General features: G+C 64.0%; 31 protein-coding genes. 11 read left to right on the forward strand and 20 right to left on the reverse strand.

Annotated elements, in window-relative coordinates:
* Positions 1 to 367 precede the first annotated feature (367 nt).
* The 7 genes from LQK81_RS19035 to LQK81_RS19065 all read right to left on the reverse strand — a co-directional run bounded on the left by LQK81_RS19035 (position 368) and on the right by LQK81_RS19065 (position 8,885).
* Positions 368 to 2,596 (reverse strand): calcium-binding protein, encoded by a 2,229-nt coding sequence (locus tag LQK81_RS19035; RefSeq protein ID WP_230807946.1) that lies wholly within the window; start codon positions 2,594 to 2,596, stop codon positions 368 to 370.
* Between the two features lie 567 nt (positions 2,597 to 3,163).
* A complete protein-coding gene (locus LQK81_RS19040) occupies positions 3,164 to 3,841 on the reverse strand; it encodes a polysaccharide deacetylase family protein (RefSeq protein ID WP_230807947.1) in 678 nt (225 codons plus the stop codon).
* A 2-nt stretch (positions 3,842 to 3,843) separates the two neighbouring features.
* Positions 3,844 to 4,794, reverse strand: coding sequence for a glycosyltransferase family 2 protein (locus LQK81_RS19045; protein WP_230807991.1), 951 nt, complete (start codon positions 4,792 to 4,794; stop codon positions 3,844 to 3,846).
* Positions 4,795 to 4,856: 62 nt separating this feature from the next.
* On the reverse strand, positions 4,857 to 5,114 hold the full coding sequence (locus LQK81_RS19050; protein WP_230807948.1) for an acyl carrier protein: 258 nt from the start codon (positions 5,112 to 5,114) through the stop codon (positions 4,857 to 4,859).
* A gap of 53 nt (positions 5,115 to 5,167) precedes the next feature.
* On the reverse strand, positions 5,168 to 6,394 hold the full coding sequence (locus LQK81_RS19055) for a pyridoxal-dependent decarboxylase, exosortase A system-associated (protein ID WP_230807949.1): 1,227 nt from the start codon (positions 6,392 to 6,394) through the stop codon (positions 5,168 to 5,170).
* On the reverse strand, positions 6,391 to 7,980 hold the full coding sequence (locus LQK81_RS19060) for an acyl-CoA ligase (AMP-forming), exosortase A system-associated (RefSeq protein WP_230807950.1): 1,590 nt from the start codon (positions 7,978 to 7,980) through the stop codon (positions 6,391 to 6,393). The genes LQK81_RS19055 and LQK81_RS19060 overlap by 4 nt, the downstream gene beginning before the upstream one ends.
* A 17-nt stretch (positions 7,981 to 7,997) precedes the next feature.
* Positions 7,998 to 8,885 carry a hypothetical protein gene (locus tag LQK81_RS19065; protein ID WP_230807951.1) on the reverse strand — a complete coding sequence of 296 codons (888 nt, stop codon included), beginning with the start codon at positions 8,883 to 8,885 and terminating at the stop codon, positions 7,998 to 8,000.
* A gap of 281 nt (positions 8,886 to 9,166) precedes the next feature.
* Here LQK81_RS19065 and LQK81_RS19070 point away from each other — a divergent pair, with 281 nt between their 5' ends.
* A complete protein-coding gene (locus LQK81_RS19070; RefSeq protein ID WP_230807952.1) occupies positions 9,167 to 10,069 on the forward strand; it encodes a glycosyltransferase family 2 protein in 903 nt (300 codons plus the stop codon).
* Positions 10,070 to 10,190: 121 nt separating this feature from the next.
* Here the strand turns inward: LQK81_RS19070 and LQK81_RS19075 are convergent, their stop codons facing one another.
* From LQK81_RS19075 to LQK81_RS19100, 6 genes are all read right to left on the reverse strand, one after another.
* Positions 10,191 to 11,894, reverse strand: coding sequence for a dihydroxyacetone kinase family protein (locus tag LQK81_RS19075; protein ID WP_230807953.1), 1,704 nt, complete (start codon positions 11,892 to 11,894; stop codon positions 10,191 to 10,193).
* Positions 11,895 to 11,908: 14 nt separating this feature from the next.
* Positions 11,909 to 12,844, reverse strand: coding sequence for a sugar phosphate isomerase/epimerase family protein (locus LQK81_RS19080; protein WP_230807954.1), 936 nt, complete (start codon positions 12,842 to 12,844; stop codon positions 11,909 to 11,911).
* 40 nt (positions 12,845 to 12,884) lie between these two features.
* Positions 12,885 to 14,423: a tripartite tricarboxylate transporter permease gene (locus tag LQK81_RS19085; RefSeq protein WP_230807955.1), complete on the reverse strand. Its 1,539-nt coding sequence runs from the start codon at positions 14,421 to 14,423 to the stop codon at positions 12,885 to 12,887.
* 31 nt (positions 14,424 to 14,454) lie between these two features.
* Complete coding sequence (locus tag LQK81_RS19090; RefSeq protein ID WP_230807956.1) at positions 14,455 to 14,955, reverse strand: tripartite tricarboxylate transporter TctB family protein; 501 nt, start codon at positions 14,953 to 14,955, stop codon at positions 14,455 to 14,457.
* Positions 14,956 to 15,014: 59 nt separating this feature from the next.
* Positions 15,015 to 16,001, reverse strand: a complete 987-nt coding sequence (locus tag LQK81_RS19095; protein WP_230807957.1) for a tripartite tricarboxylate transporter substrate binding protein — start codon at positions 15,999 to 16,001, stop codon at positions 15,015 to 15,017.
* A 71-nt stretch (positions 16,002 to 16,072) separates the two neighbouring features.
* Positions 16,073 to 17,110: a 4-hydroxythreonine-4-phosphate dehydrogenase PdxA gene (locus tag LQK81_RS19100; RefSeq protein WP_230807958.1), complete on the reverse strand. Its 1,038-nt coding sequence runs from the start codon at positions 17,108 to 17,110 to the stop codon at positions 16,073 to 16,075.
* A gap of 195 nt (positions 17,111 to 17,305) precedes the next feature.
* On the opposite strand from LQK81_RS19100, the gene LQK81_RS19105 reads away from it, so the two are divergent.
* Positions 17,306 to 17,992 carry a GntR family transcriptional regulator gene (locus tag LQK81_RS19105; RefSeq protein ID WP_230807959.1) on the forward strand — a complete coding sequence of 229 codons (687 nt, stop codon included), beginning with the start codon at positions 17,306 to 17,308 and terminating at the stop codon, positions 17,990 to 17,992.
* A 239-nt stretch (positions 17,993 to 18,231) separates the two neighbouring features.
* On the opposite strand, the gene LQK81_RS19110 is transcribed toward LQK81_RS19105, so the two are convergent.
* Genes LQK81_RS19110 through LQK81_RS19120 form a run of 3 tightly spaced genes read right to left on the reverse strand, consistent with a single transcriptional unit; the run spans position 18,232 to position 20,260 of the window.
* Positions 18,232 to 18,948: a Bax inhibitor-1/YccA family protein gene (locus tag LQK81_RS19110; protein WP_230807960.1), complete on the reverse strand. Its 717-nt coding sequence runs from the start codon at positions 18,946 to 18,948 to the stop codon at positions 18,232 to 18,234.
* An 18-nt stretch (positions 18,949 to 18,966) separates the two neighbouring features.
* Entirely contained in the window at positions 18,967 to 19,737 is a 771-nt protein-coding gene (locus LQK81_RS19115; protein WP_230807961.1) for an anti-sigma factor family protein, read from the reverse strand.
* Complete coding sequence (locus LQK81_RS19120; RefSeq protein ID WP_230807962.1) at positions 19,730 to 20,260, reverse strand: sigma-70 family RNA polymerase sigma factor; 531 nt, start codon at positions 20,258 to 20,260, stop codon at positions 19,730 to 19,732. The genes LQK81_RS19115 and LQK81_RS19120 overlap by 8 nt, the downstream gene beginning before the upstream one ends.
* A 713-nt stretch (positions 20,261 to 20,973) precedes the next feature.
* On the opposite strand from LQK81_RS19120, the gene LQK81_RS19125 reads away from it, so the two are divergent.
* Positions 20,974 to 21,774: a LuxR C-terminal-related transcriptional regulator gene (locus LQK81_RS19125; protein WP_230807963.1), complete on the forward strand. Its 801-nt coding sequence runs from the start codon at positions 20,974 to 20,976 to the stop codon at positions 21,772 to 21,774.
* A 375-nt stretch (positions 21,775 to 22,149) separates the two neighbouring features.
* Here LQK81_RS19125 and LQK81_RS19130 read toward each other — a convergent pair whose 3' ends face one another.
* On the reverse strand, positions 22,150 to 22,830 hold the full coding sequence (locus LQK81_RS19130) for a sugar transferase (RefSeq protein ID WP_230807964.1): 681 nt from the start codon (positions 22,828 to 22,830) through the stop codon (positions 22,150 to 22,152).
* A 799-nt stretch (positions 22,831 to 23,629) separates the two neighbouring features.
* Here LQK81_RS19130 and LQK81_RS19135 point away from each other — a divergent pair.
* The 3 genes from LQK81_RS19135 (at position 23,630) to LQK81_RS19145 (ending at position 28,384) form a co-directional block, all read left to right on the forward strand.
* A complete protein-coding gene (locus LQK81_RS19135; protein ID WP_230807965.1) occupies positions 23,630 to 25,171 on the forward strand; it encodes a GumC family protein in 1,542 nt (513 codons plus the stop codon).
* A gap of 59 nt (positions 25,172 to 25,230) precedes the next feature.
* Positions 25,231 to 26,022 (forward strand): CpsD/CapB family tyrosine-protein kinase, encoded by a 792-nt coding sequence (locus tag LQK81_RS19140; RefSeq protein ID WP_230807966.1) that lies wholly within the window; start codon positions 25,231 to 25,233, stop codon positions 26,020 to 26,022.
* A gap of 580 nt (positions 26,023 to 26,602) precedes the next feature.
* Entirely contained in the window at positions 26,603 to 28,384 is a 1,782-nt protein-coding gene (locus LQK81_RS19145) for a right-handed parallel beta-helix repeat-containing protein (protein WP_230807967.1), read from the forward strand.
* A gap of 226 nt (positions 28,385 to 28,610) precedes the next feature.
* On the opposite strand, the gene LQK81_RS19150 is transcribed toward LQK81_RS19145, so the two are convergent.
* Positions 28,611 to 29,093 carry a hypothetical protein gene (locus tag LQK81_RS19150; protein ID WP_230807968.1) on the reverse strand — a complete coding sequence of 161 codons (483 nt, stop codon included), beginning with the start codon at positions 29,091 to 29,093 and terminating at the stop codon, positions 28,611 to 28,613.
* Positions 29,094 to 29,747: 654 nt separating this feature from the next.
* Here LQK81_RS19150 and LQK81_RS19155 point away from each other — a divergent pair.
* The 4 genes from LQK81_RS19155 (at position 29,748) to LQK81_RS19170 (ending at position 37,582) form a co-directional block, all read left to right on the forward strand.
* A complete protein-coding gene (locus LQK81_RS19155) occupies positions 29,748 to 31,487 on the forward strand; it encodes a hypothetical protein (protein WP_230807969.1) in 1,740 nt (579 codons plus the stop codon).
* Between the two features lie 189 nt (positions 31,488 to 31,676).
* Positions 31,677 to 33,692 (forward strand): hypothetical protein, encoded by a 2,016-nt coding sequence (locus LQK81_RS19160; RefSeq protein ID WP_230807970.1) that lies wholly within the window; start codon positions 31,677 to 31,679, stop codon positions 33,690 to 33,692.
* 363 nt (positions 33,693 to 34,055) lie between these two features.
* Positions 34,056 to 36,230, forward strand: coding sequence for a type I secretion system permease/ATPase (locus LQK81_RS19165; protein WP_230807971.1), 2,175 nt, complete (start codon positions 34,056 to 34,058; stop codon positions 36,228 to 36,230).
* A gap of 11 nt (positions 36,231 to 36,241) precedes the next feature.
* Positions 36,242 to 37,582, forward strand: a complete 1,341-nt coding sequence (locus tag LQK81_RS19170) for an HlyD family type I secretion periplasmic adaptor subunit (RefSeq protein WP_230807972.1) — start codon at positions 36,242 to 36,244, stop codon at positions 37,580 to 37,582.
* A 40-nt stretch (positions 37,583 to 37,622) separates the two neighbouring features.
* Here LQK81_RS19170 and LQK81_RS19175 read toward each other — a convergent pair whose 3' ends face one another.
* Complete coding sequence (locus LQK81_RS19175; RefSeq protein WP_230807973.1) at positions 37,623 to 39,269, reverse strand: O-antigen ligase family protein; 1,647 nt, start codon at positions 39,267 to 39,269, stop codon at positions 37,623 to 37,625.
* Positions 39,157 to 40,227 carry a glycosyltransferase family 2 protein gene (locus LQK81_RS19180; protein WP_230807974.1) on the reverse strand — a complete coding sequence of 357 codons (1,071 nt, stop codon included), beginning with the start codon at positions 40,225 to 40,227 and terminating at the stop codon, positions 39,157 to 39,159. Before LQK81_RS19180 ends, LQK81_RS19175 begins: the two co-directional genes overlap by 113 nt.
* Positions 40,228 to 40,916: 689 nt before the next feature.
* Between LQK81_RS19180 and LQK81_RS19185 the strand changes: the two genes are divergently transcribed.
* On the forward strand, positions 40,917 to 42,329 hold the full coding sequence (locus LQK81_RS19185) for an alanine/glycine:cation symporter family protein (RefSeq protein ID WP_230807975.1): 1,413 nt from the start codon (positions 40,917 to 40,919) through the stop codon (positions 42,327 to 42,329).
* Positions 42,330 to 42,789: the final 460 nt, after the last annotated feature.

Genomic DNA, 42,789 nt, shown 5'->3' on the forward strand with positions numbered 1-42,789 from the left:
CCCGCCAAACCCCAAGAAGATCTGTGGCCTGAACCCACGGTTCCCGGCAAAGTTCTTCCGGGGTTCAGCAGAGTTCTTTTCAGGCTGGGAGTAAAGGAAACAAAACGCGGTAGTCGTTTCGTCTAAAGGTGTATCCGAACGGGGGTAGATGCTCAGTATGCGCGGCTGCGATTAGCCGCCTCGCTCGAAGGTGTGACCCTGCGGAACGTCCTGCGTCCACCGCGCAGCGGTGACAGGGGTAGACGGGCCACCATCACGCCTCGCGAAGGTGTCCGATGCGAAAAGCGCGCCGAGGTGTCCACCGGCGCGCTTCCTGTTCTCTACAAATTCCGTCGGCGCAAGCTCCGGCGGCAAACGTGGTTCGCTATCAGAACAACCAGATGTCGTCGGCCGACAGTGTGTAGCCGTTATCGAAGACGGCGACCTTGATCTGTGAGGCCGAGCCGCTGCCGTCCTTGTCGAAGTAGAGCGTGTCGGTCTTCCTGTCGAAGATGAAGCGGTCGTTGCTGTCGAGCGCACGGGTGCCGAGCCGGAACGCGCTGTCGGCCAGGGCTCCGGTGGGCCCGGAGGTGACGTCGAAACGGATCAGGTCGTTCGAAGCGAAATCGGTGATATGGTCCGGCTTGTCCGATTTCAGGGTCGCCTGACGGAATACGAACCCGTCTGCGCCGCTGCCGCCGGTGAGCTTGTCATAGCCGCCATCGCCGCGAATGATGTCGTTGCCGGCGCCGCCCTTGATCACGTCGTTGCCGCCACCGCCATATAGCCTGTTGTCACCGGAATTTCCGATGATCTCGTTCGCCTTGCCGTTGCCCGTGCCCGTCAGGTCGCGGCTTCCCGACAGATGGAGGTCTTCGATGTTGGCGCCGAGTTTGTAGCTGGCGCTCGCCTTGACGAGATCGTGCCCCTTGCCGGGCTTCTCGATCACAACGTCCCGCGAGTCGTTGACACCGTAGGTGTCGTTGCCGCTACCGCCGATCATCTTGTCGACGCCGAGGCCCCCCTTGATGACGTTGTTGCCGCTGTTGCCCTTCAGCGTGTCGTTGTGGCTGGAGCCGGTCAGGTTCTCGATGCCGGAAAGCTTGTCGCCCTGGGCGTGCCCCCCGGTGCCGGTGCCCTTCCAGAGGCTGACGTTCACCGCAGCGTTGGAACCGGAATAACTCGCCGTGTCGCGTCCGCTGCCACCGTTGAGGGTGTCGGCGCCTGCGCCACCCTTGAGCGTGTCGTTGCCGGTCCCCCCGTTGAGCGTGTCGTTGCCGGCGCGACCGTCGAGGGTGTCATTGCCTGCCTTGCCGTTGAGGGTATCCTTGCCGGAGGTGCCGACGAGCTTGTCCTTGCCGCTCGTGCCGTCGATCACCTTGTTACCCGGGGTCGGAGTCGGGGTCGGCGTCGGCGTGGGCTCCGGCGTCGGCTCCGGGGAAACGGTCCCGTCACCCGGCTCGGGTGCCCCGTTCCTCGGATACTGGACGTTGCCGGAGAGAGACGGCTTGGAGTTCTCGATGCTGTAGTAGCCGTAGTAGCCCTTCTCGATGTGGTTGTTGGTGATCGTGACGCCGGTGATCGGTCCACCATTGGCGCGGCCGTCGACATAGATCGGATAGCCGCTGTCGCCGAGCAGCAGGTTGCCGGTCACCTTGACGTTGGCGATCGGGCCGAAGTCGTTTTTGATGAAGACGTCGGAGGTGTCGCGGCCGATGACGGTGTTGCCTTCGATCAGCACGCCGTTCTGGCCGCCCTGCACCGAGATGCCGTCATAGTGCGGGTCGGAACCGGCCGCCTCGAGGTCGTGGATGTAGTTGCCCTTCACCGTGCTGGCGCCGCCCTGCAGGACGATGCCGTTCTCCGACCTGGAGATGTCGTTACCGCTGAAGTTGCCGCTGCCGAGGATGGCGGCATTGGCGGTGCCGGAATAGCCCGGGCCGGTGATGTCGTTGTTCTGGATGGTGACGTTCCTGGCGCCCTCGGCGTCGATGCCCCAGGTGCCGCTGTACTTGATGACGCTGTTCTTGATCACGACGTTGTCGGCGGTGATGCGCAGCGAGCCGTTGATGATCGCGTTCTCGATCACCGTGCCGTCCCTGGTGATGGTCATCGGGCCGGTATAGGCCTTGAGCGCGGTTCCGGCCGGAACGCCGGTGGTCGAGGCATCCGGGAAGCCGGACGAGGTTGCGGCGGCGGCAGCAACCGGTGCCGCTGCTGCGGCTTCGACGCTGCGGGCAGCCATGGTGTCGGCAGGGGCCGCGGTCGACTGCGTTTCTGCGACGGCGTCGGTGACGCCGGCGGTCTTGACGGAGGACAGCTCGGTCGACGACTGGAGATCTGCCTTGGTGGCGGTCGTGCCCGACCTGCCGGCGAGCGAGACGTCGCCCCAGCCGCCCTTGAGGTCGGCAGCCTTCTTGCCGAAGTCGTCGATCAGCTTGCTGACGCGCTCGTTATAGGCATTGGCATCCAGATCATCGGTGCGGCTCGACAGAAGGTCGAGCAGCTTGTCAAGCGACAGAGCTACAGCCTGGCCATTTTCGTTGATGGTACCACCGACGTGCGTCGTCTCAGCCCGGACTCCGGACTTGATTTCATCGCGAATTGTGCTTGTCACTGCAACTTTGCCTTTCTCCCCACCCTGAACCCTTTGGAGATGAGTGGTTACTATCTGTGTGTTAAGCCGGTTAATATTTTTGTTAATCCGACGGCACGGCGGAACTAATAGTGCAGCTTTCCGGGGGCTGCAACGCCTCGGAACCAGTAAGACTACCGACTATATTGGCCATATTGCCGCCACATTATCTCGGCCGGCTGCAAGTTATTTTTTGAAATATTTGCCAGAATCGGAAACGCCCAAATTAAGGCAACTACTGGCTAACCATCCGACGGAGAAGTTGAAATCCATGCGCCCACTCGCGGGATCGGCGCTGAAAACATTAGGGAATTCTTAACGAAGGGCGCTCGAGTGTTGCAGAAATGCGCGCAGCGCGTGAAATTCGAAAATTTTTGTGAATATCGCAATTTTGCAATCTATGAGCGGATGTCCGCGGGCCTTCAATCACCGATTCGTGTCCGCTGCCGCTCACAAGCGGCAAGGCGCGCAGCGAATCAGGGCGGTGATATCCAGGGTCCGGCGGCAGCTCCCGCTGATATCCGACCGGCCCGCGCCGTGACACTCGCTTCAGATCCAGGCCCGCGCGGTCATGCCGGCGAAGCGGCGCAACCGCCGCCAGGGGGCAATGTTCCCGGAAAGCACCTCTTCGAGACTACGGTCGGTCATGTCCTGCCGCAGCGACGTTCGCGGATGGAGAAAGGCCGCCGTGGCGGAACTTCCGCCGTCGCTCGAATAGGCAACGGCATACTCGGCCCTTCTCAAGGCGCGCAAGACTGCGGCATTGTAGCGGCCGAACGGTATCGCGGCCGACTGTACGGGGGCCGCGCAGATCTCCTCGAGGGCCGCTTTCGAGGTGCCGAGCTCGTGCTGCAACGCATGTGCCGAAAGGCTCGACCAGTCGCTGTGGGCCACACCGTGGCTGCCGATGCGCATGCCCATCCGCATCAGCGTCCGGATCTGGTCCTTGTCCAGCGACCCGGCCTCGCCGATGCGGCCCGACAGGACGAAGAACTCCGCCTCAAGGCCGCGCCTTTGCAGTTCGGGGGCAGCGATCAGAAGATCGGAAGCGTTGCCGTCGTCGAAGGTGATCGACAACCGGTCGCGATCCGGATGATCAACGATGCGATCGAGTACTGCACGGAACCGGTCAACGCCGAGCCAGTACGGCGCCTCTCCGGGCTCCAACGCCCGGAGAGGCTCGCCGACGCCATGGAAATTGAGAATTCGCCGTCGATCCGCCGCCATGGCTAGTTCCGCGTGTTGGCCTGGAATTCGGATACGGGCCTTAGCGGCATCAGGGCGCTATAGAGGGCCGCCCGGTGCGGCGCGCCCCGCCTGTACCTGATGGCCTGCCCGGCAGCGACTCCCAGCCGGAATATCGAGGTCCGTAAAAATCCGTGATGGCGCCCGTAGTAGCGGATCCGGTTGGAGGTCAGCAGCGCGTACAGGCGGGGGCTCGCGCCGCTGCCTCCGGAGGCATGCATCACCTTCGACCGTGGTTCGTAGACGATCTCGAAGCCCGCCTCGCGCACCCTTCGCTGGTAGTCCACCTCCTCACTGTAGAGGAAGAAGGTTTCGTCCCAGTCGCCGACAGTGCGCCGGACCTGTGCGGAGACGAGGAGGGCGGATCCGGTCGCCCACTCGATCGGTCCGCTGCGATCGTAGCGGGACGGCTCGCCCACGACTTCGCCCCAGCCGATCCGCGCCGCCAGCGTCCCGCCCAGGATCGCGTCGGCCCAGGCGCTCAGCATGGACGGCTCCCGCCGAAGCGTCGGGTCGAGCGTGCCGTCCTCCCTGTAGTTCAGCGGAACGACGACGCCGACGGTCGGCATGTCGAGATGATCGAGCAGCGGCCTCACCGCATCAGGATAGAGCCTGAGGTCGGGATTGAGAATGAGGAGATGGGAGTTCGGATGCACGGTCGCGGCGGCCGCATTGATGGCGGCGGCATAGCCTGCGTTTCGGCCCATGCGGATGACCTTCGGGCGGATCGGATGAGCTTCCGCCAGGTCCGCGGACCCGTCCCTGGATTCGTTGTCCACGATGACGACCTCGAAGCGGTCGACCCCGTTCAACCCCGCCGGCACCGATCCGAGCAGGGCCGGCAGGGCGGAGGCGCTGTTATAGGTGACGATGACGACGGACACGGTGGCCGCCGCCGCCCCTGCCGCCTCGAGCACGGGCGAACTGTGCTGAATTCTGTCTGCCAATTCCGGTCTCCCACGCAGTTGCAGCCACCTTCGACCCGGCGCATCCCGGCCTAGTGGCTCAGGTTGCTATCCACGAAGCGGGCCAGGGACCCGACGGTCTCGAAGACTTCGCCGGTGAAGTCGCTGTCGTCGATCCTGAAGCGGAACCGCTGCTCCAGCGCGGCCGCGAGGCTGAGGACAGCGAAAGAATCGAGTTCCGGGATATTCCCGAACAGGGGCGTCGAGGCCGCCTCGATCCTGCCCCGGTCTTCTATGCCGAGCGTCTCTATGATGACGTCCTTCACGGCTTCGAGTGTTGACGTATTCATGCTGCCCTCTCAGTGTCTGAAACCAAATCTTCGAGCATGCGCGCAAGGCGACCCTAGACCAGAACCTCCGCCGGCATCGGGTGGCCGAGAAAGGCGGTCGGGCTGGCGGTCAGGCCGTAGGCGCCCGCCTGGAAGATCACGACGAGATCGCCGACGTCGGCACGCGGAAGCATGACGTTGTCACCCAGGAGATCGAGCGGCGTGCACAGGCATCCCACCACCGATACGCTCTCCAGTTCGGTGTCCCGCATCCGGTTGCCGATGACGATCGGATAATTGCGACGGATGACCTGCCCGAAATTGCCGGAAGCGGCGAGTTGATGATGCAGGCCGCCGTCGACCACGAGATAGACGCGCCCCCGCGAGACCTTGCGATCGACGACGCGCGTGACGTAGATGCCAGCTTCGCCGACCAGGTACCGTCCAAGCTCGATCACGACTCGGGCGTCGGGGAGTTGCGGGTGGATCGATCCCTCGATGAGATCGCCGAGCGTCTTTCCCACCGGCGAAAGGTCGAGCGGGCGATCCTGCTCGAAATAGGGGATGCCGAATCCGCCGCCGAGGTTGAGATAGCGCACCGGCCAGGGGCACTCGCCGGCAAGCCGCAGCAGCAGCGCGACATTCCTTGCCAGCGCCTCGCAAAGGATTTCGGCATGCAGGTTCTGCGAGCCGGCAAAAACATGGAATCCGAGGAAGTCGAGATCTGTCGCCGCGAGCGAGCGCAGCAGCGCGGGAACCTCCTCGACGTCGACGCCGAACTGCTGCGGCCCGCCGCCCATGCGCATGCCGGATCCCTTGACCTGGAAGTCCGGATTGACCCTGAGGGCGACGCGCGGGCGGATTCCCAGCCTGTTGCCGATCTCCACCAGCCGGGTCGCCTCGTTTGGCGATTCCATTTCGATCTTGACGCCAGCCGCCACGGCCTGCGTCAGTTCCGCTGTGGTCTTGCCCGGGCCTGCAAAACTGACATGTGAGGGAAGCACCGGCGTGTCGAGCGCGACCCTCATTTCCAGCGCCGAGGCGACGTCGAGCGCATCGACCAGGCCGGACAGGTGCTGGACGACCGCCGGCATCGGATTGGCCTTCACCGCATAGCTCAGCTTGACCGCCTGCGGCAGCACCGACCGGAGATATCCGACTCGCGACGTGATCAATTGCCGATCATAGGCGAAGAACGGCGTCGTGCCGACGCGTTCGGCGAGACGATCGAGCGAAACGCCGCCGACGGCGAGGCAATCTCCGGCGACCGCAAATTCGGCGATGGAGGGGTGTGCGCTCACGAGCTGGCCTTCTCCCTCAGCAGGACCCGGTCGAACTTGCCGTTCGGGTTGGTTGGAATGACGTCCATTTCGATGACCTCCGAAGGCACCATGTATTGCGGCAACCGTTTCCTGAAGGCCGCCAGCAGGGCGGCTGCGTCGAGCGTTTCGGCAACAGGGCTTACGACGAGGACGATGCGCTGCCCGAGTGCCGCGTCCTCCACCCCGAGCGCGACCGCATCACGGACCAGGCCCGTGGCGTAGGCGACCTCCTCGATTTCGGTCGGACTGACGCGGTAACCGGAGGTCTTGATCATCTCGTCCTTCCGCCCGACGAAGAACAGGAAGCCTTCCTCGTCGGCGACGACCGTATCGCCGGAGAAGACCGCGATTTCGGGGGCCCGCCAGCTCGTGTCGACGTCCGGGAGCGGCCGGAAGCGTTCGGCGGTACGCACCGGGTCGTTCCAATAACCCATGGCCACCAGCGGGCCACGATGAACGAGTTCGCCGTGTTCTCCGGCCGCGCAGCGCGAGCCGTCCGGCCTGACGACGAGGATCTCGGCGTTCGGAATGGCCTTGCCGATTGAATCCGGCCGGCGGTCTATCTCGGACGGATCGAGATAGGTCGAGCGAAAGGCCTCCGTCAGCCCGTACATCAGGTAGGGCAGCGCCTGCGGGAACAGCGCGCGCAGCCGGTCGAGCGTCGCCTTCGGCATGCGCCCGCCGGTATTGGCGAAGTAGCGCAGCCGCGCAGCCACTTCGGGCGGCCAGTTGAGCTCGGCGATCTGGATCCAGAAGGGCGGCACGCCGGTGATCCCGGTCACGCCATGCTTTTCGCAGAGCCTTATGACGTCGCCGGCCAGGAGGAAATTCATCAGGACGACATGGGCGCCGGAATTGAAGGCCGTCGTCAGCTGGCTCAGCCCGGCATCGAAGCTCAGCGGGAGCGCGGACAGGATCGTGTCGTCGGGACTGTTTCCGAGGTAGTGGCTGACGCTTTCGGCGCCGACGATCATGTTGCGGTGGGTGAGAACGACCCCCTTCGGCTTGCCGGTGCTGCCCGAGGTGTAGAGGATCGCCGCCATGTCGCAGTCGACCGTCTTCATCTCGGGTTCCGCCCCGGCCCCCGCCGAGAGCAGTTCGGCCCAGCCATGCGTCTCGCGGCCTCCAGCCTGCGTCCGGCGGTCGTCGGCATAGGCGTCGTCCACGAGGATGACGTTGCGCAGCTTCTCGTTGTCGGCGATGAATTCCTGGAGCTGGGCGAGGCGGTCGGGTGAGGTGACGAGGACGCGCACATCGCAGTTACCGAGAATGTAGGCGACCTGCTGCGGCCTGAGCAGGGGGTTGACCGGCACGGTGACGCAGCCTGCAGCCGTCGTGCCGAAGATCGCCACGACCGTCTCGATGCGCTTTTCGAGGAAGACCGCGACGCGATCGTCACGACGCATCCCGATCGCACCGAGCGCTGCGGCGAACCTGCCGACCTGCTGCCAGAGTTCGGCATAGGTGCAGGTCGCATTCTTGTAGGTCACCGCGGGAGATGCCGCATGGACATGGGCTGCCTGCTGCAGGAGATGGGCCAGGTTGGTCTTGATTGCCGGTCGCATGTATCGTCCCACTCCCACTACCAAGGCACGCAGGTCAGTTCGCTATAGAGGTAGTCAACCTGGCTCGACGACACCCTGCTGCTGCGAAACATCTTGGGTCGTGGCGAGGCCAGCAGGATGGAGTATCGCGGCCGGGAGCAAACGACGCGCGTTTCGGCAAGCGTCACCAGGATGCCGTGATGGGTCAGCAGATGGCTGTAGACATGGCGGGCGACCCGCTGAAACAGATCCGGATTGCCGACATGAAGGATCGAGGCGAACAGGCGGAGCTTTTTCCGGCTGTCCCTGCGAAACATCACATAGCAGCATTCGCCGTCCGCTATCACCGCGAGGTGATAGGCCGCAGGAGCGCCGGCATGGTCCCGGTAGATCTGCAGATCGCGGTCGTTCAGGCTCTTTTCGATCGTGGCCGGATCGGAGACGATGCGCAGGCGCTTTCCGAGCCGCAGCCATGGCCAGTTGGGGACGAACGCCGTCGCCGTATCGAGATGCTGGAAATTCAGCCGCGTGTTCAGCGGAACGACGTTGCCGCTCGGCGACAGGTCGGTGAAGGTGTAGCCGTCCTGGGCAAGCATGGCCCTGAGCAGCCTGAGACCGTGTGAGCGGTACGGCTCCAGCACGCACCAGGCGGAAAGATTGCAGAAATTTTCCATCCGATCGTCGACGCGTCGCCGGGAATAGAACGCGACATAGGCGCCGAGCACGCGCACGCCGTCCACCAGCATGAAACCATGATTGGGCGATGCCGATTGCCACGTCGGGCGGATGGCCGCAGCCCATGCCGACGGCGACAGCCGGCTGTTCAGTTCGGCATGAAGAAACGCGGCAACGCGTTCCACGTCACCGGGTGTGATCGGGCATATCTCGATGTTTTCGGCGACCGATCTGAACTCAGAGTGTGACACTGTCCGCCAATTCCTTCGCAATCTTCCCCAACCGGTCGCCTGCGCTTAGTCCAGACATTTATAGCCACCTGCCGAACCGAAGGTAGTTCGACAAAAGGTCAGGTCCCTATCCCCATTGCCGACTGGAGCGTTACGGTTTGCTGGTCGTATGGTCGATCTCGCCGTCTTTGCGGATACGAACGGGAGGCTACGATATTCATGAGGCATCACGTCCCGATCCCGGTCGAAAGTCCGCATGCGCGGACTGCCTGGCAATGTCCTGTTCTGCCGGAGACCGGTCGATGATCAGCGTCATCGTCCCGCATCTCGACCAGGCGGAGGCGTTGCGTTCGTGCCTCGCCTCGTTGCGCGCCCAGACCGGTCTCCGCCAGGAGGCCGAAATCATCGTTGTCGACAACGGATCCAGGGTGCTCCCCGTCGAGATCTGCTCCGCCTTCCCCCGCGTCACCCTGCTGTCGCAGCCGGTGCCGGGGCCGGGGCCGGCGCGCAATCTCGGCGTCGCGAGCGCGAAGGGCGACATCCTCGCCTTCATCGACGCAGACTGCATCGCCGGAAGCGGCTGGCTTGCCGAGATCGAGCGCTGCCTTTCGGCCCATGCGGATTTCGCGATCCTGGGCGGCGACGTGCGGATCGCCTGTGCCGACCCGAACAGGCTGACGCTTCTGGAAGCCTATGAGAGCGTTTTCGCCTATCGGATGAAGGAATATATCGCCAAGCAGGGCTTTACCGGCACCGGCAATCTGGCGGTGCGTGCGGAGGTTTTTGCAGCCGTCGGCCCGTTCGGCGGCATCGAGATCGCCGAGGATCGCGACTGGGGGCAGCGCGCCCTGCGGCTCGGCTACCGGACCCACTATCTCCCCGACATGATCGTCTATCATCCGGCGCGCAAGACGTTTGCCGAGCTCGCCAAGAAGTGGGAGCGGCATACGGCGCACGATTTCGTGCGGATCCAGTCGCAGCGCGGATGGCGGCTGCGATGGATCCTGCGCAGCCTGGCCATCGCGGCCTCACCCGTCGCCGAGCTCCTCAGGATCGGCCGGACCGACCGGCTGAAGGGCTTGCGCTCGCGCGCCCTCGCCTTCATCGGCGTCGTGTTCGTCCGCTGCTACAGGTTCTGGATCATGCTGGCGCTGGCCTTCGGCGCCAACGCCCCGGCATGGAGCGCCCGCTGGAACCGGGCATAGAGCACAAGCCGGTCATGCTCCTGCACGACGGCGGAGCCGATATTCCATGGCCGCCTCACGCTCCGGAAGCGTGAGGCGAACTCTTTCCCCAACCCTGGCGCGGAAGCCTTGCCCGGTCGCGTCAGCCGAGCGTCGCCGCCACGCGGCCGGCGATCATCGACAGGGAGACGGCGCCGGCATCGGGATGACCGATGCTCCTTTCGGCGAGGGGGCGGGCACGCCCGAGCTTCGGCGTCAGCTGTGCGGTCGCATCGGCCGCAGCCTTCGAGGCGGCAGCCGCATCGGCCCAGGCGGCCGGCAGCGCCTTGCCGGCGGCAAAGCTCTTCTCCAACGTTTCGACGAAGGGCACGAGCGCATCGACCAGCGTCTTGTCGCCGACCTTGGCGCCGCCGAGACTGGAGACACTGTCCAGCGCCAGGCGTGCGCCCTTGACGACGGCGGCGCCTTCGGCCTCCGTCTCGTCGTTGAGCGCACTGCTCCACGACCGCAGCAGCAGGCCCCAGATCGCGCCGGAGGTGCCACCGGCACGGTCGGCCCAGGCGTCACCCGCGGCAGCGAGCACGCTCGCCGTTCCGGCGCCGACAGTGCTGGCCGCCTTCGCCGCGTCGAGTGCGGCGGCCGCGCCGCGGGCCATGCCCTGGCCATGGTCGCCGTCGCCGGCGCGCGCGTCGATGAGGCCGAGTTCCTCCTCGGCATCGTGCAGCAGGGCCGAAATCTCGCCGAAGATGCGGGCGATGCAGGCACCGCCGCGCTTGCCCTCTTCGGTCGCGGCCGGATACTGCGCCGGGCCGTCCTCGTCAGCGAGGACATCGGTGGCGGGCACGGTTGCGATCGCCTCGCCACGGCGCAGGACCGGCGTGTCGCACGTCGCCGTCCAGTAGGTCTCGAGTTCATTGTCGAGCCACAGCAGCGTCAGCGAGCAGCCCTGCATGTCGAGGCTGGTCACGTATTCGCCGGCCTCCGGCGCCACGACCTCGAGCCCCGCCTCCTTCAGCCGCGCTGCGACCGCCGTCCAGAGCACGAACAACTCTTCATACTTCGTCGAACCGAGACCGTTCAGGACAGCGCCGACCCTGACCGTGCCCGCGGGGCGCTCGGCCAGCAGCTTGTCGGTCAGGAGCTTGGCAAGATCGCTCGCCGGGACGATCGCCTCCTCGCGAATGCCCGGTTCGCCATGGATGCCGAGGCCCAGTGCCATCTGGCCTTCCGGCACGGTGAACAAGGGATGGCCGGCACCCGGCAGAGTGCAGCCGTCGAAGGCGACGCCGAAAGAGACGGTGCGATCGTTGGCATGGCGCGTGATGCGTTCGACCTCGTCCAGCGAGAGCCCCGCTTCCGCGGCCGCACCGGCGATCTTGAAGACCACGAGGTCGCCGGCGATGCCGCGCCGCTTGGCCGGCGTCTCCGCCGATGCGCTGGCAACGTCGTCCGTCACCGGAACGATGCGGACATCGATGCCTTCGGCGCGCAGGCGCTCGGCGGCGACGCCGAAGTTCAGCACGTCGCCGGCATAGTTTCCGAAACCGAGCAGGATACCGCCGCCACGATGGGCCTTGCGGCAGACACGCGCGACCGCCGCAGTCGACGGCGAGGCGAAGACGTCCCCGGCGACCGCCGCATCGGCGAGACCCGGGCCGACATAGCCGGCAAAGGCCGGATAGTGACCGGAGCCGCCGCCGACGACGACGGCGACCTTGCCCTCCGGCACGGCCGTCGCGCGGACCACCCCGCCCTTCACCGGGCGAACGAAGCGGCTGTAGAGGGCCGCGAAACCGGCCAGCGCCGTCGTTGCAAACTCTTCCGGGGCGTCGAAAATCGTCGTCATGGGCGAAATCCTCGTCAGCGCGGCAGGATGCGCCGCAGATAATCACGATTGGTGGCTGCGACCGACAGACCGTCGCCGCCGTAATGTTCGCACAGGAAGGGGCTGGCATAGCCATGCGCCAGCGCCATGCGGATGGCGGCGCGATAGTTGATGATGCCCGATTCCAGCGGCGCGGGGTGGGTCATGATTGCACCGGACGCCGGATCTTCCATGCGGGTATAGTTCTTGACGTGCCAGAACTTCGCATAGGGCGCAACCTTCGCCATCATCTGCTGCCAATGCTCGACCGGTCGGTGCAGGCGAATGAGATTGCCGAGATCGGCGTTGATGCCGACATTGTCGAGCCCGACTTCCTCGACGAACCGGACCGAGCTGTCGGCTGTGCCGAGATAGGTGTCCTCGTACATCTCGAGCGAAACCTCGATGCCAAGCTCCTCGGCATGACGGCCGAGTTCGCGGATGCGGGAGACGGCCTTCTGCCAGATCGCCGGATCGTCCGGGTTCCTCGCGCCGTCGACGGTCCAGAACCACAACACCTGCTTTTGCGCCTCGGTCAGCGGCTCGAACAGGCCGAAGGAGACGGCGCTGGCGCCGATCGCGCTCGCGGTATCGATGACGCGATGACCGTAGGCCAGATACTCATCGCCGTGCACCGCGTCGATCACGCTGCGCCTGGACGTGGAGATCGCGGGGACCGAAAGCCCGAGCGATCGCGTCAGGGCCATGAAGCTCTCCAGCCGCGACGGCGACAGGTCGGCGAGCCGCAGCCAGCTGTCGGTCGGGTCGAGCTCGGTGAAGCCGGCCTCGACGATGTCGGCCAGCGTTGCGGCCCACTCCTCGACGGACTGGTCCTGAACCGAGCGGCCGTCCGGCAACAGGTTCGGATACTGGATCATGGCGGCCGCGATCGGCCAGGTCTCGTTGTTCCACTTTCGCGGCGTCGCGTTCATCGCAACCTCCCTCGTTTCCACAGGATCGGCAGGCGGGCCGTCAGACGGCCGGTTTGCCGTCGTGATCGATCCCGGCCGGGTCATTCGGGCGACGGCGCGCCAGGCCGAGCAGCCAGAAGGCGAGCGGCGACAGCAGCAGCGACAGTCCGATCAGCATCAGGACGCTCACCAGGCCATTCGACCAGAAGATCGACAGGTTGCCGCCGGACATCAGCATGGACTGGCGGAAGGCATCCTCGGCCTTGTCGCCCAGCACCATCGCAAGGACGAGCGGCGCCAGCGGATAGTCGAGCTTCTTGAAGACGTAGCCCAGCATGCCGAAGGCAAGCACCAGCCACATGTCGGAAATCGAATTGCCCACCTGGTATGCACCCGAAAGGATGACGGCGACGATGACCGGGCCGATGATCGAGAACGGAATCCGGAGGATCGAGGCATAGAGCGGCACGGTGGCAATGACGAGGACCACGGCGACGATGTTGCCGAGATACATGGAGGCGATCAGGCCCCAGACGAAATCCGGCCGGTCGGTGAAGAGGGTCGGGCCGGGGGTGAGGCCCCAGATCATCAGCCCGCCCATCATCACGGCGGCCGTGGCCGAGCCCGGAACGCCCAGCGCCAGCATCGGCAGCAGCGCGGAGGTGCCGGCGGAGTGATCGGCCGTCTCCGGCGCCACGATGCCGCGCGGATCACCCTTGCCGAACTGCGACTTGTCGCGTGCCGAACGGCGGGCGACGCCGTAGCTCATGAAGGAGGCCGCCGTGGGACCGGCCGGGGTGATGCCCATCCAGATGCCGATCAGCGTAGAGCGCGCGATGGTGAACCAGTGGCGCGGCATCTCGATCAGCGTGCGGCCGATTTCGACGAGGCGGACGCGCGCCTTGATGCCCTCGAAGCGCAGCCCCTCCTCGGTGGTCAGGAGCAGCTCGCCGATCCCGAACAGGCCCATGACGGCGATCAGGAACGAGACGCCCTTGATCAGTTCGGGGATGTCGAAGGTCAGGCGCAGGTTGCCGGAGATCGTGTCCATGCCGACCGAGGCGAGCGCAAAGCCCATCATCATCGACACCAGGGTCTTGAAGGGCGACTGGGCGCCCATCGAGATGAAGCTGGCGAAGGCAAGGAAATAGACGGCGAAGTATTCCGGCGAGGAGAAACGCAGCGCGAAATTCGCCACCCAGCCGGACATGAGCGTGATCATGACGACGCCGGCAAGCGCGCCGAGGCCCGCGGAGACGAAGGCAAGCGTCAGCGCGCGGCTCGCCTCGCCCTTCTTGGCCATGGGATAACCGTCGAAGGTCGTCGCCACCGAGGAGGGTTCGCCGGGAATGTTGAAGATGATCGACGTGGTCGAGCCGCCGAAGAGCGCGCCCCAGTACATGCAGGACAGCAGGATGATCGCCGAGATCGGATCCATCGAGAAGGTCAGCGGGAGAAGCAGCGACACGCCGTTGGGCGCGCCGAGGCCGGGCAGCACGCCCACCAGGATGCCGAGCGTGACGCCCAGCATCATCAGGAGAATGTGGTTCCAGCTCAGGACGTGGGCGAACCCGTCCATCAGCAATCCGATGTTTTCCATGTCTTTCCTCCAAAGACAGCCGGCGCGGGGATCAGTAGATCCCGAACCACGCCTCGACCGGCCCCTTCAGCAGAGGAACCTTGAAGCCGATTTCGAAAATGACGAAGAAGAAGAGCGAGACGGCGATGCCCACCGGCAGGCCGATCCACCATTTGTAGCGGCCCTGGAAGATCATCGTGCCGGCGATGTAGAGCGCCGTGCCGACGTAGAGGCCGAGGAAGGTCGAGACGGCCGCGAAGGCGACCAGCGGCAGGAAGAAGCCGAGAACCGCCCTGAAGCGCGCGGCGTCGACGAAGATTTCGCCGCTGCCGCGATGCTTGATGAACGCGGACACCAGGTTGGCCAGGCTTCCGAAGGCGATCAGCAGGCCGATATAGAAGGGGAAATAGCCCGCATCCGGACCCATCTCGGTCCAGCCGGCGCCGGCCTCGATGGAGCCGTAGCACACGGCAACGCCGAAGGCGCCGGTCAGGAGGGCGACGCCTGCCTCCATGACGAAGCGCGGCAGTCCCTTTTCACCATGTTCTTGCATATTGAGCCTTTCGAACGGGTTGCGGACGCCCGAAGGCGTCCGCACTGACCTTGGGAGGATCAGTTGGCCAGCCAGCCTTCGCGCTTGAGCACTTCGCTGACGGAGGTCTCGTCGCTCTTGATGAAGGTCGTCAGCTGCTCTCCGCTCATATAGGCCGGAGACTGCGAGGTGTCTGCGAGATACTTGGCCCATTCCGGCGTTTCGGACACCTTCTTCAGGACGTCGGAATAGAACTGGACGACATCCGGCTCGACGCCGGCCGGCAGCCAGACGGTACGCGGCATGGAGTAGTTCTCGATGGCGATGCCGCTTTCCTTGCAGGTCGGGATATCGGACCAGCCCTTGTCGCCGGCGACCTTGGTATCGCTCTTCAGCTTCTCGGCCTTGAAGACGCAGAGCGGCTTGACCATGCCCGCCTGCCACTGGCCAAGGTTCTCGCTCGGATTGTTGACGTTGGCGGCGATATGGTCGCCGGCCAGCTGGACGGCCGCCTCGCCGCCGCTCTTGAACGGGATGTAGCCGAGCTTGGCGCCGGATGCATCGTTGATCATCGAGGTCAGGATCTGGTCGACATCCTTCGACTGGCTGCCGCCGACCTTCATATCCGCATCCTTCGCCTTGGCGACGAAATCGGCAGCGGAGTTGAATTCGGAATTGCCGTTGACCCAGAGAACGAACTCGTCGGCTGCGAGCGCCGAAACCGGGATGAGGTCTTCCGACTTGTAGGGAACCTTGGCGCGGATGGGCAGGAGGTAGGCATTGTTGGTGCCGAAGGCGAGCTTGTAGGCATCGCCCTTGTAGCCTGCGGTATAGACGAAGCCTTCCGCGCCGCCGGCGCTGCCCTTATTGGTGACGACGACCGGAGCCTTCATCAGCTCATACTTGGCGATGATAGCCTGGATCGTGCGGGCGAAGATATCGGTGCCGCCACCGGGGCCGGCGGTCACGACGAACTCGACCGGGCGGTTGGGCTCGAAGGCATGTGCCGGGGCGACAACGCCGAGTGCAGCAGCAACGACGCATGCGAGAGACAGGCTTCTTTTCATAGTCAACTCCTCCGTTTGACGATACGGCACGAGACCTCCTCCATGCCGCTATTGGTGAAAACCGATGGAAATCAGGCAGCGGCGGAAATTGCCGATGCACGCTTGGCCATGCGGGCGGCGAGCAGGATCGCCTCGCGGCTGGCGCCGACGTCGGCAATCCCCTTGCCCGCGATATCGTAGGCGGTGCCATGGGCCGGCGTGCACAGCGGGAAGGGCAGACCGCCCATCATCGTCACGCCCTTGTCGAAGCCCATGAGCTTCATCGCGATCTGACCCTGATCGTGATACATGGTCAGCACCGCATGGAAGCCCTCCTTGAGGGCGCGCAGAAACACGGTGTCGGCCGGGAACGGCCCGTCGACGTCATAGCCGCGAGCCTTCGCCTCGGCGACGGCCGGCTCGATGATGTCGATCTCTTCCATGCCGAAGCTGCCGCCGTCGCCCGCATGCGGGTTGATGCCGGCAACGGCGATCTTCGGGTTGTCGTAGCCAGCGCTCTTCAGGCAGGCCTGCGCCAGCTCGAGCTCGCCCAGGATGCCGTCCACGGAAATCGCCGACGCCACTTCCGAAAGGGGAATGTGCGAGGTGACGCGCGCGTTCCAGACCTTCTCCAGGACGTTGAACTCGCGAACCTTGCCCTCAAAGCCCAGCACATCGGCGACGAAGCGGATTTCGTCGTCATAGCCCGGATAGGCAAAGCGCATGGCCTTCTTGTTGAAGGGGGTGAAGCAGACCGCCTGGGCGCCGCCGCGATGGGCAAGCTTCAGCGCCTCGCGGAAATTGTGCGTGGCGAACGTGCCGCCGGCAAGCGTCGCCTCTCCACGCGTCACGTCCGCCGGGTCGAGATTCTTCAGGTCGACGAAGACGTGCCGGTCGGTTCCGGCCTTGTCGGCACCTTCCAGCGTGGCGCTTTCGAGCGAGAGCGTCAGGCCGGCGGCTTTCGCACCTTCGTCGAGGATGCGGCGATCACCGATGGCAATGATGTGTGCTGCGGCGCGGACTTCGTCCAGCGCAAGGATGCGCGCGGTCAGCTCCGGGCTGATTCCGGCCGGATCGCCCATGGCGAGCGCGATAACGGGACGCGCATCGTTTGCGCCGTTCGTTGTCATGATGATGTTCCTCCTCGTCATGCCTTGTGACGGCACACATACGGCATTCAAAACGCTGCATCAAGTCTTTTGTATTCTGCATGCAGCATTTTCCATTGACGCCGCTTTGCGGTATTGCCATGGTCGCTGGGGTCGTGTTGGGAGAATCGCTGACGCGCGTCAGAACGCGGAGCAGACACGGTGGAAAGACAAAAGATGGACGAAATCAACACCTTGGACCGACCGGCTGCGGGCGGCCCCGGCCCTATCCGCCGCACCGCCCTGCACGACACGCTCGTCAACCACCTGCGCGACATGATCATCGAGGGCAACCTTGAGCCGGGCACGCGCCTGCATGAGGGCCAACTCGGCGAGCAGCTCGGCGTATCACGCACGCCGCTGCGCGAGGCGATCAAGTATTTGGCGAGCGAGGGCCTGGTCGAGCTGGTGCCCAGCCGCGGGGCTGTCGTGAAGCGGTTCAGCGGCAAGGACGTGCAGGACATGCTGACAGTCCTGCGCAACCTCGAGGAACTGGCCGGCAAGCTCGCCTGCCAGCTTGCGAGCGACGCCGAGATCGCCCATGTCCGCGCCCTGCACGACGAGATGGTCCGGCGGTACAAGGCAGCGGACCGGCTGCAGTACTACAAGCTGAACCAGGACATCCACACGGCGATCGTGCGGCTGGCGCAGAACGCCACGCTCGCCGACATCCACCAGATGCTCCAGACCCGGCTGAAGCGCATTCGCTTCATCGGCCACGAGGGGCCGGAGAAATGGGCCGCCGCCGTCGCCGAGCATGAAGAGATGATCTCGGCGCTCGAAGCCCGCGACCCGGCGCGGTTGTCGGACGTGCTCGGCCGCCACCTGGCAAACGCCTGGGAACGGGTCCGCAGCGCCCTTTAAGGGCAGGATACCGATCGCCGCCTTTCCCCGCCCGGAATGTGGTTCCGCACTGCCGGCACGAGAGGTTGCCGCAGAACGGCATCCGAACCAATGGCCTGACCTTCACTTCGCTGCAGCAAAGGCATCGGCACGCCGTTGAACGTTGGCTGCCGGGGCCGCCTCAAATGCAAAGGGGCGGCCCGGCCGGACCGCCCCTCGAAGGTATTGTCTTCGGCTTCCGCCGATACGGATCGACCCCGTCAGCCTTCGCGTTCGCCGGTGAAGTTCAGCAGCAGCTGGAAGATGTTGACGAAGTTCAGGTAGAGCGACAGCGCGCCGAAGACGGCGAGCTTCTGCTGGCTTTCCTGGTCGTAGTTGTCGGCATACTGCTCCTTGATGTTCTGCGTGTCCCAGGCGGTCAGGCCGACGAAGACGACGATGCCGATGACCGAGATGGCGAACTGCAGGGCGCTCGAACCGAGGAAGATGTTGACGATCGAGGCGATGACGACACCGATCAGACCCATGATCAGGAACGATCCGAACTTGGACAGGTCGCGCTTGGTCACGTAGCCATAGAGGCTGGTAGCGCCGAACATGGTCGCGGCGATAAAGAACGTCCGCGCGATGCTGGCCCCGGTGAAGACCAGGAACACCGAGGCGAGCGACAGGCCCATCACGGCGCAGAAGGCCCAGAACGTCATCTGCGCCGTGGACGCCGACATGGTCTGGATGCGGAACGAGAAGAAGAAGACGAAGGCCAGCGGCGCCAGCATCACCACCCATTTCAGCGGCGACGAGAAGATCGGCACATAGAGCGCCGGCGTCGTGCCGACGATGAAGGCGACAAGGCCCGTGACCACGAGCCCGAGGCCCATGTAGTTGTAGACGCGCAGCATGTGCTGCCTGAGGCCCTCGTCGAAGGCCGCGGCGGACGTCTGGCTGAAGCCGCCGAAGCGGCCCTGGTTCGGATACATATGGTTCTCCTTTGATGATCAGTAGAGGGTGTTCTTGAGAAGCTCGGCCTCGTCGGCGAGGCCGGTGCCGGGGGTGCTGGACACGACGGCATAGGCGACGTCGCCGATCTGCCACCAGGCAGCCTCCGCATCCTTGAGGTTGATGTCCACCACGCCTTCGACGGCGAAATGGCCCGGACGGACGGCGAACAACGAAATCCGGGTGCCGTCGCCGGTGCCGATGCTCATCTCGACGCTCGGCCCATAGCCGGACGGGAAGATCTGCACGTCAGTGACCGTCCAGCCCTCCGGCAGCTCGGGCATGACGATCGCCGTCGCCGCCCGGATATCGTCGCGGTCGTAGGTCTTCGCCTGCGGTTGCGACGGCATGTTCTTTCTCACGAGCGCCGTCTGGTGCGCGCGCACGGCCTGTTCCACGAAGGCGGGTGGAGGAACCGACGCGTTGACCTCGCGCGCGCCGAGCGGCCCAATCGACGAATGGGCGAACCAGCCGGCCGAAACAAGCAGGCCGACCGCCGCCACCCGCCGGATGGCCATCCACATGCGCCGGCCCGCCAGCCCCGAGGACAGATGGCGGGCGGCCTCTCGGGTTTCGGGTCGGCCGGTCACGACGTCCGCGGCAATGGCAAGCCGCAGGGTGGTTCTCAAGCCGAGGTCGGCCATGACACGGGCGGCGACGTCCGGATGGCGCGCCAGATAGGTCTCGACCCTCAGGCGGCCGTCCGCATCGAGCTGGTTGTCCACGTAGGCGTCGAGATCGGTATCGAGAATGGTAGCGGTGTCAGTCATCGCCGTCTCCCACGAGCCTCAGATGGTAGGGTTGTCCCGGTCCGTCCTCGAACGACCGCAGCCGAGCCCGCGCCCGCGAGACGCGCGACATCAGCGTTCCGACGGGGACGCCCAGCACATCGGCCGCCTCCTGGTAGGAAAGGTCCTCCACGGCGACGAGATGCAGGGCCTCGCGCTGTTCTTCCGGCAGTTCTAGGAACGCCTCGCGAACCTGGCGCAGCCGGACGGCGTGCTCCTGCGTCGCCGGATAGACCTGCTCGACCTCGACCGCCGCCGCATCCTGCCGGCGCCGCCGGGCCAGAGAGGAACGCAGCCGGTCAATATGGGTGTTATGGACGATCGAAAGCAGCCAGTTGCGAAGGCTGGCGCCGCTCCGGAACGTCGAGCGCCGCTCGTAGGCCTTCACCAGGGCGTCGTGGACAAGGTCTTCGGCATCCGAGGAATTGCGGACGAGCGAGCGCGCATAGCGGCGCAGCGTGCCGAGCTGTTCGATGACGTCGAAGGGCCGTCCATTCCGATCCATACCCGCATATACGGAACCGGGGCGCGATGTCTTCCATCCCCCGGCAACTTTTTTGGATAATGCCGTCGGCCGTCATTGGCTTGCCGCTCTCGCGGACCTCCGGGCAAGCGGGCGAAGGCGCAGCACGCCCGCCCTGCGAGAGCTCGCTTTCGTTCGCAATTTTCGGTGAATAACTTGCTTTTCCGGGCTCTTCCGCCCGACGCCGGAATTGACAGCCGACAGAATTATGACAACCATCGACGTATTATTCGATCAATATACGTTACCGACGTAATTTTCGGTGAATATTGCTGACCGGATGCCTGCAATCATCCTTTGGGTGATGGGAATCTGGTTATGTTGCTATAGGCTTAGCCGGCTCGAACGCCTGCCTGCCCCGCACTGCTAGACAGCCCGGGAACTCCGGCTGCCCTCGCTCTCCCCCAAAAGACGTAGCGCCCTACCTCTTCCGACGAGGCCCCTACAACTCAATGCGGTAGCCCGTTTGCCGGCACCATGCGGGCGAATGCGACTGCCGTGGCGAATACCCCGCTATGCAAGAACGTTATTATCGGGTAAATAAGCTATACCTCATACATAATATTCAAGTTTAATAACCGTGAATGAAAGCGCAGTTCGGGGCCTATAAATATAGTTGGGGCTAGCACGCGTTATCCACTGCACCTCTGCGAGACAGGGGAGGATAGGCGTGCGTTGTAGGGAGTAAAATAGCTATGAACTCAGCAATGATGTCTAACGGCAAGGAAATAGCAGGCAGTCTCATTCATCCCCTCGCACTTGATCCTTCCAATTCTTCTCATGCAAAGGTGTTCGAAGGGGTCAATGTTGCCAGAGAACGGTCTCTCCTGATCATCGACAATAGAGCGCTGGACCGGCAATGCCTTGCCCAGTGTATCTCCGCACACAAGATTGACATGGATGTCGTCGCTTTCGGCTCCATGGAAGAGTGGAAGCGCAAGCGCCAGGACTACCCGCCGCTTGCTGCCATCCTGCTCAACGTAGGCGGTCGCAAGATCGTCGAGCCTTCCGTCTCCGAGGAGATCAAGAAGCTCGCAGCCGAGTTCGAGGCACCGATCATCGTATTGGCGGATACGGACGATCTTGCCCAGATCATGAAAGCCCTGGAGTGCGGAGCCAAGGGCTACATCCCGTCTTCTGTCAGCATCGACGTGTGCATCGAGGCGATCGCCTTGTCGCTGGCGGGAGGCATCTTCGTTCCGGCGAGCAGCGTCTTCGCCATGCGCCAGGTCCTCGAAACCGGCAGCCCGGTCGCCCGTCCGCTGGCCGGCATGTTCACCGCCCGCCAGGCCGAAGTGGTCGAAGCCCTTCGTCGCGGCAAGGCCAACAAGATCATTGCCTATGAACTGAACCTGCGCGAGAGCACGGTGAAGGTCCATATCCGCAATATCATGAAGAAGGTGAAGGCCACCAACAGGACCGAAGTCGCCTACAAGATCAACGATCTCTTCCCGGTCGACTTCTCCGCCGACACTGCAAGCCGGCTGGAACACTGAGGGTTACCGGCCCGTCGCTGCGGGCCGTTCGTCCATACCTTTCTTCCCGATCTGCCAGTTTCCGGGCTCCCCTCGCGGAGCCCGGATGCGTTTTGAGCGGCCCGCTGTGGTGATCCTGGTCCGCCGTTGTCATTCGGGGCCTGCTGTTTTCTTCAAGACGGTTCGGGAGGCGTCCGTACAAAACAACCACCCCCGAGATTCTCGCTCTGGTCTCCCGTGCCGGGGGAGAGGTCTACGAGCCGTTTTCAAGTCTTGCGTATCTGCCTTGGCCGGACTTGGCTGCCCGGCCAGGCGTTTCGAAAGGCATGTGTCTGTTGTGAACCTGCTCAATCAGCGGCAAGGCAACCCCCGCACCGGGGCGCACTCCCCCCTTTTTTAGAGACCGGTCCCCCGGATCACCACCAGCGGCGTCCTGGACAGGATCCAGAGATCGGTGGCGAAGGACATCATGCCGAAGTAGCGCGTATCGTGGGTCGCCCGTTCTGCGAAGCTGCAGCCGTTGCGCACGCTGATCTGCCACAGCCCGGTCAGGCCCGGACGCATCTGGAAATAGGACGTGCCCGGATATTGCGAGCGCTGTTCCGGCAGCATCGGCCGCGGTCCGACCAGGCTCATGTCGCCGCGGAAGACGTTCCACAGCTGCGGCAGTTCATCGAGCGAGTACTTGCGCAGGTACCGGCCCACCCGGGTGATGCGCGGGTCGGCCTTCAGCTTCTGCGTCAACTCCCACTCGATGCGGGCTGCGATGTTCCCGGCAAGATAGTCCTGAAGCCGCTGGTCCGCTTTCGGCACCATCGTGCGCAGCTTCCAGAGCTTGAAAATCCGTCCGCCCTTGCCGATGCGCGGCTGGCAGAAGAATGCCGCCTGCCCGTCCAGCCTGACGAGCAGGGCCAGCACGCCGACCACGATCAACACGACAGGCGCGATCGCGAGGGTGAAAAGGATATCGAACAGTCGCTTCGACGACAGATAGACAGATCGCGAGCCCGATACCCGGGCCTGTGACGCCGATTGGGTCGCAATCCCAGGCGAATAGGGCAGGTGGTCTTTCGACATTATAGCCTCCGCGTACGCTGCACAGAGCCGCAAGCGTCCGGTGCCATTGCGGCACACAAGAAGGCTCGGCGCCGGCAGTAAATGCCGGTCCGCTGGGCTTCAGGTGGTTCGAAGGCGCTTGAGCAAGACTATATTAACCATATGAAATGGCGTCTCAATAAATCCCCGTTAGCCAATTCGATCTAGGTTATCGGGATGATCACCCTGTACGTCATTCGGTAGTGTTCGGTGAGCGTTTCGGGGTAGGAAACGCGCCGCCGCGGCGGTCCATTGCGCCCTCCCTGGCGCGGGCACTCGCAAGGAAGCCTCCTCTCGGACAAGGGGTCGGGCACGTCGGTGGGAGCCGGCACCGCCAGCGATCGACGCATGGAGGATGCCCGACGCGGACCATACCGGCGCTTGCCGTTGCACTGTCGTCCACGCAGATCGCGTCAACCCTGCCCGGAGATGGTGTCCCCACGCGCGCGGCTCGCGCGGAACGCCGCAGCGGACGATGACGCCCTGCACCTGCCGGCCAGCAGAGGCGCGACGGAAGTCGATTTCTTCCCGAATCTCTTCTTATATAAGGCCCTGCAGAATGACCGCGCCGGGCTGGCCGGGCGGGGCGCGCTGCCTGTTTCGGGACTCGCGACCGCCGGCGGCGATAAGGCATAGGGCGAGCGCGACTACCCAAATGGGTTACCGCGCGCCGATCGCGCGACCGCCGCACCCACCATTGACGATCTATCGTGCGATGCGCGGCCGCCAGAGAATGGCTCCCAGGCAATGGGGCCATTCTGGCGTTGCACGTGGATTCATAATGAACAGCTTGGACTTGCGGTTCTATCTCTCCCTGCTGATCAGGCGGTTGCCGCTTGTGCTGGTGATCGCCGTCTCCTTTGCGGTGCTGATCGCCGGCGCGGCCTACATGCTGCCAACGAAATTCCGGGCCAGCTCGAAGATTCTCGTGGAATCACCGCAGATCCCATCCGAACTCGCCCGGTCCTCGGTCGCGATCGGGCCGGCGGAGCAGGTGCAGATCCTGCAGCAGCAGATTACCACCCGCGACGACCTGCTGGCGCTCGCCGACCGGCTGAACCTCTATGCGAATGCGGAGATACCGCCGCTGCCGGAAGACATCGTCGAGGACATGCGCTCGCGGATCTCCATCGAGGAGGTGCTGGTCGATACGCAGGGCCGCAGCATGAGCGCGGTGATCTTCGATGTCTCCTTCACCTCGGGCGATCCGGTGCTTGCCGCGCGAATGGCAAACGAGCTGGCCAACATGATCCTGGCGCGCAACCAGCGCCAGCGAACAGACCGCGCCGGCAACACGCTGCAGTTCTTCAACCAGGAAGTCGCCCGGCTCGGCACGCAACTGAGCAAGCTGGAAGCCGATATTCTGAAGTTCAAGACCGAGAACAAGGACACGCTGCCGGAGAGCATCGATTTCCGTCGCACCCAGCAAAGCAACCTGCAGGAGCGGCTGGGGTCGCTGGAGCGGGAAGAATCCGACCTGCGCTCGCGCCGCATCAACCTGATCGCGACCTATACGAATACGGGACGCATCTCCGATGCGGCTCCCCTGACACCGGAACAGCAGATGCTGGCCGACCTCAACCGCGCGCTCGCCGAACAGCTTGCGATCTTCTCCGAATCGAGCCCGAACATCTCGGCGCTGCGGGCCCGTATCGCGGCATTGCAGGCGAAGCTGCTGGCCCGGGAGCCGAAGGCGCTTGCCGACAGCAAGAGCGATCCGCGGCAGCGGGACGACATGACGTTCGGGCTCGACCTCCAACTCTCCGACATCGACCAGCGGCTCGAGGCGATCACGCGCGAACGGGTCTCGACCGCGCAGAGCATCGACGAACTGACCCGGTCGATCACGGCAACGCCGGCCAGCGAAACCGTCCTGACCGCGCTGGAGCGCAATCGGGCCAACGTCCAGACGCAATATAACGAGGCGATCGCCCGGCGCGCGGAGGCCTCGACGGGCGAACAGATCGAGATGCGGTCCGACGGCGGTCGCGTCTCCATACTCGAGGCGGCAACACCGCCGCTCGAACCGATCAACAAGAAGCGCCTGAAGATCATGGCGCTCGGGCCGGTCGCGGGCCTCGGGCTCGGCCTCGGCGTGGCGCTCCTCCTGGAGATGCTGAACCGGACCATTCGCCGGCCGGTGGAACTGGCCAAGCTGCTGCAGGCGCAGCCATTGGCGACCATTCCGGAGATAGCACCGGTGCGCAGCGGCAAGCGCAAGCGCGGGCTCGCAGCGCTCGTTTCCGCCTGCTTCCTCGCACTTCATTGTTTTACGGTCCCGCTCGAGCACCTGTTGCAGCGGTTTCTTTCGGGAGTGGCCTGATCATGCGGTCCAGCCTTGACATCCATCGCGACCAGACTTTCGTCATCGGGAACTAGGCCATGGAGCAGATACCCGCCCCCCTTCAGGAAGCCATGCGGTTCCGCAGCGCCGACCGACTGGCCGAGCAGACCGTCCAGGCCTGCGCGCGCTTCGAGCAGGAGATGGTCTGGGAGAGCCTTCCCGTGCTGACGGTGAACCCGCAGATCGCCGAGCGCAGCCGCATCGTGACGTTCGCGCGCTCGGATCCGGCGCATGTCGCCTTCGACATGCTGCGCACCCGGTTGCTGCAGACGCTGCGCCAGCATGGCTGGACCTCCGTCGCCATCACCTCGCCGACGCCGTCCTGCGGAAAGTCGCTGGTTGCGCTCAACCTCGCCTTCTGCCTCGCCAACCAGAGGGACTGCAACACCGTGCTGATGGACCTGGACCTGAGGCAGCCGCAGATCGGCCAGATGCTGGGGGCAAGGAACAATGCTTCAATGGAGGATCTCCTCAACGGCCGCTGCGAGTTGCGCTCGGTGATGCAGCGCTACGGGGAGAATCTCGCAGTCGGCATGAACAGCCGGCCGGTCAAGTATTCGGCCGAGTTGCTGCAGAGCATGGACGCCGCCAAGGCGCTCAGGGACATGCGCAAGCGGCTGAACCCGCACGTGATCCTGTACGACCTGCCGCCGATGCTCTCGCGCGACGACGTGACCGCGTTCCTGCCGAACGTCGATTGCGCCATCCTCGTGGTCGGAGCCGAAAAGAGCACCATCGAGGACGTCGACGCCTGCGAACGCGATCTGGCTGAACGATCGAACGTCGCCGGCGTGGTGCTGAACCGGTGCCGGTACGGCCCGGGCTACTGACGCCTGCAACGAGGATAGCAGGCCGGTTCCGACCACAGGCCGGCGTGCGGAAACCTGCTTGCAGAACCTGACAATCCCGTCCTGATTCGCATCCCGTCGCTCCCTCCTGCTGCGGAGCCGAGGTGAATCAGGGATTGAGGACGCCGAAATATCCCCTCATTGATTGCAAAATTGCGATATTCAGAAAAAATTTCGATTTTCGCCTTTCGGGCGCAATTTCGCGTGCCTCCCGCAATCGTCAATAAGAATTATCTAATGTTTTCAGTGTTCGTCCGCGCGTACCGGACGCGCAAATTCAACTTCTGCTGACTCTGCTTGGTCGACGGCTGCCTTAATTTTGGCGGCGCCGATTCTGGCAAATATTTCAAGAATAAGTCGCGGCCGACCGAGATAATGTGGCGGCAATATGGCCAATATAGTCGGCAGTCTTACTGGTTCCGAGGCGTTGCGACCTCCGGAAAGCTGCACTATTAGTTCCCCCCGTAACGCCGGATTAACCAAAAATAGTAACCGGCATCGCACATAAGTAGTAACCACTCATCTCCAAAGGGTTCAGGGTGGGGAGAAAGGCAAAGTAGCAGTGACAAGCACAATTCGCGATGTAACCAAGGCCGGAGTCCGGGCTGAGATCTCTCACGTCGACCTCATCGGCAATCCCATCAACGAAAATGGCCAGGCTGTAGCTCTGTCGCTTGACAAGCTGCTCGACCTTCTGTCGAGCCGCACCGATGATCTGGATGCCAATGCCTATAACGAGCGCGTCAGCAAGCTGATCGACGACTTCGGCAAGAAGGCTGCCGACCTCAAGGGCGGCTGGGGCGACGTCTCGCTCGCCGGCAAGTCGGGCACGACCGCCACCAAGGCAGATCTCCAGTCGTCGACCGAGCTGTCCTCCGTCAAGACCGCCGGCGTCACCGACGCCGTCGCAGAAACGCAGTCGACCGCGGCCCCTGCCGACACCATGGCTGCCCGCAGCGTCGAAGCCGCAGCAGCGGCACCGGTTGCTGCCGCCGCCGCAACCTCGTCCGGCTTCCCGGATGCCTCGACCACCGGCGTTCCTGCCGGAACCACGCTCAAGGCCTATACCGGCCCGATGACCATCACCAGGGACGGCACGGTGATCGAGAACGCGATCATCAACGGCTCGCTGCGCATCACCGCCGACAATGTCGTGATCAAGAACAGCGTCATCAAGTACACCGGCACCTGGGGTATCGACGCCGAGGGCGCCAAGAACGTCACCATCCAGAACAACGACATCACCGGCCCGGGCTATTCCGGCACCGCCAATGCCGCCATCCTCGGCAGCGGCAACTTCAGCGGCAACGACATCTCCAAGTCGGAGAACGGCATCGTCCTGCAGGGCGGCGCCAGCACGGTGAAGGGCAACTACATCCACGACCTCGAGGCGGCCGGCTCCGATCCGCACTATGACGGCATCTCGGTGCAGGGCGGCCAGAACGGCGTTCTGATCGAAGGCAACACCGTCATCGGCCGCGACACCTCCGACGTCTTCATCAAGAACGACTTCGGCCCGATCGCCAACGTCAAGGTGACCGGCAACCTGCTGCTCGGCGACAGCGGTTATCCGATCTATGTCGACGGTCGCGCCAATGGTGGACCGATCACCGGCGTCACGATCACCAACAACCACATCGAGAAGGGCGGATACGGCTACTACAGCATCGACAAATCCAGCCCGGTTCTCTCCGGCAACGTCGAGTATCCGCGCAACGGTGCACCCGAGCCGGGTGACGGGACCGTTTCCCCGGAGCCCACACCGACGCCGACCCCGGAGCCGACGCCCGAACCCACGCCGACCCCTGAACCGACCCCGGAACCCACGCCCACGCCGACCCCGGGTAACAAGGTGATCGACGGCACGAGCGGCAACGACAAGCTCGTCGGCACCTCCGGCAACGACACCCTCAACGGCAAGGCAGGTAACGACAACCTCGACGGCGGTGCCGGCAACGACACGCTCAACGGGGGAGCCGGCAAGGACACCATGAAGGGCGGCGCAGGTGCGGACGTCTTCACCTTCAAGGCCGCCACGGAAACGGGCTCCGGCTCCAACCGCGACGTGATCACCGACTTCCAGAAGGGTCAGGACAAGATCGACCTGTCGGTCATCGACGCAAACGGTTCGGCGTCCGGCAACGGCACGTTCCACTTCATCGCCGCCGAGAATGCCCTGTTCGACCGTGCGAAGGGCGCATTGGCCTGGCACCTCGAAGACAATTCCGGAACCTCGAGGGACGTGACGGTCATCCAGGCCGACACGAACGGCGACGGCGTTCATGACTTCGAAATCCAGCTGCAGGGGCTCGTCAAGCTCGCCGCAAGCGATTTCATCCTCTAAGGATGCCCCCGACCCGCGCCAGCGGCGCGGGTTGAGGACAGCATCGACGCAATCGGGTTGCGGCGGCCAGAAGGCCGCCGCAACTGTCTTATAGCCGGCTTCGCGCAAGCTGCCACGAACCCCGCCAGCGTGTCCTCCCTGACTGAACCTGCATACGGTTGGCCTTCCGCGAGGTCGCGACCGGATCGGTCGCCCCCGGTTTAGCCCTCAGGGCGCCGTCGAGCCGCTACCTGGGAAAATCGTACTTGTCGGTGATATCCCACAGCGTGCGATTGATCGCCACAAGCGAGGCGATGCACTCCCTGATCCGCGTGACCTCCTGGTCGTCGAGCGCTTCCACCTTCCCGTACTTGACCTCATCCTTGCTGTCGAAGATGCGCATGAGCTGCGTCAGGCCCTGGCCGCTGTCGGGATCGAACGAATAGATGCAGTGATTGTACTTGTTGCGCAGCTTGGCCTGCTCGCTGAGGCGCCGCGTCGCCTCGAGCACGTCGTTGCGGCACTCGGGCGGCGTTTTCTGCATCTTCGTCAGCCGTTCGACGAGATCGATCCGCGCGCGCGTCGTGTTCAAGGTGAGAAAGATGACGATGGCCGTTTCCTTGTCGACCCTGGCAAGGCCGGCAATCATGTGGATCAGCAAGCTCTCGGTGTTGGTCCAGGTGTAGTTGAGCTGCCCCACCAGCAGCAGTATGTCCTGCAATTTCGGCATGCGATGCCTCCAAACCCTGCCCTTGCTCCGGCCGGCGATCGAAGTTCCTGATTTGCCGCCACCGGACTTCCTTCAATTCCGGCGAAGCATACTCCAGCCAACTGCTAAACAGGTAAAGAATTCATGGGCATGGAAATCCATAATAACGTCGTATAAGTTGCCGCCACAGGCATCAATATCTACAGGTTGAGAAATAAGTAATACTAAACTTGCGAACAATTATACATGACCACTACGCGAACTGAGTAAGTCTATGTGCGATGGCGTGCACCAAAGGTGGTAACCCTTTGCCGGCTTAATACACAAAGGCGCATCAACACCGCCGCTCTAGCTCAAACGGCCAGCTTATGAAGCGCGCAAGTTGGCGCAACAATCACAACCTGGCTTGGGTCAGGTCGACGAAACGCAACGCGTTCGGCGGGTCTGCCAGCAGATACGGCCAAGGTCCTCATGTGGCCTTCGCCCACCACACCCTGAGTTCAGAAGGGAGGCTGACAATCCAACAACCGGATTGAAGCAGCCGGTGAGCGCCGAAACGAAGGCGTCCGGACACAGGCCAGTTGACAGCACTCATGTTCAACCCCCGCTCGGTCAAGACCCTATGAAGATGAATGGCGGTCAAGCCGTAGCGGCCCAGCAACAGAGGGTACAGCTATGTCTAGCAAGAGCCGGAACAACAACAACTGGGACTACGTCGATCCGTCGCAGGAACAACAGCAGCAACAGCAGCAGCAGGAACAACAGCAGCAGCAGCAGACCTCGAGCCAGGATCAGACGCAGTCGAGCGATTCGACCAACGACAACACCAATGACAACGAGAATGGCAACGGGAACGGCAACGGGAACGGCAACCTGAACCTCAATGGCAACGGAAACCTGAACCTGAACGGCAATGCCAACGCCAATCTCAACGCCAGCAAGAACATCAACGAGAACACCAACACGACGACCGTCGATGTAGACGTCAACGTCGACGTTGCCGCCAGTGCAGGCTCCGGAAAACACCACCGGCCTGACGACAACGACTTCGCCGACATCGACATGAAGGGCCACAACTCGATCGACGGGATGTTCAACATCAAGTTCGACGACATGCTGAACGGCGCCCTGACCGGTGCCGGCAACGACGTGGCGAACGTCTTCAATCAGGTCGCCAATCTCCAGGACAACGACAAGCTCGACAACGCCCAGGTCCAGAACAACGGCCCGGTGAACTTCAACCTGACCGCTGAAGGCGGCAAGGCCGAAGCCCAGGAAGGCATCACGGCCGGCGGTACCGGCGGCGCCGGCGGCGACGAAGCCTATGCCAATGGTGGCAACGGCGGCTACGGCGGTGGGGCCCTGGGCGGCTTCGCTGCGGGCGGCAAAGGCAAGGCCGACGCCACAAGCGGCGACGCGGATGGCGGCAAGGGTGAAGGCGGCAACGCGGACGGCGGCAAGGGCGACGGCGGCGATGCCACAAGCGGCTATGCCGACGGTGGCAAGGGCGACGGCGGCAAGGGCGGTGACGGCGGCGCAGGCCTCGGTCTCGGCCTCGGTCTCGGCCTCGGCCTCGGTGCCGGGCTGGCATTTGCCGGCGACGGTGAAGAAGGCGGCAACAACGATGCCGGCGACGGCGACCAGGGCGGCGACGGCGGCGATGCCGATGGCGGCGATGCCGGCGACGGCGGCGAGGGCGCATCCTCGACGGCAGGCGACGGCGGTACGGCAGTCGGCGTTGCCCTCGGCCTGATCGATCCGGTCTTCGTCGACAGCAATGGCGGCGACATCGACAACGCCAGCAATGGCGGTGCCGGCGGTGGCGGCGGCGCGGGCGGCGGTGCAGGCTCGGGCGGCTCGGGCGGCAGCGGCGGATCCGCAACCGATGCGGGCGATGGCGGCGATGGCGGCGGTGCGCTCGGCGCGGGCGTCGGCATCGGCTACGGCGCCGGCAACGGTGCAGGTACCGGCGGCGACGGCGCAGCCGGCGGATACGGTGTCGGCGGAGCCGCCACGAGTGGTGACGCAACCGGCGGTGCAGGCACCGGCGGCGGTGCATGGGCCGGCGACGGCACAGGCGGCCACGCCCTCAGCGGTGCATGGGCTACGGGCACGGGCGGCGACGGTTACGGCGGCTGGGCCTTTGGCGGTGCCGGCGGGACCGGTGGCGCCGGCGGAACGGCGACCAATGGCGATGGTGGCGCCGGTGGCGATGGCGGCTACTGGGGCTCCAACAACGGCGATGACGGCTACGTCACCGGCACAAGCTCCGCTTCGGCCGATGCGGCGATCAGCATCAGCGCCTTCAACCAGGAAATCGTCATGGGTGCAAACCTGCAGCAGAACGCGGTCGACATGACCGTGGTCGGCGGCAATCTCGCCAACACCGTGGTCGGCGAAGACGACGAAGCATGACATCACGAAGGTGGTCTCGCCCCACCGGGCGAGACCACCGGCGTTCGAGCTGCGCAGCCGGCGCTGCGCAGTTCACCTCGGGCAGAGCACGTTCCCGGTCGCATGGTTGGAGCGCTCCCTGAGCAGCCCGACCGGACCGATCTCAAAGTGTCCAGCAAGTTGTCAGTGTCTTGGGGGGAGTATCGCGTCATGATCACCATGGACAAGATCAACGAGGAGATCGCCCACTTCATCGGCATGCTTCATATGACTGCCGAACAAGCTCTTGTCAGGCACGCTTACGAGGAGTTCGACGCTCTCAAGCCGGTCGAACCGGCCCCCGACACGCCGGCACCCGGCAATTTGCCGTTTGCAGCGCCCTACGAATTCATCGGCTTCGATCCGGACGTTCCGTATCGCTCTCCCCCGCCCGGTCCGATGGACGGGGATCCGCGCGGCTTTCCCAACATGCTTCCGCCCCCACCGCCGCTCGTACCCGACTTTCCGGAGTTCTCCGTGACGCCGATGGTCAGGATAGAGGATGCCGTCGCGTCGGGCGGGGTTGCAGCGGCGGGCCCGCCGGAACTCGAACCGCCAGGCTCCGTCGTCACCTACATCAACCAGGCGATCGGCCTCTCCGACAACGACGTCTTCAGCGTCGGCGGGCATGGCCTTTCCTTTACGCCGGACGACGTGAGCGCCGACGAACTGCTCGATGCGGCCGAGGCGGCCTATTCCCTGTCGCCGATCGGCGGGCTGGAGCGCTCGGGATCGAGCGCGGAGATGATCGAGACCGTCAATGACATCGCCGCCCGCCTGGACGGGTTCGCCGCCGGCAACGGCAGCGAGTTCCAGGTCTTCGTGCAACAGGGACAGAGCATCAGCGGCGTGTTCGTCAACGGCGAATTGGTGGACGAAGCGCCGAAGCTCACGGACTACCACGAATTCGAGAAAGAGGACGAGCCGGACGGAACCGAGACCGGCCCGACAGGCAATGCCACCGTCGGCGAAGACGGATCGATCCGGATCGAGGCGTCGGTAACGCTGACCGCCGGCGACAACACGCTGGTCAACGAGGCCATCGTGAAGAACTTCTGGACTGCCGGCACCGTGACCGCAGTCGTCGGCAACCACATCGAGCTCAATGCGATCGTTCAGACGAATGCGATCTGGGACGCAGACAAGATCGGGACCGGCGTCTGCGACTGGACAAGCGATGACGCTGTCAACGAGGTGCTGAACATCGCCTCCTTCAACCGGACAGACCTTTCCGCAGGCGACGATAAGGCAGACGGGACGGACGGCGGATTTCCCGATTTCTGGGCCGTGACGAAGATCGAGGGCGACCTGTTGATGGTCAACTGGCTCGAACAGTTCATCTTCAAGACCGACAACGACGTCGGGATTCTGTCGTCGACCGGCGTCACGACGAGCGTCATCAGCGGTGACAATACGGGCGTCAACCAGACCTCCATCTTCGACCTCGGCTTCTCCTACGACCTCATCGTCGTCGGCGGATCGATCTATGACGCAAACATCATCCAGCAGATCAATGTCCTTTTCGACAACGACCTGCTCGGCGGCGTGGAGGGCTTCGAGACGAAGGGGACCGGCTCGGCCTCCACATCGGACAACCTGTTGTGGAACGAGGCGATGATTCACAACATCGGCGGCGCGGACCGCTTCGCGGCCCTGCCCGACGCCTACCGCGAGACCGCGGAAGACCTTGCTGACGGCAAGAACACGATTTCCGAGGATGTCCTGAGCGACGAGGCCTTTGCCGGGCTAAAGGGCCTCAACGTGCTCTACATCGAGGGCGACATCATCAACCTGCAGCACATCAAGCAGACCAGCGTGCTGGGGGATTGCGACCAGGTCGCGCTGGCGATGGACCAGCTCAAACCGCATCTCGACACCGACTGGACCATCTCGACCGGCGGCAACGCGCTGATCAACAACGCCGCGATCGTCAACCTCGATTCCTTCGGCAAGACCTATGTCGGCGGCGAGAAATATTCGCAGGAAACACTCATCCAGGCCGAACTGATCTCGTGCGAACCCGAGCGCCTCGGCGCTCAGGATCCGAACATGCTGGTCAGCGAAGCAATCGCATTCCTCGACGACCCGACGGCCGGGGCCGACCAGCACCCGGCGCACGGCGTCTATATTCCGTCTGCCAATGACGGGCCGACGGACGACGGGCTGCAACACGTGCTCGGTCATTGAGGAGACGAGGGGATGTCTGACAACCGCAAGAGGGTTGCCGATGGCAATGACCTGCACGATGTGCCCTTGGAAGGCGTTCGGCCGGCTACCTACGACGAGGCCTATGCACGGTTTCAGAATGCCGTGCAGCAGTGCCAGGCGGCCGCCGTCGAGGGGCCGGATTCAGCTGTCGCCATGACATCTGCGCATCGCGCGAAATTCGGCCCGCCCAACAGGCCGGGGCCCAGGATCGTCCCCACGGAGAGCGAACAGCCGGCCGTCCCGCCCCGAGTCGCAGTCGTCCTGCCGGCCCCGCCTCAGGACACGCGGCGGCGCGACCCGCAATCCGCAGCGAGGCCCGAAAGCCCGGAGCGGACGCCGGGGATGGGCCCGCGGGGCATGCCGCAGCCGGATAAGGATACCCGCCCGATCAAGACGGCAGCCTCCCCCGCGGCCCCTCGTCCCGCGCCCCAGCCTGTCGTCATCGGTCCGCCACCGGCCGTCGCAAAACCGGAAATCCTGACCTTCGTTCCCCAACCGGTCACTCGGATTGCCGCAGAGCCGGTCATGCAGGCTGCGGCGGAGCCGGTCGTGCAGGCAAAAGCGCAGGACAAACCGGCAGCGGCACCGATCAGGGAGCGGACACGCGCGCTTTTCGGCGAAGCCAGACCGGAGACGGCCAAGCGCGAACCGACCGTTGCCAAGGGGGCCGAAGGCCTCGTGACGATCGAGGGCGACACCGGCCCGATAAAGGCGGGTTCGGGGCCGAACGACAAGGCCTTCTCCGGCGGCGGAGGGAAGGGTTCGGGCTCGGGCGGCGGCACCTTTCACAAGCGGCTCGGACCCGTGGATTTCTCCGCAAGCCTCAAGGCCGGGATCGACGCCGTCAGGCTCAACCTGGCTGCGGTCATGGTGTTCACCCTTGCCACCAATGTGCTGGTGCTGGCGGTGCCCATCTACCTGTTCCAGATCTCCGATCGCGTGCTGACCAGCCGCTCGCTCGACACCCTGATCATGCTGACGCTCGTCATCGTCGGCGCGATCGTGCTGCAGGCGATCTTCGACGCGATACGTCGCTTCATCCTGATGCGCACGGCCGTGGAAGTCGCGGTGCAACTGGGCGCGCCCATTCTGAGCGCTGCGGCGACCGCATCGCTCAACGGCAGCGGACGGGAGTACCAGACGCTCGGCGATCTCCAGCAGGTGCGGTCCTTCCTCGTATCCAGAACCCTGCTGTCGTTCCTCGACGCCCCGCTTGCGCCGCTGTTCGTCGTCGCCGTCTTCCTCGTCCATCCCCATCTCGGATCGATCGTGATCGCCACGGCGCTGCTTCTTCTCATCCTCACCCTCGTCAACCAGCGCCTGACGGCGGCCCCATTCGCGGAGGCGAACACCTCGCAGGTGAAGGCCAATCTTCACCTGGAATCGATGTCGCGCAATTCGCAGGTGATCAACGCACTCGCCATGATACCCGAAGCGGTGCAGATCTGGGGGAAGGACACGGCCGCCTCCCTGAAGGCGCAGGTCGTCGCGCAGGATCGCAACATCGCCATCAGCGCACTCTCCAAGGGCATCCGCCTTCTGGCGCAGGTGGCCATGTTGGGATGGGGTGCTCACCTAGCGATCAACGGCGAAATGACCGGCGGCATGGTGATCGCGTCGTCGATCATCGCCGGACGCGCACTGGCGCCGATCGAGGGCGCCATCGAAGGGTGGAGCCAGTACAGCCAGTCACGGGCGGCCTATAGCCGGATAACCAGCCTGCTCAAGGCATCGCCACTCAATTTCGAACGCTTGAACCTGCCGCGGCCGGAAGGCCGGCTGGATGTGGAGCGGCTGCTCTACGTGCCGGGCGGGACCAAGCGCGTCGTGCTGAACGGCCTCTCCTTTGCCTTGCAGCCGGGCGATTCGCTTGCCGTCATCGGCAACTCCGGGGCCGGCAAGACAACGCTCGGAAAGATGCTGGTCGGCTCGATCCTGCCGACATCCGGCAACGTCCGGCTCGACCTCATGGACATCCGGAACTGGGACCAGCGGCAATTTGGCCAGAACATCGGCTATCTGCCACAGGACGTGCAGCTCTTCCCCGGGACGATCAAGGCGAACATCGCGCGCATGCGCCAGGACGCAACCGACGAGCAGATCTACAAGGCGGCGATGCTTGCCGACGTCCACGAGATGATCGCCACGCTGCCGCACGGCTACGAGACCATCGTGGCTGCCGACGGGTCGCCGCTTTCCGGCGGGCAGAAGCAGCGCATCGCACTCGCCCGCGCCTTCTTCGGCGATCCCCGCATGGTCGTGCTGGACGAGCCGAACTCCAATCTCGACAGCGCCGGCGACGCCGCCTTGATGCGCGCCCTGGAACACGCCAAGGAGCACAAGATCACCATGATCACGATCACGCAGCGACCGGCGCTGCTCAGCAATGTCGACAAGGTCCTGCTTTTGGTCAACGGCACCGTGGCGCTGTTCGGCCTGCGGCAGGACGTATTGAAGGCGCTGGAGACGCGGGGCATCCAGATCGACAACGGCTCGTTTGGCCATCAGTTGCAGTAGGAGCGACGGCGATGTCCGACATAGCGAAGATCCAGGACATCGAGTGGTACTCGGAGGTGCCCCGGTCTATCCGAAGGCAGATGACGGCCGGCATCATCTTGCTGGGCGCCACGTTCGGGGGCTTCGGGGCCTGGGCTTTCACCGCTCCGCTCGCCGCGGCAGTCATCGCCCAGGGCAGCTTCGTGGCGACCGGCCGCAACAAGGTGGTCCAGCACTATGAGGGCGGCATCATAAAGGAACTGCTCGTCAGCGAAGGCGACGAGGTGGTGGAGGGCCAGCCGCTGGTGCGGCTCGACGAAACCGCCGCGCTGGCCAAGGAGCGCGAACTGTTCCTGCGTCGCGTCAGGCTGGAGGCGACCGCCGCGCGGCTGACATCCCTGTTCGAGGACGACGAGCACATGGACATCTCCGGCATTGCGGAGAAGCACCGCAACGACCCGGACGTGTCGTCGATCCTGATGAACCAGCAGCTGAACTTCAAGGCTTTGCGGCTGAAGCAGTCGAACGAGCTGTCGCTCTTGCGCCAGAACATCAAGGCGCTGGAGTTCCGCAGCGAAGGATACGCCCGCCAGCGCGTATCCATCATACGGCAACTGGAGCTGCTCGGTGAAGAGCAGGAGAGCAAGAAGAAGCTTCTCGCCAAGGCGCTGATCCGCGAGACCGAACTGAAGGCCATCCAGCGCGCGATGGCGGACGCGGAGGGACAGATCGGCAGGCTGGAATCGGAAGTGGCCGAGACGCAGGCGCAGATCGTCAAGGGGCGACAGGAAATCGGCAGCACCGAACAGACCTACCGCGAAGACGCGCTCGACAGGCTGCAGGCGATCCAGGGCGAACTGGACACCGTCCGCGAACAGTCCCGTCAGGCCGAGAATGTCCTGCGCCGTGTGACGATCAACGCGCCGGTGACGGGGACCGTCGTGCGGACCCACTACCATACGGCGGGCGGCGTCATCGAAAGCGGCAAGGGCATCATGGAGATCTTGCCGGCCGGCGTGCCGCTGATCATCGAAGCGCAGATACCGCGCAACAATATCGACAGCGTATCGGTCGGGCAGACGGCAACGGTCCGCCTGGTGGCACTCAACCAGCGCACTACGCCGGTTCTCTACGGCAACCTGTTCTATATTTCCGCAGACGCGCTGGAGGACAGCAAGCCGGGCATGCCGGCCCACGACGTCTACCTGGCGCGCGTGAACATTCCGGCGGAAGAGCTCGCGAAGGTCAAGGGCTTCCACCCGACGCCCGGCATGCCAGCGGAGGTGATGATCCAGACGGAGAAGCGCACCTTCTTCAGCTACATCGTCAAGCCGATCACCGACAGCATGTCCAGGGCATTCACCGAACGGTGAACCATCGACGCCCCATGGCCGGACCCGCCAAAGGCTACAGTCAACCCCGCATGCCGGACTCGCGACGCTCGCTTCGGCCCTTCCGCTCGATCGCCGTCGGTGTCCGTGCCGTTCGGCGCGCCCGAGCACCCGGTCGTCCGGCCGGGACTCCTTCGCCGGGTTTTGCGTCCAGCATCCAGATGCCGCTTCCGAGCAGGAACAGGAACGATACGTAGTTTGCGGCCCAGATGTGGACCGTGCAGCCGACAAGCATGAACATCACCATGCAGATGACGTATCCGGAACGGTAGGCATCGACCCTCTCGTCGACGCTCTTTCGATAGGCGACCCCGCAGATCGCGAAGAAGCAGGCTGCGAAGATCAGGATGACGCCCGGAATGCCGTGTCGCATCGCAATCAGAAGCCAGAAGTTGTCGACACTGTCTGCCATCCATGACGGCCTCGCCCAGTCGCCCAGGCCAATGCCGAACAACGAGTGGTTTGCGACCGAGGCGGACCCGAATTCCCAGATCAGCAGGCGAAACCAGCCGGTTTGCGGATCGAAGGTGAAACGGGAGATGTAGAATTGCACCGGCGTCTGGTTGGAGCCGATTTCAACGATCAGATAGCAGAGGAAGACGATCGCCCAGAAGATCTTCCATCGATAGCTGAACCGATGCAACGCCAGATTCCATCCGATGAATGCCAGTTGCATCACCATGCCCGCAATGGGCGCCGACGACATCGACAAAAAGGCGGTGAAGAAGATAGCTGCCGGCATGATCCAGCGGGACAGGCCCGCCTTCCCGTAGCCGAGCACCTGATAGGCCAGGGCGAGGAAGCTTCCGCAGAAGAAACCGAAGGCGATCGAATGTCCGAATGGCCCCTGGACGCGCCAGAAACCCATTCGCGGCGTCATGAGCGTGACCTCGGGGGTCGGAAAGACCGTGCCCAGGATCGTCAGCAGCGGCTTCTGGCCGGTCGTCCATTCGTAAAGGGCGAACGGAAGGAGGAGCATGACGAGCCAGCAGGCGAGCCGGACCATGTTGCGGAAGTCGTCTGCCGTGCGAATATAGCAGCGCGCCAGGAAATAGGCGCCGAGCGTCTCGATGTTCAGCATCCCTATCGCTTCGATCCCTGGCCCGATGCCATGGACGACGGCGAGGCTGAGCGAGGACCAGAGACTGAACAACAGGATGGCGACATCCACGACGCGGATCGACCCTGCCCTGCCGCTGACCCACATGAACAGGCATGGCAGCACGGCGGCGAGCAGGACGATCCGATATACCGACAGGTTCATCGGGCCGAGCGGTATAATCCACGGAATGACGAGGCCGATAAGAAAGATGGCAACCGTCCATGGCAGCCGTGCGGTAGCCTTGTGGCCTGCCTGGCCCTGCCCATCGGTGGTGGCATCTGCGCCGGCGTCAATCCTGCTGCGCACACGTCCCCGATACGCGTCAGGTCTTGGCCTGCCGCTGCGGGAAACGTCGTCTCTCATCACCGTCGTCAGCATCGGCCTGCCTTCGAAAACCGGTCCTCGCCATGTCGCGAGGCACGGTGGCTGTTGCGCGGTACACGGCGCGCGGAGATCAGAAGTAGAACCGTGGAACGTGTATGCCGGTGTACCGGGCCCAATGCCAATCGACCCTGTTGAAGATTTCGCGCTCCGCAAACAGGCGCAACCGCGCGCTGTGACGGGCAAGGGCGGCCTGCAAGGCGCTCCTTTCATGGTGGCGCTCGTCGGCCACAAGCGCCCGGTATCCGGACGTGGCGACAATACCCGGCCACAGCGACGCGGCGAATTCGCGGTACTGTGCCGGCGGCGCATCATTGTCGGCGGGAAATTCGCAAAGCTCGCGCGCATGCCGGAGCGCCATGATGGCGAGCGAGCGCCTTGCCAGGCCATAGAGCTCATCCCTGTCCAGCAGATCCGCGCCTTCCTTTTCGAACGCAGCCTTGAACGCCCTGTGTCGTCCGTCCAGGTCGAACAGCACGCCGGCATGGATGGTTCGCTGCATGCTGAGCACATGGACGCGGTAGTAGGCCTGATCGGCGCCGTGGACGCGACCGATGTCGGAAATGGCCGCGATGCGCAGCCACATCTCCATGTCGGCGGAATGCGGGAGATCGGCACTATATCCGCCGATCCGCCGTTGAATATCAGCCCGGACGACTGCCTCGGGGCAGACGACGAAATTCTTTCCCGATCGACACATATGTCGGATCCACGTCCTTCCGCGCCAGATCGAGGTGCTGCTCGACGAGGTTCGCGCCGGCGGAAGGACATCGGTGAAGGAGATCGGTTGCCCGTAGGTCATGCCGACGTTCGGATGGGCGTCCATCAGCGACGTGGCCCGCGACAGGGCGCCAGGCGTGAGCAAGTCGTCCGCCGAAAGCAGGACGAAGTAGTCGCCACGGATCTGTGCGATGCCTTCGTTGTAGGTCGCGATATGACCCTTGTTGGTCTCATGGCGGATGACCCGGATACGCGGATCGCGGCGCATCAGATCGGCGCAGACCCGGGGTGTGTCGTCGGACGAACAATCATCGATGATGAGGACATCGACATCGACGCCGTCCTGATCGAGAACGCTCTGGACGCACTGCTCCAGGTATCGCGCGTAGTTGTAACAGGGAACAAGGACCTGAACCGTCGCCATATGGGTTTCCCGATGTTTCCTCACCTAGCCGATTCTAGATATTCGCCGACCCGAGACAAGAATTACGGCCGTCACCCTTTTGCGGTAGGGACGCGACGAGGGCACGGCTCGAGCGCAGCCTGACCGGTGCCCGGACGTCCATTGGGATAGGCATCGCCCCTCCCAGCCTCCACCGGATGCCCGGCCATCGCGTTCTCTGTCCCCGGACTGACCGGACGGTCGGGCGACGGCCTGCCAGAGCGTGACGGAGCGCTTCGTCGACCTGAAGCCGCTCCGCATTGAAAGCCGAACCATGCGCTGCTACGACCATCCCCATTTGCCGACCCCTTCAGCGGCCGCCCACCCGAGGCCCGCCGTCCCCTGCCATCCGCCAACCTTTCCGGCCGCGCGATCCGGGCCTGCACGTTGCAGCCTCGACTGCCGAAGTGGCCACTGCTGTCTCCATTCGCGCCATCGCAAGCCCATTTCGGTTGACGGGGATGCACAGGCTGCAGCTGGGCCGGATACCCGATCCGAAGCGAGGAGGTCGATGGCAGGTGTTCAACACCCCTTTCAAGGTTGCGGCAACGCGCGCTCCATGCAACTATCGGCCCGTCAACTCATCGCAAATCACGCGCATCGAATGTCGCGGCGAACATGCTTGTTCGCCGACGGGATTGCTGTGCCGTGCCTGCTGCAGGGAGGCCATCGTGACCGTTCTCAATGCCGTCATCGATTTTCTGAACACCATCTTCTGGAGCTATGTCCTCATCTATGGATTGATTTTGGTCGGCCTCTACTTCACCTTCCGCCTCGGCTTCATCCAGTTCCGGCATTTTCCCGAGCTCTTCCGTTCCGTGATGAGGGCGCCCGCCAGCGATGCGAGCGGCATCACGCCGTTCCAGGCGCTGTGCACGAGCCTCGCCTCGCGCGTGGGCACAGGCAATCTCGCCGGCGTCGCTGTCGCCGTCTTCCTCGGTGGTCCCGGTGCGCTGTTCTGGATGTGGGTGGTGGCGGCCGTCGGCATGGCGACGGCCTACTCCGAGAGCGCCCTCGCCCAGCTCTACAAGATCACCGACCATGACGGGCAATATCGCGGCGGGCCGGCCTTCTACATTTCCCGCGGGCTGAATGCGCCCTGGGCCGGCGTCATCTTCTCCGTCTGCCTGATCATCGCCTTCGGCCTCGTCTTCAATGCGGTGCAGGCCAATTCGATCGCCGACGCCATGCAGGGCGCCTTCGGCATCGACAAGCTCTGGGTCGGCATCGCGCTGGCCGTGCTGACGGCCGTGGTAATCTTCGGCGGCATCCGGCAGATCGCACAAGTCGCCGAGTATGTCGTTCCCTTCATGGCCGTCGCCTATCTCGGCATGGCGATCTATGTCGTGCTGGCGAACATTGCCGAGGTTCCCGGCGTGATTGCCCTTATCGTCAAGAGTGCCTTTGGCATCGAACAGGCGGCCGGCGGGGTGGCGGGCGCCATGCTGAACGGGGTCAAGCGTGGTCTCTTCTCCAACGAGGCCGGCATGGGCTCCGCGCCGAACATCGCTGCCGTCGCCACGCCCTCGCCGCACCATCCGGCCAGCCAAGGCTTCGTGCAGGCGCTCGGCGTGTTCATCGACACCATCCTGATCTGCACCGCGACGGGCATCATGATCCTGCTTTCAGGCGTCATGACACCCGGCTCCGAGCTAACCGGCACGCCGCTGACACAGGAGGCCATGGTCGCCCATATCGGCGAGGCCGGCCGCTACTTCATCGCCATCGCCATCTTCTTCTTTGCCTTCACCTCGATCATCGGCAACTATGCCTATTCGGAGAATGCGATGGTCTTCCTGAAGCTCGACAACAAGGGCACGATCGCCGCACTCAGGGCCGCGGTGCTGCTGATGGTCGTCTGGGGCGCCTATACGACGGTCGCCGTCGTCTTCAACATGGCCGATGCGGCGATGGGCCTGATGGCCTCCGTCAACCTCGTCGCCATCGTGCTGCTTTCCGGCACCGTGGCGAAACTCACGAAGGACTATTTCGAGCAGAAGAAGATTGGCGAGCCACGCTTCGACCCGGAAGCCTATCCGGAACTGAAGGGCAAGATCGAGCACACCATCTGGGCGCGGAAGTAGTCGCCCCGTTACCAGCGCAGCAGCCAGCGATAACAATGATGTGCCACGTTGCCAGGAACATCGGAACTGTCGCCCGATGGAGTGCCAGGCATAGATGGCGACGGCAACGCCGGCCGCGGTACTCGCCGCCGCCGGCCTTTGTGGTGCACCCTCCTTCAAGGCCCAGAACAGACCGGCATATGGGGCCAGCGACCGTAAGCCACCAACAGCGCGACTATGAAACCGATGACGGCAACGCAATCAATAACGGGCAGGTCGCGGGTTTCCATGCCTTGAGGCAAACCGAGACGCAGCCGAACGGGGTGGTGCCGACGGGCTTGCCGAGAACCACGACGCACTGTCAATCGGCATCGAAACGGGCCCCCCTATCGGCTCCCAAAAGGGACCCCTGCCTCTGGTTGCATCGGGTCAGCGCGCGTAGGCCCGGAGCTCTCCATTTAGCGCAGGGGCCTGCGGGCGC

Origin of the sequence: Rhizobium sp. GN54, from assembly GCF_021026345.1 — a bacterium.
Lineage (GTDB): Bacteria > Pseudomonadota > Alphaproteobacteria > Rhizobiales > Rhizobiaceae > Mycoplana.

What these genes read in the sequence shown, in the direction of transcription:
- LQK81_RS19040 (WP_230807947.1), bottom strand. Translation starts at nt 3,841, where the DNA reads ATGGCGGCGGATCGACGGCGAATTCTCAATTTCCATGGCGTCGGCGAG.
- LQK81_RS19050 (WP_230807948.1), bottom strand. Translation starts at nt 5,114, where the DNA reads ATGAATACGTCAACACTCGAAGCCGTGAAGGACGTCATCATAGAGACG.
- LQK81_RS19060 (WP_230807950.1), bottom strand. Translation starts at nt 7,980, where the DNA reads ATGCGACCGGCAATCAAGACCAACCTGGCCCATCTCCTGCAGCAGGCA.
- LQK81_RS19070 (WP_230807952.1), top strand. Translation starts at nt 9,167, where the DNA reads ATGATCAGCGTCATCGTCCCGCATCTCGACCAGGCGGAGGCGTTGCGT.
- LQK81_RS19075 (WP_230807953.1), bottom strand. Translation starts at nt 11,894, where the DNA reads ATGACGACGATTTTCGACGCCCCGGAAGAGTTTGCAACGACGGCGCTG.
- LQK81_RS19080 (WP_230807954.1), bottom strand. Translation starts at nt 12,844, where the DNA reads ATGAACGCGACGCCGCGAAAGTGGAACAACGAGACCTGGCCGATCGCG.
- LQK81_RS19085 (WP_230807955.1), bottom strand. Translation starts at nt 14,423, where the DNA reads ATGGAAAACATCGGATTGCTGATGGACGGGTTCGCCCACGTCCTGAGC.
- LQK81_RS19090 (WP_230807956.1), bottom strand. Translation starts at nt 14,955, where the DNA reads ATGCAAGAACATGGTGAAAAGGGACTGCCGCGCTTCGTCATGGAGGCA.
- LQK81_RS19095 (WP_230807957.1), bottom strand. Translation starts at nt 16,001, where the DNA reads ATGAAAAGAAGCCTGTCTCTCGCATGCGTCGTTGCTGCTGCACTCGGC.
- LQK81_RS19100 (WP_230807958.1), bottom strand. Translation starts at nt 17,110, where the DNA reads ATGACAACGAACGGCGCAAACGATGCGCGTCCCGTTATCGCGCTCGCC.
- LQK81_RS19105 (WP_230807959.1), top strand. Translation starts at nt 17,306, where the DNA reads ATGGACGAAATCAACACCTTGGACCGACCGGCTGCGGGCGGCCCCGGC.
- LQK81_RS19110 (WP_230807960.1), bottom strand. Translation starts at nt 18,948, where the DNA reads ATGTATCCGAACCAGGGCCGCTTCGGCGGCTTCAGCCAGACGTCCGCC.
- LQK81_RS19115 (WP_230807961.1), bottom strand. Translation starts at nt 19,737, where the DNA reads ATGACTGACACCGCTACCATTCTCGATACCGATCTCGACGCCTACGTG.
- LQK81_RS19120 (WP_230807962.1), bottom strand. Translation starts at nt 20,260, where the DNA reads ATGGATCGGAATGGACGGCCCTTCGACGTCATCGAACAGCTCGGCACG.
- LQK81_RS19125 (WP_230807963.1), top strand. Translation starts at nt 20,974, where the DNA reads ATGAACTCAGCAATGATGTCTAACGGCAAGGAAATAGCAGGCAGTCTC.
- LQK81_RS19130 (WP_230807964.1), bottom strand. Translation starts at nt 22,830, where the DNA reads ATGTCGAAAGACCACCTGCCCTATTCGCCTGGGATTGCGACCCAATCG.
- LQK81_RS19135 (WP_230807965.1), top strand. Translation starts at nt 23,630, where the DNA reads ATGAACAGCTTGGACTTGCGGTTCTATCTCTCCCTGCTGATCAGGCGG.
- LQK81_RS19140 (WP_230807966.1), top strand. Translation starts at nt 25,231, where the DNA reads ATGGAGCAGATACCCGCCCCCCTTCAGGAAGCCATGCGGTTCCGCAGC.
- LQK81_RS19150 (WP_230807968.1), bottom strand. Translation starts at nt 29,093, where the DNA reads ATGCCGAAATTGCAGGACATACTGCTGCTGGTGGGGCAGCTCAACTAC.
- LQK81_RS19155 (WP_230807969.1), top strand. Translation starts at nt 29,748, where the DNA reads ATGTCTAGCAAGAGCCGGAACAACAACAACTGGGACTACGTCGATCCG.
- LQK81_RS19160 (WP_230807970.1), top strand. Translation starts at nt 31,677, where the DNA reads ATGATCACCATGGACAAGATCAACGAGGAGATCGCCCACTTCATCGGC.
- LQK81_RS19165 (WP_230807971.1), top strand. Translation starts at nt 34,056, where the DNA reads ATGGGCCCGCGGGGCATGCCGCAGCCGGATAAGGATACCCGCCCGATC.
- LQK81_RS19170 (WP_230807972.1), top strand. Translation starts at nt 36,242, where the DNA reads ATGTCCGACATAGCGAAGATCCAGGACATCGAGTGGTACTCGGAGGTG.
- LQK81_RS19180 (WP_230807974.1), bottom strand. Translation starts at nt 40,227, where the DNA reads ATGGCGACGGTTCAGGTCCTTGTTCCCTGTTACAACTACGCGCGATAC.